39 protein-coding genes, 1 other RNA gene and 1 pseudogene (1 of these 41 running past the window's edge) are annotated in these 57,671 nt (G+C 44.6%); 19 read left to right on the forward strand and 22 right to left on the reverse strand.

Translation table 11 applies throughout. The annotated features are described in order from the left end of the window. The 3 genes and pseudogenes from ABHV44_RS09295 to ABHV44_RS09305 all read left to right on the forward strand — a co-directional run. Positions 1-2,100: pseudogene (locus ABHV44_RS09295) on the forward strand (hypothetical protein); the annotation flags it as partial. 123 nt (positions 2,101-2,223) lie between these two features. Continuing rightward, a complete protein-coding gene (locus ABHV44_RS09300; protein WP_459074408.1) occupies positions 2,224-2,934 on the forward strand; it encodes a hypothetical protein in 711 nt (236 codons plus the stop codon). Between the two features lie 293 nt (positions 2,935-3,227). Continuing rightward, complete coding sequence (locus tag ABHV44_RS09305) at positions 3,228-5,699, forward strand: choice-of-anchor tandem repeat GloVer-containing protein (RefSeq protein ID WP_459074409.1); 2,472 nt, start codon at positions 3,228-3,230, stop codon at positions 5,697-5,699. Between the two features lie 6 nt (positions 5,700-5,705). Here the strand turns inward: ABHV44_RS09305 and ABHV44_RS09310 are convergent, their stop codons facing one another. The 8 genes from ABHV44_RS09310 to ABHV44_RS09345 all read right to left on the reverse strand — a co-directional run bounded on the left by ABHV44_RS09310 (position 5,706) and on the right by ABHV44_RS09345 (position 12,713). After that, entirely contained in the window at positions 5,706-6,230 is a 525-nt protein-coding gene (locus ABHV44_RS09310; RefSeq protein ID WP_459074410.1) for a KdsC family phosphatase, read from the reverse strand. After that, a complete protein-coding gene (locus ABHV44_RS09315; protein WP_459074411.1) occupies positions 6,214-6,990 on the reverse strand; it encodes a Rossmann-like and DUF2520 domain-containing protein in 777 nt (258 codons plus the stop codon). Before ABHV44_RS09315 ends, ABHV44_RS09310 begins: the two co-directional genes overlap by 17 nt. A gap of 115 nt (positions 6,991-7,105) precedes the next feature. After that, positions 7,106-7,651 carry an outer membrane beta-barrel protein gene (locus ABHV44_RS09320; RefSeq protein WP_459074412.1) on the reverse strand — a complete coding sequence of 182 codons (546 nt, stop codon included), beginning with the start codon at positions 7,649-7,651 and terminating at the stop codon, positions 7,106-7,108. A gap of 230 nt (positions 7,652-7,881) precedes the next feature. Next, positions 7,882-10,710 (reverse strand): cytochrome c biogenesis protein CcsA, encoded by a 2,829-nt coding sequence (ccsA, locus tag ABHV44_RS09325; RefSeq protein ID WP_459074413.1) that lies wholly within the window; start codon positions 10,708-10,710, stop codon positions 7,882-7,884. Then, positions 10,710-11,120, reverse strand: a complete 411-nt coding sequence (locus ABHV44_RS09330) for a cytochrome c maturation protein CcmE domain-containing protein (protein ID WP_459074414.1) — start codon at positions 11,118-11,120, stop codon at positions 10,710-10,712. The genes ccsA (ABHV44_RS09325) and ABHV44_RS09330 overlap by 1 nt, the downstream gene beginning before the upstream one ends. Further along, positions 11,117-11,335 (reverse strand): CcmD family protein, encoded by a 219-nt coding sequence (locus ABHV44_RS09335; RefSeq protein ID WP_459074415.1) that lies wholly within the window; start codon positions 11,333-11,335, stop codon positions 11,117-11,119. The genes ABHV44_RS09330 and ABHV44_RS09335 overlap by 4 nt, the downstream gene beginning before the upstream one ends. Beyond that, positions 11,336-12,013 carry a cytochrome c biogenesis protein CcsA gene (gene ccsA, locus ABHV44_RS09340; RefSeq protein WP_459074416.1) on the reverse strand — a complete coding sequence of 226 codons (678 nt, stop codon included), beginning with the start codon at positions 12,011-12,013 and terminating at the stop codon, positions 11,336-11,338. It lies immediately after the preceding gene. Positions 12,014-12,026: 13 nt separating this feature from the next. Beyond that, positions 12,027-12,713, reverse strand: coding sequence for a heme exporter protein CcmB (locus ABHV44_RS09345; protein WP_459074417.1), 687 nt, complete (start codon positions 12,711-12,713; stop codon positions 12,027-12,029). A 285-nt stretch (positions 12,714-12,998) separates the two neighbouring features. Between ABHV44_RS09345 and ABHV44_RS09350 the strand changes: the two genes are divergently transcribed. Continuing rightward, positions 12,999-13,694: an SIR2 family NAD-dependent protein deacylase gene (locus ABHV44_RS09350; RefSeq protein ID WP_459074418.1), complete on the forward strand. Its 696-nt coding sequence runs from the start codon at positions 12,999-13,001 to the stop codon at positions 13,692-13,694. Between the two features lie 3 nt (positions 13,695-13,697). On the opposite strand, the gene ABHV44_RS09355 is transcribed toward ABHV44_RS09350, so the two are convergent. From ABHV44_RS09355 to ffs, 4 genes are all read right to left on the reverse strand, one after another. Continuing rightward, complete coding sequence (locus ABHV44_RS09355) at positions 13,698-14,321, reverse strand: DUF4294 domain-containing protein (RefSeq protein WP_459074419.1); 624 nt, start codon at positions 14,319-14,321, stop codon at positions 13,698-13,700. 56 nt (positions 14,322-14,377) lie between these two features. Further along, positions 14,378-15,871 (reverse strand): acetyl-CoA carboxylase biotin carboxylase subunit, encoded by a 1,494-nt coding sequence (gene accC, locus ABHV44_RS09360; RefSeq protein ID WP_459074420.1) that lies wholly within the window; start codon positions 15,869-15,871, stop codon positions 14,378-14,380. Positions 15,872-15,918: 47 nt separating this feature from the next. After that, on the reverse strand, positions 15,919-16,758 hold the full coding sequence (locus ABHV44_RS09365) for an SDR family oxidoreductase (RefSeq protein WP_459074421.1): 840 nt from the start codon (positions 16,756-16,758) through the stop codon (positions 15,919-15,921). A 32-nt stretch (positions 16,759-16,790) separates the two neighbouring features. After that, an RNA gene (gene ffs / locus ABHV44_RS09370) (signal recognition particle sRNA small type) lies at positions 16,791-16,890 on the reverse strand. 19 nt (positions 16,891-16,909) lie between these two features. Between ffs and ABHV44_RS09375 the strand changes: the two genes are divergently transcribed. Together ABHV44_RS09375 and ABHV44_RS09380 are read left to right on the forward strand one after the other, a co-directional pair. Next, positions 16,910-17,518 carry a DUF4199 domain-containing protein gene (locus ABHV44_RS09375; protein WP_459074422.1) on the forward strand — a complete coding sequence of 203 codons (609 nt, stop codon included), beginning with the start codon at positions 16,910-16,912 and terminating at the stop codon, positions 17,516-17,518. A 15-nt stretch (positions 17,519-17,533) separates the two neighbouring features. Next, on the forward strand, positions 17,534-18,496 hold the full coding sequence (locus ABHV44_RS09380) for a glycosyltransferase family 2 protein (protein ID WP_459074423.1): 963 nt from the start codon (positions 17,534-17,536) through the stop codon (positions 18,494-18,496). Here the strand turns inward: ABHV44_RS09380 and mnmA are convergent. After that, complete coding sequence (gene mnmA / locus ABHV44_RS09385; RefSeq protein WP_459074424.1) at positions 18,493-19,692, reverse strand: tRNA 2-thiouridine(34) synthase MnmA; 1,200 nt, start codon at positions 19,690-19,692, stop codon at positions 18,493-18,495. The genes ABHV44_RS09380 and mnmA overlap by 4 nt on opposite strands. 147 nt (positions 19,693-19,839) lie before the next feature. Here mnmA and ABHV44_RS09390 point away from each other — a divergent pair, with 147 nt between their 5' ends. The 6 genes from ABHV44_RS09390 (at position 19,840) to ABHV44_RS09415 (ending at position 33,598) form a co-directional block, all read left to right on the forward strand. Continuing rightward, a complete protein-coding gene (locus ABHV44_RS09390; protein ID WP_459074425.1) occupies positions 19,840-20,241 on the forward strand; it encodes a response regulator in 402 nt (133 codons plus the stop codon). 126 nt (positions 20,242-20,367) lie between these two features. Then, positions 20,368-20,931 carry an RNA polymerase sigma factor gene (locus ABHV44_RS09395; RefSeq protein ID WP_459074426.1) on the forward strand — a complete coding sequence of 188 codons (564 nt, stop codon included), beginning with the start codon at positions 20,368-20,370 and terminating at the stop codon, positions 20,929-20,931. Between the two features lie 4 nt (positions 20,932-20,935). Further along, positions 20,936-22,222, forward strand: coding sequence for a PKD domain-containing protein (locus ABHV44_RS09400; protein WP_459074427.1), 1,287 nt, complete (start codon positions 20,936-20,938; stop codon positions 22,220-22,222). A 102-nt stretch (positions 22,223-22,324) separates the two neighbouring features. After that, positions 22,325-25,822 (forward strand): T9SS type B sorting domain-containing protein, encoded by a 3,498-nt coding sequence (locus ABHV44_RS09405; RefSeq protein ID WP_459074428.1) that lies wholly within the window; start codon positions 22,325-22,327, stop codon positions 25,820-25,822. Between the two features lie 193 nt (positions 25,823-26,015). Then, on the forward strand, positions 26,016-29,987 hold the full coding sequence (locus ABHV44_RS09410) for a PKD domain-containing protein (RefSeq protein ID WP_459074429.1): 3,972 nt from the start codon (positions 26,016-26,018) through the stop codon (positions 29,985-29,987). Between the two features lie 254 nt (positions 29,988-30,241). Continuing rightward, a complete protein-coding gene (locus ABHV44_RS09415; protein ID WP_459074430.1) occupies positions 30,242-33,598 on the forward strand; it encodes a PKD domain-containing protein in 3,357 nt (1,118 codons plus the stop codon). 119 nt (positions 33,599-33,717) lie between these two features. On the opposite strand, the gene ABHV44_RS09420 is transcribed toward ABHV44_RS09415, so the two are convergent. From ABHV44_RS09420 to ABHV44_RS09450, 7 genes are all read right to left on the reverse strand, one after another. Continuing rightward, the gene (locus ABHV44_RS09420; protein ID WP_459074431.1) at positions 33,718-35,610 is read right to left on the reverse strand and encodes a M1 family metallopeptidase; all 1,893 of its coding nucleotides are present in this window, start codon (positions 35,608-35,610) and stop codon (positions 33,718-33,720) included. Positions 35,611-35,631: 21 nt separating this feature from the next. Continuing rightward, complete coding sequence (locus ABHV44_RS09425) at positions 35,632-36,207, reverse strand: biotin transporter BioY (RefSeq protein ID WP_459074432.1); 576 nt, start codon at positions 36,205-36,207, stop codon at positions 35,632-35,634. 5 nt (positions 36,208-36,212) lie between these two features. Next, positions 36,213-38,069, reverse strand: coding sequence for a M1 family metallopeptidase (locus ABHV44_RS09430; protein ID WP_459074433.1), 1,857 nt, complete (start codon positions 38,067-38,069; stop codon positions 36,213-36,215). Positions 38,070-38,177: 108 nt separating this feature from the next. After that, entirely contained in the window at positions 38,178-38,843 is a 666-nt protein-coding gene (locus ABHV44_RS09435) for a DUF2461 domain-containing protein (protein WP_459074434.1), read from the reverse strand. Continuing rightward, positions 38,738-40,414 (reverse strand): glycosyltransferase family 39 protein, encoded by a 1,677-nt coding sequence (locus ABHV44_RS09440; RefSeq protein WP_459074435.1) that lies wholly within the window; start codon positions 40,412-40,414, stop codon positions 38,738-38,740. Before ABHV44_RS09440 ends, ABHV44_RS09435 begins: the two co-directional genes overlap by 106 nt. Before the next feature lie 56 nt (positions 40,415-40,470). Further along, positions 40,471-40,989: a 6,7-dimethyl-8-ribityllumazine synthase gene (gene ribH / locus ABHV44_RS09445; protein WP_459074436.1), complete on the reverse strand. Its 519-nt coding sequence runs from the start codon at positions 40,987-40,989 to the stop codon at positions 40,471-40,473. Positions 40,990-40,998: 9 nt separating this feature from the next. Next, entirely contained in the window at positions 40,999-41,679 is a 681-nt protein-coding gene (locus ABHV44_RS09450; RefSeq protein ID WP_459074437.1) for a tetratricopeptide repeat protein, read from the reverse strand. Between the two features lie 216 nt (positions 41,680-41,895). On the opposite strand from ABHV44_RS09450, the gene recF reads away from it, so the two are divergent. From recF to ABHV44_RS09465, 3 genes are all read left to right on the forward strand, one after another. After that, entirely contained in the window at positions 41,896-43,017 is a 1,122-nt protein-coding gene (gene recF, locus ABHV44_RS09455) for a DNA replication/repair protein RecF (protein ID WP_459074574.1), read from the forward strand. Further along, complete coding sequence (locus ABHV44_RS09460) at positions 43,014-43,307, forward strand: DUF721 domain-containing protein (RefSeq protein WP_459074438.1); 294 nt, start codon at positions 43,014-43,016, stop codon at positions 43,305-43,307. The genes recF and ABHV44_RS09460 overlap by 4 nt, the downstream gene beginning before the upstream one ends. Before the next feature lie 96 nt (positions 43,308-43,403). Further along, positions 43,404-45,398 carry a T9SS type A sorting domain-containing protein gene (locus ABHV44_RS09465; RefSeq protein WP_459074439.1) on the forward strand — a complete coding sequence of 665 codons (1,995 nt, stop codon included), beginning with the start codon at positions 43,404-43,406 and terminating at the stop codon, positions 45,396-45,398. On the opposite strand, the gene ABHV44_RS09470 is transcribed toward ABHV44_RS09465, so the two are convergent. Continuing rightward, positions 45,395-47,479, reverse strand: coding sequence for a T9SS type A sorting domain-containing protein (locus tag ABHV44_RS09470; protein ID WP_459074440.1), 2,085 nt, complete (start codon positions 47,477-47,479; stop codon positions 45,395-45,397). The two genes, ABHV44_RS09465 and ABHV44_RS09470, sit on opposite strands and share 4 nt — an antisense overlap. Before the next feature lie 182 nt (positions 47,480-47,661). After that, complete coding sequence (locus ABHV44_RS09475; RefSeq protein WP_459074441.1) at positions 47,662-51,126, reverse strand: methylmalonyl-CoA mutase family protein; 3,465 nt, start codon at positions 51,124-51,126, stop codon at positions 47,662-47,664. Positions 51,127-51,362: 236 nt separating this feature from the next. Here ABHV44_RS09475 and ABHV44_RS09480 point away from each other — a divergent pair, with 236 nt between their 5' ends. The 4 genes from ABHV44_RS09480 to ABHV44_RS09495 all read left to right on the forward strand — a co-directional run. After that, positions 51,363-52,103 carry a hypothetical protein gene (locus tag ABHV44_RS09480; RefSeq protein ID WP_459074442.1) on the forward strand — a complete coding sequence of 247 codons (741 nt, stop codon included), beginning with the start codon at positions 51,363-51,365 and terminating at the stop codon, positions 52,101-52,103. A 68-nt stretch (positions 52,104-52,171) separates the two neighbouring features. Then, positions 52,172-53,029 (forward strand): alpha/beta hydrolase, encoded by an 858-nt coding sequence (locus tag ABHV44_RS09485; RefSeq protein WP_459074443.1) that lies wholly within the window; start codon positions 52,172-52,174, stop codon positions 53,027-53,029. Positions 53,030-53,116: 87 nt separating this feature from the next. Next, on the forward strand, positions 53,117-54,322 hold the full coding sequence (locus ABHV44_RS09490) for a T9SS type A sorting domain-containing protein (RefSeq protein WP_459074444.1): 1,206 nt from the start codon (positions 53,117-53,119) through the stop codon (positions 54,320-54,322). A 274-nt stretch (positions 54,323-54,596) separates the two neighbouring features. Further along, positions 54,597-57,671, forward strand: partial view of a T9SS type B sorting domain-containing protein gene (locus ABHV44_RS09495; RefSeq protein WP_459074445.1) — the 5' portion only. The gene runs 24 nt beyond the window's last position; 3,075 of the gene's 3,099 nt are visible here — the first part of the coding sequence; it begins with the start codon at positions 54,597-54,599; its stop codon lies off the right edge, out of view.

Raw genomic sequence — 57,671 nt, forward strand, 5'->3', positions numbered from 1 at the left:
ACGATCAATCCGCTACCGGATGCCAACTTCACCTTCAACGGAGAGCTTGCTGGCTACAATGCCCAGTTTAGCTACTGCGAAGGAACAGAAGTGAATGTTGCTGTGAGCGAGATTCTAAGTGGAACCGGACCATTCACCATCACCTGGACGGTTGATGGCGGAGCCGAGCAAACAGCAACTGTAGAAGAAGGAGATACCTTCGCAACAGAGCTGCTCGAGCCGGGTACATACGAGATCGACCTGACCACAATCACCGATGCCAATGGCTGCACCTTCGAAGACACCGAGGAGCTCTACGGAGCGACAGTAACGATCAACGAAGAGCCGGATGTAAATATCCTGTTCAACGGAGTAGTTGCCGGCTACGGAGCTGAGTTTAACTATTGCCCTGAAGAGAATGTAGAAGTGACACTCGAAGGAATCAGCGGAGACGCTCCATACACGGTTGAATGGACCGTTAACGGAGATGCTAACGCTGCGACACTTGGTGAAGGTGGTCAGCTGTTTAGCGATGTACTCGCTGACGGAACTTACGAAGTTCAACTCACCTCGCTGATAGACGCCAATGGCTGCGAACTTTCAGACACCACACCTTACGGAGCCACCGTGAATGTGGGAGATGCTGAAGCACCAAATGCAGTTTGTCAAAACATTACAGTTGAACTGAATGAGAATGGCGAAGCTTCAATTACGGCAAGCGAAATTGATGGCGGTTCTTCAGACAACTGCGCCATTGAATCTCTAAGTGCTTCGCAAACGGAATTTACATGCAGCGATCTCGGAGAGAATACGATTACGCTCACTGTTAGTGATGTAAGCGGAAATGAATCTACTTGTAATGCCACTGTGACGGTTGTTGATCCAATTGCTCCTGTATTCACTTCTGTGCCGGCTGATGTGACTATCAGTTGTGAAGACGAAGTGCCTTCAGACATGGCGAGTGCATCGGACAATTGCTCCGTGGAAGTAACTTCTCAAGATGTTATCGAAGATGATTCCTGCCCTTCAAACTATGTGCTGGAGCGAGTGTTCACTGCAGTAGATCCTAGCGGAAATACAGTTACTGCTTCTCAGTTTATTACTGTAGAAGACAACGAAGCACCAACACTTAGCGAGCAGCCTGAAGACCTTGTTCTCGACTGCTTTGATGAAGTGCCGGAGCCAGCTGCAGTAACTGCATCAGACAATTGTGATCCGAATGTGGAAGTGACATACGAAGAAACAATCGTTGGAAACGAGCCCACAGCAGGTTCTGAATCTGACTGCATACTTACTGACCCAATGAACGGAACAGTAGATTGGTCGATGATTCTCTACAACCTGGCGGGACAGGAGGAGTCAACTTACTCTACAGTTGAAGCCAACTGGATTGTTTACCCGGATCAGGGTAACGGCCAAACGGCAGAGATTGTGGGAACAGTGGTAAGTGACGATAATCCAAATGCTGGTTGGGTGATCCACGTGAACCTCGAAAACGGAGTTGACTGGGATACCTGGAGCAACCAGCCGTTCCCAACGTCATACAAAGACGACTTCGGTTATGGAGTAAATGACTTCGAGGACTGGACGTACTTCCTCGTAAACTCTACAGGTTCGTACCTCGAAGGATGGGGAGACTTTGCAGGATCTTACCTCGAAGTTTCTCACGCGCCTAACGATCAGTACTTTGCCTTCCAGGAAGGTGTGGGAGCAAACAACACCGGTCCGAATAACGGAATTGGTGGATGGTTCCACTACGAAGGAACATTCTTCGATGCTGGCAACCAGATTAACCAATCTGTGAATTCACTTGGTGACTTCTCATTCGACATGGACTGCTGTCCGGATTACACGATCGTGCGCACATGGACAGTTGTTGACTGTGCCGGAAACGAAACAACCCACACTCAGGAGATCTCTTTCGAGGACCTTCCGGATGTGGAGACTTGTCCAGCAGACTTGAACAACGATGGATATATCGGAACTGAAGACCTGCTACTCTTACTTAGTAATTACGATTGCGAGAGCAATTGCATCTATGATATCAATGGAGACGACATGACTGGCACCGAAGATCTGCTCATCATGCTCAGCGTGTTTGGAAGTTTCTGTGATGAATAGAAGGTTCTAAGTTTTGGCTTAATAAGTAACAGAGACAGTCGGGTTTAATAGCCCGGCTGTTTTTGTTTTGAGCCAGTCTCTTAATTAATATCTTAGAACTCAGATTCGATCCATAAACTTCCAATGATGAAATACCGCTTAATTCACTTGTTCTTTTTTTTCTCAATTATTGCTTTTTCCTGCAAGTCGCAGGAGGGGGAGAAGGAAGATTCGCCTGAAATACAATTGTCTCAGAATCAATCCAAAGGTGAACTAAGAAATTCTGAGTCCATGGTCTCAATGACTATTGGAAATTTTAAAATCCAACTTACAAGTGATTCAATAATTCGCTCGTTTAAGAGGATTGATACTACTGGATATTTTTCTAACTACCAATGTGATTTCTATAAAGGAGATGGAATTAAGTACCTTGAGTGGGAGACTGAAAGTTCTTCTTTGAAATTGAAAGTTAGTGAGACCGCAAAATACTTTATAGAAACGGAGGGTGCTTCGACAAGTGCAATTGCCATCTCTGGCTCTACAACTGAAAACTTTGATTTCTCGGGAACTTACAAGGTGGAATTAGACCTTGTAGATTGCCAATTGCGAAAGCTTAATTTTAAGCGGAACAAGAGAGAGGATGGTCCTCAATTCTATTACAATGAGGACGGTATTCTTACGAGCTCTGTTTTAGTTTTGAATGGAGAGCCTTTAATGCTCACTTCCTTTGAAGGAATTTATTTATGGAAAAAAGCAAGTGACCGTTATCGTAAAATGTTTCAAGATAGGGTAAAAGTTCAGTCTGTTTTTCTAAAATGGAGCGATGCCTGGGAGAGGTATTTCTTGTCATGGTGAGTTACTAGCAATTTCCTCTTAGTTGGCGCAAGCTTCCAGCTCGTATTTCATATTACCCCATTTGTTCCAATACGTTGACATTGTTTTTGTTAGACGGAAGCCGCGTTAGGGATTGCAGAGAAAATCCTTTATTTCTGTTGTTTGATTTTAGGGGGTGGCAATAAAGATTGGAACGGAAAGCCCGACCCGCAGGGAAACGTCCTCAAGTTTAAAATGAATCATCATGAGCCTCGAGTGTCTGATTTTCAGGGAATTTTGGTAAATTGATCGTTCATACCAAAACCTTAACCACTATGTTTTCCTTCAAATCTATCTTTCGCAGGATCTGGCCGAATACGCTCTTTTGGCTAGTCGCGTTTTTGTGTTCATCTCAACTCTTTCTCTTTTCAAATTCAATCATCGCCCAGGAGTCGAGTCTTTGGGGTACGATTTACAGCACAAGTGAAAGCAAGTTCGGTGTGGTGTTCAAAACAGATGGTGAAGGCAACAATTACGAGAAGGTGCATGGTTTTCATAGTGGTATTGATGCTGAGAACCCCACGACCAATGGGCTTACACAGGGATCAGATGGAAAGCTCTATGGAACGGTGTCTTCTGGAGGTGCCAATGGGGATGGGGTGCTTTTTTCTTTCAACCCGGAGAACGAAACAACCGAATTGCTATACACTTTCAACAGTGGTTCAACTGGAGAGGCGCCACAGGGAAAGTTGCTTCGCCATGGCGGAGGCACTTTCTATGGAGTTACCAAAGATGGCGGTGCGCACGGCAAGGGAACTTTTTATGCTTTTTATCTGGATCCGGCAGGTGATTTTATAAGTGTCTTTAACCACTTCGATGGTGCCAACGATGGCGCGCACCCGGTAGGTTCTCTTGTTCAAACTTCTGAAGGAGTGACCTATGGCACTACTTCTTCTGGTGGATTATATGGTTTTGGAACCATTTTCCGCTATGCCCCCTTTGATGGTGGTTTTGAAGTGGTACATCACTTTGATGGAGTGGGAGGAGCTACTCCACAGGGTGAAATGGTTTCAAAAGGTTTTGCCGGAATTTTTGGCGTCACAAAAGAAGGCGGTGAAAACGGTGATGGCGTCCTTTTCAAATACAATCCCTGGAGTAGCTCTAATTCTTTTGAAGTCCTGATCGATTTCGAAGATGTGGACATTAGCAATCCTCAGGGAGGGTTGGTAGAAGGGGACTCAAATTATGTCTTTGGAACGGCCACCAGTGGTGGAGATCATGGATCCGGTGGAGTCTTTCAATTCAACACTACATTTTCTGTACTGAATGTGCTTTTTAGCTTCGAGGAATCTGCTGATGTTGTGGGTACACTCGAAATTCAAGGTGATGACAAGCTGTATGGCCTCTCGAAAGCTGGTGGGGTCAATGGAGGTGGTTTCCTTTTCAGTTTCGACCTCAATCAAAGTACTTATTCTACAGCCTACAATTTTAATCCACTGCAAGATGGCTATTCGCCAGAAGGTTCGCTCAAACTTTTTGGTGGAACCTTGTATGGCTTCACTAAACTGGGAGGTGAAGAAAACATGGGGACTTTGTTTTCATTTAACCCCAATAACTCACAATTCGAAGAAATAGTCGAGTTCGGTGTGAATTATGGGACTTTCCCAATTGCCGGTCTCGTAGAATCATTGAACGGAAAGGTTTACGGGATGACATTAAGTGGAGGTAATCATAATGACGGCACCATTTACGAAGTAAACACAGAAACTGAAGAAGTGAAAAATGTCTTCCACTTCGACAAATTTGTCAACGGTAAGGCACCGAAAGGGGCCTTATTCTCGGCAAGCGATGGGTGGCTTTATGGCATGACTCAACAAAGTGAAGATGGAGGAGGAACACTCTTTCGGTTCGATCCAATCACTTACGAGGTCCTTGTGTTACACGAATTCGAAGAATCCTCAGGATGGATGCCAGAAGGCAGTTTGACGGAATCGACAGCCACCGGCAAACTATACGGTACAACAAGAGTTGGCGGTGCCAATGATGAAGGGGTCATTTTCGAGTATGATTTATACTCTGATACCTATACCAAAGTATTTGATTTTGGAGATGGAAACGGGTCAAATCCAAAAGGTTCCCTGCTAGAAGTGGAGAATGGTTTGCTTTGTGGCACTGCTCGCTTTGGGGGAGCTCATTCTGGGGGAACTCTTTTCTCTTTTGATCCAGTGAATTTGGTTTTCGAAAAGTTATATGACTTCGATATCTCGACAAGTGGAATTTATCCTGGTTACAACCTCTCACACGACAATACCAATGTAATCGTGGGAACTACGTTGGTTGGGGATACCAGCTATGGAACTGTTTTCGACTACAATCTAATCACTGGTGAGCTCAATATTCGGGTCTCATTGGGAATCGGGGCAGCGCGACCCAGGGGAGGTCTAACCAAAGGAAGCAATGGAAAGTATTACGGCTTTGGTCAACTCGATGGCTGGCAGGGAAGTTTTATTGAATACGATCCTCAACAGGAACAGACAACGGTTAAGGAGAACTTCAATTTTCATTGGCATACTTCGAACTATGGATTCTACCTTCACAGCCGACCTATTGAAGTTTTACCCGAAACCGGTTGTCCGCAAGATCTGGATAATAGCGGCTTTGTGGGCGTTGATGATTTACTTCATATCCTGGCTACTTTCGGCTGTCCTAACCTGAGCTGTCTGCAATATGATCAAAATGGTGATAATGAGGTCAACACAAACGACTTACTTATTGTGATTGGAATGCTTGGAACGACATGTGAGTAGAAAGCACTACCAAACAAACCCCTCATCGTCCATCCACTTTTTCTGGATTTTCATAGTTTGCTCAAGGATGTCGCGGACGCACCCTTTGCCACCGTTTTTGTCTGAGATGTAGTGCGAAAGAGATTTGATTTCCGGTGAAGCATCGTTTGGACAAACGGGGAGGCCAACCATCTTCATGACTTCGTAGTCGGGGATGTCATCGCCCATGTAGCAAAGTTCATCTTTAGTGAGGTTGTGCTTCTCCATGTATCTGGTCAGTACATCGGCCTTGTTTCCCGAACCGAGGAAAATATCTTCCACACCGAGCCCCAGAAAACGCTCCTTCACTGCCTGACTTCTTCCACCGGTGATGATGACGATTCTAAACCCCTTTTTCGCTGCGAGTTGTACCGCGTAGCCGTCTTTCACGTTAGCCGTTCTCACTTGCGATCCATCGGGCATGAGCTGGACGATGCCATCGGTGAAAACACCATCTACATCAAAAATAAATGTAGTGATGTCTTTGAGCTTTTCCTTATAACTTTTTTCCATTCTGAAGGGCTATGATCTGTTCTGAAATGAGGCCGTAAAGATGTCTAAGATTATCAGATCCTGCAAGCAGTTCGAGATGTGCGTTCATGGTTTTTTCGTCCTTGCGCTGAGCGGGTCCGGTTTGCGCTTCGCGCGGATTTAGTGATCCGATTTTCTCTGCAGTTTCCAAAATCAGCGGCTTCAGCATCTCGAAATCCATGTTGTGCTCTTGCATCAGTTCATTGGCAATGGCATACATGTGATTTGAAAAATTGCAGGCAAAAACTGCCGATAGATGCAAAAACTTTCGCTGCTCGCTGTCGACCTTGTTCACTGTTTCGGAAATTCTGTGAGCCAGTTCCAAAAGTTTCTCCTCAAAGGCGTCATCACTTCCTTCGATGCAGAGCGGGACCTTTTTCCAGTCAACAGTCTTTTCCTTGCTGAAAGTTTGCAATGGATAAAATACTCCACGTGTCTTCTGGCTGAGGGCCGCTAACGGAACCGAGCCGCTCGTGTGCACCGCGGGAATATCGCTGGAAATTGCCGCAGAAGCTGCTTCTACCGAGTTGTCGTTTACGGCAAAGATGACAAGGTCGGCTTCCGAGTCATTCACTTCAGATGGAGAATCAAGTGCCGGGACCTGCCACTGCTCTCCAAATTTCTTTCGACTTTCAGGATGAAGACTGTAGACCCCGACAACGTCAACTTGCTTCTCTTTCAGAATTCGACATAGCTGACTGGCTACATTTCCGGCACCGACTAGCGCAACGCTTTTTATCATTTTCAAGAAGTGTTTTTTTGCTGATGCTAAAGTTAGCCCGATGCCGGCAATAAAAAAACCGCCTTGCCAAACTAGTCGGCAAAGCGGTCCTTTGTGAAGAGTGGTGTGCTATTACTCAGAGCTTCATTGTGAGCCCGGCAGTAATCCAGGAAATACCATAACCTAATTCTCCAAACACACCAACTTTTTCGCTAAACATGTAGCGCGCACCTCCGAAAAGAGCGTAAGCGACACCACCAACACTCGGCTCTTGTACAAGACTTTCGAGAGATTCATCGTCACTTTCAAATTTTGCCGAGGCCACGTTGTAGCCTAAAAGTGCACCACCGTAAATGTCCAAATCGTCTTCCATGATGAAGTGGTAAGTACCTCTCACACCAATCACGAGGTAGGAGTATTTCCAGGAGTACTCAGTCCCAAAAACGTTGAACTCCTCTTTGGCTCCGGCATAGCCGAGGTAGCCTCCAACGCCAATGTTTTCTGTGACGCCATAGTCTACTGCGAGTGAAAGGGGAGGAAGAGTGGAACTACCTGACCCGAGAGTGAGGCCTAGTCCGATGCCTACATTGGCGTTGAGTGACCCTTCGTCAAAAACTTGTGCTGAGGCACTTCCTACAAACAGGGCCACGGCTGAAAATAAAAGTAAAATCTGCTTTTTCATTGCTCTGAGATTTTTGGTTGATTAAGATTACAGAGCAAAAGTAGATCGACATACCCTCCTGCGAATGAGTAGAAATACGCATTCGAGTAAGGGATTTACCTTAATTGTGAGAAATAGTGTTGTGTCTGAAAAGGGGACTACTAGAGTTCAACAGTCAATTAAAAACAGGTTCTGATTCAGCAGGATTTCACATCTGTTCAGAAAAAACTCAAGCTCTAAACTGTTAAAAACTACCGCTTACTTCCAGACTTTTTCCTCGCCAGTTTGATACGGTGACGAATCGCCAAGATGGTTCCGATGACCATGATGATACAACCAATCCAAAGGATGTTGATGTATGGAAATACGATTGCCTGCATCACGATGAACTCGCGCACGTTTTTCTTGTGCTCCCAAACGATGATGTCCATCTCGCCAGACTCGGGATGCAGTTTGTCGAGCTTAAATTTGTAGCCAAGATCGTCAACAGTGACGATGTCTGGAACCTGCAGTGTGTCGCGCAAAATGTAGAGCGGCTCGACTATGCGATCCTGACCTTTGTCTCGTGCACTTTTGCGAATCCTGAGAACAGCCTTCGCAGCCAAATCATCTTCGTAGATTCTGTGCTTCGCAAAATCTGTAACCCGTTTCAGGCTGTCTACAAAAATGTATCCTCCGGAAATTTCGATGGTATCGCCAGGGGCAACGGTGAATTTATCCGCTCCGAGATAGCCTTCTGCGTCTGTCTCGAGCTCTTCCGTTCGGCCCCACTTTATGTGAGTGTAGAGATCACGATCGAGATAGTGACGCGTATCGGGCTCTGGCGTGTTCTCAAATTTTTCACTCAACTGCACTCGTGGATGGAGCGAGTACTGATACTCACCGGGAACACCGCTTTTCCACAGTTGCACTTCCTCACTTTGGCGCTCATTCGGCATCGGCACGCGAGTCCAGTTTTCCTTCATGTCTTTGAGGAAATTGTTGCTCGCCTCGTGATCCTGTAGCGCCTGAAAGACAAAATTTCGGTGATAAACCACATCGCCTTCCTTGTAATTTTTTGGTGCTTTGTTGAAGTACTCAATCTCAAATTTGAGCACGTTATCATCGACAAATCGTCTCTTGTAGTTCACGAAATAGTTGCCCATCTGCATGGTGTCGCCCTGGAGCAAAATCATGTCCTCCTGATTTTTCAGGTCTTCACTCAAATCGCGAATATCTCCAAATCTGTTTTGGCTGATTTTTTCGCTTTGCGAAGTTGAAACCAATGCTCCGATTAGTAATAAAGCAAACCCTATGTGAGAAACGCTCGAACCAATGTGATCGAGCTTACCTTTCACGATGCGAATCATGTAATCCAGATTGGCAGTGAAAGCGAAAATTCCGCTGAACAAAAGCGCCTGGTACTGGAATGGGCTTGATCCAAAAGGAGTTCCGAAAAATAGCAGCGCGAAAATGAGAACTGCCAGGATCAGCGACCCGAGAATATCTTTTCCAAACTTCGAAATGTTGGTCTTCTTGTACTTAAAAAATTGCCCCGAAGCGATCAGCAGCATGATGATGACCGCAAAAGGAATCTGCCACTTGTTGTATTCGGGAATCGGATCTGACGGAGGTGCGAGCTTGGCTTCAGCGAGTTTTGCAAAAATACCCCAATCGGAAGATTCATAAAGCGACTGGAAAACGCCACTAAAAGGCTCAATCATTTTGTTGATCACTGGGAACGAAGTCATTCCGATAATCTGCAAACTCGCAATGAACAGCACAAGAGATCCAAGGAATACCCAAAACTCTCGCGACCAAAGGTTTTCTTCTTCCGCAGCTGGCGGGAAATATTTTCTGTAGGCGCGAATCACCCAAATGAAACTCACCAGCAAGAACGCATTCACGAAGTAGAGAATAGACACGTCTGCTGTGATGTGCAGCACCACGGCAAGTACAAAAAGCACCGTGCTGATAACTGCGTAAAGTGTTCTTTCTTTTTTCTTGCGAATCAGAATTCCAACCGAAAGGGCTACGAAGAACAGAAGGTAAACCAGCAGCTGTGGTAAAATCCCACTGTCTACAAACGAGTGGACAGAGGTGTCGCCAAGTACTCCACTTCGTGTAAGGAAGGTAGAGTAGAGGATCAAAACGAACGTGACAAAAACCAAAAGGAATGTCGTAAACAACGATGTCGGTTTTCTCTTGTTGATCACCAGCAAGTGCGCTGCACCAACCAGTGTGAGCCATGGAACAAGCGATGCATTTTCCACTGGATCCCATGCCCAGAAACCTCCAAAGCTAAGCGCTTCGTAGGCCCAGGCTCCTCCCATCAAAATTCCCGTTCCGAGAATCATCACAGAGAAAAATGCCCATGGAATGGCAGGGGCAATCCAACCCCTGAAATCGTTTCGCCAAAGTCCGGCAATCGCGTAAGCAAAAGGAACCAGCGTAGAAGCAAACCCTAAAAAGAGAGTAGGTGGGTGGATGGTCATCCAATAGTTTTGCAACAAGGGATTGAGACCTCTTCCATCCTGAAATTGCGGCATCTGAAGATAGTCTGCATTTTGTGTCCAGGGTAAACCAACGTTTGACGGTGCTTCTCTTAGCAAAAGGAATGGATTGCTTCCCAGCTGATAATCACCAAAGAAAATACCCAGCAACATAGAAATGAGGAAAACCTGAACGAGAGCAAAAACGCCCATCACACCTGATTCCCAGTTCCTGGTGGTGAAAATCAGAATGTTACCAAGAATGATGTGCCAAAAAATCCAGAGCAGGAAACTTCCTTCCTGACCTTCCCAGAAACAGCTGAGAATGTACTTCATCGGCATCTCATTGTTGAGGTGTTCCCAGGCATACTGGTACTCGTAGAGATGGTTTGTGAGAATGTAAAACAGTGATGCAATGGCTCCGAGGATCGAGAGACTCTGGATCCAGAAGCCTATACGGCCGAGTCTTTTCCAACCAAAGTCGGATTCATTTCTTACCGATTGGTAATAGCTAAATGCCGAAAATAGTGCGGCCGCAAATGCTAAAACAATAAAGAAGTTCCCAATTATACCGGGAAGTGGAGATTCTCCAGTGTAGTCTATATCCATTATTGGGCTTGATATTCTGCAGTTTCTACCTGTCCTCCTTCTTCGTATTTAGAAGGACACTTGAGCAAAATATTGTTTGCTTCAAAAGATTCGTTGTCAGCGCCAGCCTTACCAATCAACACGATGGTTTCGGAGCGTTCAAAATCCTGAGGTTTACTCTTGTAAAGCTCCACTCGCTTACTGACGTTGTTTTCATCGAGCATGTGAAAAACGGTGAGGTTGGGGTTCTTTGCCGGTTCGTACACTACAGGTTTTGAAGTGTCGAGCTTTCCCACCACATGATACTCTTCGGTGGGATTAGTAAAAGCTTTTTCGAAATTGGCGTAAGAGCTTGCATCGTACAAGCTGCCAACCACAATGGCTATGCAGACAGCAATCACCAAAATTCCTATGATGTGTGTCTTTTTCATGATTTGTTATCCAGTTTTTTTTCCAGTCTGTTCAATTTCCTTTCGATGGCCAGCAGGAATACAAATAAGCCAGCAAAAACCACCGCCAACACAATGACAACAACAAGACTTCCATCACCACTGCTCAATGAGAAGTTGTTGGCCTCGGCAGATGTTTTTGCTGAAAGCAATGTGGTCGAAAAAATTGCTGCGATTAAAAGAGCTATTCGTGCCATTTATAAGTCGTTTGTCAGTGTTTTCAATTCTATTTTTCTCATTCTCACACGGATATTAGTAATCCATAGAGCGAGAAGCATGTAGGCCATCCATGCCGGATACAACACCACCTTCAGGTTGTTGTCGGAATCGTAAATGTTGAAGCCGGGGTTTCCTCCAGCTCCTGGGTGAAGCGATTCCGTCATTCTCGGAACAACGATAATAAACAAGAGGTAGAGCACAAATGCAAAAACGTTGTAAACCGCGCTGATTTTTGCCCGCTTTGTAATTTCTTCGAGCGATCCCCGTAGGATGATGTAGGCCACATAAAAAAGCATGGCGATCATCGAAGCCAGAGATCGCGGTTCGCTGGTGAGCCAGGCGCTGAGTTCTCCCCAGCTGTAGTTGCCCCAAAAGCTTCCGGTGATGAATCCGAGAATTCCGAATAACAAACCGACTTTCACAGATTCAATTGCTACAATGTCGTGCTCTTCTTTCCCGCTCGATAGGTATCGGATGCTGTAGATAAAGCTGATCAGCAGAATGAAAATCATTCCGAACCAGAGGGGTACGTGATAAAAAAGATTTCGGATTGTTTGGTGAAGTCTGTTAAGGTCTGGAACCTCGATCGTAAGACCGTAAATAACAGCGTATAAAAAGAGAACAACACAGAGAATTTTCCACCAATTTCGCTTCATCGAAACGCTCAAATTATTCGCGCCAAAGGTATGGAAATAAAAGATAAGACAGCGCCAAAACGATCAGATTTATACCTCCCAAAGTGAGGGCGTATTTGTAGTTTAATTCCCAGGCAATTCCATCGATTGCATTCTTCGAAAAGCGCATCAAAGACATAAGTAAAGGCAAAATCACTGGGAAGCCCAAAATGGCCATCATGCCCATGTTGTTGTCGGTTTTTGCGGCAATACCCGAAACAAGGGTTAGACTGCTCGCAAACCCAAGTGCTCCGAGAAAAAGAGCGAGTGCGAATTGCCAAAAATCAGTTTCTTCAAGCGGACTGTTCCCGATGAACATCGAATAGATGACGATGCTGATCGCAGTGAGTACGGTCATCACCATCATATTGTACAGAATCTTGGCGAGAATTACTGATTGCGGCCTGGCCAAGGTGTAAAGGTAAATTTGCAATCCTCTTCCTTCACGATCGAAGCTTTTACCAATCGCATTGAAAGCCGTAAAAAGCAAGATGATCCAGAGCAATGCGTTCCAGGTGGGGATGTCTACAATTTGCCTGAAAGAGAGGTAACAGACAAAAATGGTGGAAAAGACGTAAAGTAAAATTCCGCCAAAAACGTATTTCTGACGCAGCTCCAGCAGCGCTTCATTTTTTATCAGGTATGTGATTTCTCGTACCAATTTGCCGGCAAAGGTATTCAATACCTGAGTTCAGCCTATCTTTATTGCTCAGATTGCCAGAAATTATTTTGGTTCAGTTGTGTTTTCCAAATTCAAAAAGGGATATCTGGAGTATTCCAAAAGAGAACTACATTTTGAGAATAAGAATTCCTAAAATGTCATATGCTGCGTTGCATCTGTTTGGTTTATCTCGATAGACCATCACAAATGCGCCTTGCCTATTTCATTTTAGAGAATTTCTGAGCTAATAAATTTAGCAGAACTCAGATATATTGTAGCTTTCTTTCGTTCAAAAAAGATAGTCCAATGAAAAAGAAACTAGTCGTTTTGTCGGGCGCTGGCATCAGTGCAGAAAGTGGAATTCCGGTTTTTCGAGGTGCCGGAGGTTTATGGGAAGGCTATCGCCTGGAGGAAGTAGCGACACCCGAAGCCTGGGCTCGCGACAGGGAACTGGTGCTGCGGTTTTACAACGAAAGAAGAAAAGTGGCACTTCAGGCTGAGCCCAATCGTGGACATGAGGTCTTGGCCGAGTTGGAGGATTACTTCGATGTGACGGTGATCACACAAAACATCGACAACCTCCACGAGAGAGCCGGCTCTTCCGATGTGGTCCACCTTCACGGAGAAATTGCCAAGTCTCAGAGCAGTGAAGATCCCAATCTTGTTTACGACATTGATGGTTGGGAATTGAAAATGGGGGAGTGCTGTGAGCGTGGCTCGCAACTGCGGCCTCATGTAGTCTGGTTTGGTGAGCCAGTTCCGATGATTGAAAAAGCAGCTGAAATTTCTGCTGAAGCCGACATTTACATTGTTGTGGGGACTTCACTTCAGGTGTATCCGGCAGCTGGTTTAGTCACCATGGCGCCTGCGGAAATTCCCAAGTTTCTGGTAGATCCTGGAGTGCCAGACACCACCGGTGTGAGTAACTTGACCGCGATAGCAGATAAAGGAAGTACGGGGCTTGAAAGAGTTAAGAAGTTGCTTTTGGAAAGAGAGCAGTAAGGGTTATTTGGTAACTTCTTCGAATGTCTTCACGCGAATTGTTCCAGACTCTATTTGCCGAACAATCTCCTCAATGATTTGGTCTTCGCCTTCTTCGGGATTGTATTGCTCTTTGAGGTTATTTCCAAAAAGCCTGGCCAGCGATTGCCACATGAAAGCCGAGAAACTTCCCCGCAACTCGCTGATCAATTCATAACTTGTATCGCCCGTTTCGCGGTCGATTAAACGGATCAGGATCAATCCTTCACTCACAGTCATTTTCCGAATCTCGCCTTCGAATTTTTCTTTGAGTTCTGCTTCGGCTTTCTTGATGTAGCGCTTTCTCTGGCGCTCCGAATCCATCTTCTTGAGCTCTTTTTCGTACTCGTTCATCAGGTCTCCAGCGGCTTTGGCGTAAGGATAAACCTTTACTACTTTTCTCTGTAGTCTGGCAAAAGTGCGGTAGTAACGCTTGTTGTGATATTTACTGTCAGAAATAACCACCGAAGCCAGATTGACCATTGGGATGGTGTCGCCATCTACAACATGACCTCTCAAAACAGGAGACTTAGAATCGCTCGATTCTTGTGCCTGTGCCGCAAGAAGGAAGACGAGAGAGAATGATATTGAAAGCAGAATTTGTTTCATTTCGATTTTCAAACGTGTTCTACGACTCGATCTTGCCTAAAGGTACATCTAATTGCTCATTTGCGAAATTCCTGACGCCTGAGCTTCCACTGACTTTCTTTTTTGTTATCTGCCGGTGTCTCTTTGTTTTTCTTGGCGTGCTGCTTTCTCAAAAGCACTCCGATGATTGATGCCACTTCCTCTTCGTCTTTGTCGTGCTGCTCGAGCATTTCCGGAGAAAAGTGCTCTTTTACAAAATGAGTGTCGAAATTACCACTTACGAAAGCTTCGTGCTGAATGGCAAATCGGCAGAAGGATAGAGTAGTGGTGACTCCTGAAATTTTGTAATCGTCAATGGCTCTTACCATTCGCTGAATGGCCTCGTTGCGATCGGCTCCATGAGTAATCAACTTGGCGATCATCGGATCGTAGTGGATTGGAATATCCATTCCCTCTTCAAATCCGTCATCAACCCTGATACCGAGTCCTTCAGGTTTTTTGTAGGCTTTCAATTTACCGATGTCAGGCAAAAAGTTATTAGTAGCATCTTCTGCATAGACGCGAACTTCGAGTGCGTGTCCATTTATTTCAAGGTCGTCCTGAGAGAAAGAAAGCTTTTCTCCACGAGCAATTTTAATCTGTTCTTTTACGATGTCTATTCCGGTGATCCCTTCCGTAACTGGGTGCTCAACCTGCAGTCGCGTGTTCATCTCCAGGAAGTAGTAGTTGAGGTTTTCATCGAGCAAAAACTCAACAGTTCCGGCACCTACGTAGTCGCAAGCGCGCGCCACATCTGTAGCACTTTTTCCCATGGCTTCTCTCAGTTCAGGAGTGAGCACGGAAGATGGCGCTTCTTCAATCACTTTCTGATGTCGTCTCTGAATGGAGCACTCTCGCTCAAAAAGGTGAAGGATGTTTCCGTGCGAATCGGCCAAGACCTGAATCTCGATGTGGCGAGGTGAGCCAACGTAACGCTCTATGAAGACACTTCCATCCCCAAAAGCAGATTTTGCTTCTGAGATGGCGCGATTCATCTGCTCTCCGAGTTCTCCTTCGTTTTCTACGATCCGCATTCCTTTACCACCGCCACCGGCACTGGCTTTGATCAGGATTGGGAAGCCAATTTCCTTTGCAATTTCGGTCGCTTTTTTCACATCCTCGATTGCTTCATCAATTCCGGGCACGAGCGGGATGTCGTATTTTTTTACTGCAGCTTTTGCTGCGAGTTTACTACCCATCACACGAATAGCGTCCGGTTTGGGACCGATAAAAATGAGCCCAGAATCGGTTACCAGTTTGGCAAAAGCATCATTCTCTGAAAGAAATCCGTAGCCGGGATGAATGCCATCGGCTCTTGTTTCTTTTGCTACCTCGATGATTTTTTCCATTTTGAGATAAGACTCCGAAGAGGGAGGTGGCCCGATGCAAACAGCCTCATCGGCATACTTTACAAAAGGTGCGTTTCTATCAGCTTCGGAAAAAACAGCCACTGTCTTGATCCCCATTTCTCTGGTAGATCTCATTATTCTCAGTGCAATTTCTCCTCTGTTGGCGATCAGTATTTTCTTCATCTCAAAATGGAATTTGCGGGTAAAAATAAAGGTTTTGCTGGGCTTTACTAATCGAGGTGGTAGTGCTTCATCAGCATTTTCTCGAAAAGGCGGCCCGGGAGTATTCTTTTCAGAAATACACTCAGCCGTTGAGTTGGCGTAGCTACTTTGTAGCGCAACCGCGGGTTTTTTGACTTAATAATTCGGTGAACCTGACGGGCGATGTAAATGGGGTCTCGGGCTCCCGCTACTTCCGAATTGATTTGGTTCAGGGTTTCTTCGAAAGTACCATCATAGTTTAGTGTGTCAATATCTTTCGAAACAAGCCTGTTTTGATTGATGTTCGTCTTAAAATCTCCAGGTTCGATGATGCTGACATGAATATTAAACGCACGTAGCTCCATGCTGAGAGTTTCTGTAATGCCCTCTACAGCGAACTTACTGCTGCAGTAAATACCTCGAAAGGGAAGTCCGACAATGCCACCAATAGAAGTGACATTGATGATATTACCACCTCCGTTATCTCTCAAAATCGGAATGCACGCCCGGCACACATTAAGCACTCCAAAAACATTCGTTTCAAAAACTTTCTTTGCTTCTTCATCAGAAGTGTTTTCGAGCGGACCGGCAATGCCCAGCCCGGCATTGTTTACCAGCACATCAATCGGTCCGTTGTTTTTTAGAATGTAGTCGATCGCTTCAGAAATAGACTCTTCTGAAGTGACATCCATGTTGACAAGCGTGAAATTTTCGAGCTTCTCACCATTTTTCGCTTTCCTGCTTGTGCCGAAAACGACAAAGCCTTTATCAGATAAATACTTCGCAATGGATAGTCCGATACCGGAGGAGCCACCTGTCACTAAGATGGATTTGGGAGAGGAGGTGTTGGCGGCTGTGGTTTTTTTCACCTGAAAGTCAATTGCTTGCTTGAGTAAAAAAAGAAAGGCAAGCTACTTATATCGCACCGCTACAACCGCCTACCCTTGCTACCTTCCGGTCCTGGGGGAGTTCAGCAGGAGCTGGTCGTATAAGACTTGCCTTCTGAGCGCAAAGGTATGAATGAATTTATTATCTCAAAGCATGATTGAAGACATTTTCTGCTTTTCTATATTTGTCGGCATGGAAGATCAAAATATCCTTGACCAAAACCACGAGGAGGCCCGGAACAGAGTTCTGAAGCCCACTGTTGAATATGGGGTTATCGCTGCCTTGGTGATGATTGCCTATACCTTGGTGGCTTATTTTTTCGGACTGCTGTACAATTCTGGATTGAACTCGGTAATCACACTTGTTCTGTATTCAGCACTAATCACCTGGATCCTGGTGAATTACAGAAAAACGGAAGGAAGCGGTTTTGTAAATTACGGAAGAGCACTCGGAATTGGAACGTTAACTTTTGTCTGGGCTGGAATCATTTCAGCAGTTTTCAGCTATATCTTTTTTGCTTTTATCGCTCCAGATTTTGTGGACCGAATGCTCGAAATGCAGTATGATCAAATGATTGAGAACGGAATGTCAGAAGACATGGCCGACATGGCCATCGGCCAATCAAAAATTTTCATGACTCCAGGCTGGATGAGTGTTTTTGGTTTTTTATCATCCGTTTTTTTTGCTTTCATAATCTCGCTGATAGTAGCTGCTTTCGTCCGCAAATCGCCACTCGACTAAAATCCAACCTAACTTTTGGCACAAACACAACCTCATATTTCGATAGTAATTCCGCTCTTTAATGAGGAAGAGTCACTCGAAGAACTTCACCGCTGGATAGTGGAAGTGATGGGCAAAAATGACTTCAGCTACGAAATTGTTTTTGTTGATGATGGCAGCACTGATCGCTCCTGGTTGGAAATCGAAAAATTATCAGCTGCAGATCCCAATGTGAGAGCAATTCGTTTTCTGAGGAATTATGGAAAATCTGCTGGGCTCAACACCGGCTTTGAAGCTGCTTCTGGTAAGTACATCATCACGATGGATGCCGATTTGCAAGATTCTCCCGAAGAAATTCCAGAGATGATTCGAATGATCGAAGAGGAAGGTCTAGACCTGGTTTCGGGCTGGAAGAAGGTGAGACACGATCCACCTTCGAAGACAATTCCTACCAAACTCTACAACTTCGCCACTCGGAAAATGTCCGGCATTTATTTGCACGATTTCAACTGTGGTCTAAAAGCTTACCGAAGTGATGTGGTGAAGAGTGTCGAAATCTATGGCGAGATGCACCGCTACATTCCTGTGATTGCTAAGTGGGAAGGCTTTTCGAGAATTGGTGAGAAAGTGGTGCAGCACCGAGAAAGAAAATACGGTAAGACAAAGTTTGGTTTGGAGCGATTTATAAATGGCTTTCTCGATTTGCTTACCATTACTTTCGTGTCGCGATTTGGTAAGAAACCGATGCATCTTTTCGGCACCCTGGGTACGCTCATGTTTATCATCGGATTTTTAGCTTTCGCCTGGATCGGTGGATCGAAGCTCTACTACCTCTACCACGAAATTCCCGCGAGAAATATCGCGAACGACTCCAAGTTTTTCATTGCTCTGACAGCCATGATTTTGGGAACTCAGCTTTTCCTGGCGGGATTTATCGGAGAGTTGGTTTCGAGAAATTCCCCAACCAGAAACACTTACAAGATTAAAGAGCAGATTTAGGAAATAATTCCACTGCCGACTAACTCGTCTCCATCGTACCAGGCTGCAAATTGACCCGGAGCAACGGCTTTTTGAGGCTCATCGAAGAGGATAAAAAGTCCGTCTTCCTGACGAATCAGTGTGGCATCAAAAAGTGGTTGGCGATAGCGAATGCGACAATCGTATTTTTTCGAGTCTCCAGCCTGAAGTTGCAGGTCTTCTCTAATCCAGTGCACGTCTTCAGACGGAATAAAAAGTCCGTCTCGATACAATCCCGGATGGCGATCGCTTTCTCCTACGTAGACGATGTTTTGCTCTACATCAGTTCCAATTACGAAAAGAGGTTCTTTCGTTCCTCCAACACTCAGTCCCTTGCGCTGTCCGATAGTGAAGTAGTGGGCGCCAGTGTGCTCTCCAACGACCTCTCCAAGTTCTGGCCGCAGAACAGGAGGGGCAATTGTCTCTGCCGGTGATCTGGTTTCTGTAGAAGCAGCTGCTGCAGGAGTAGATTCTACCTCACTTTTTTCAATAGCTTCTGCAGGTACCTGAATGATTTTTCCTCTCTTAGGAGCGAGTTGTTGTTGAAGAAAAACCGGCAACTTTACTTTACCTACAAAGCACAATCCCTGCGAGTCTTTTTTATCGGCAGTAACCAATCCTAGTTCGGTTGCAATTTCACGGACTTCGCTTTTTTGAAGTTCGCCCACTGGGAAAAGTGCTTTGGCGAGCTGATCCTGAGTTAGCTGACAAAGAAAATAACTCTGGTCCTTGTTGTCGTCTTTTCCGGCTAAAAGTCGATAGGTTGTTTTACCGTCAACTTCTACAGAGTCTTTTCTGCAATAGTGGCCAGTAGCCACAAAATCCGCTTTCATTCCCATTGCCGCTTTCAGAAAAATGTCAAACTTAATTTCTCTGTTGCACAGTACGTCTGGGTTTGGAGTTCGACCGTTTTCATACTCAGAAAACATGTAGTCCACAACACGGTCCTTGTACTCTGCACTCAGATCCAATACCTGAAATGGAATTCCGAGTGCTTCAGCTACAGCCATGGCATCATTACTGTCATCAATCCACGGACACTCATTGTCTATAGTGACCGACTCATCGTGCCAGTTTCTCATGAACACACCTATCACATCAAATCCTTGTTTTTGAAGTAAATAGGCGGCCACACTGGAGTCAACCCCTCCCGATAATCCTACGACTACTCTTTTCATAGTGCAAAGGTAATTGAATTAGAAAAAAATGGGCAGATTTGGCTTAGTGACAGTAATGCATTAAACTTACAATCGAATGTGCGGAACGAATCTATCTCAGATAGTGGTTTAATACTCTAAACTTGAGGTGAGTAACTATACGGTGCGATGCAATTTGTTAAGAATGTATTTCTGATCGATGACAATCCTAGTTGTAACTTCATAATGACCGAGTTCATTAAACTCGCGGATGAGTCGATTAATGTTTTTACAGCAGAATCTGTCTCAGAAGCTATTTCTGCTCTCGAAGCTATGGGCGAAGAAACTTTTCCAGACGTGTTGTACGTTGATTTAAATATGCCGGTACAGAGCGGCTTCGAGTTTATTGAAGAATACGAAGAAAAATTTTATTCCAAACATCCAAATAGTCGTCTCTTTATGCTGACCTCTTCTCTCAGAGAGGAAGATAAGCTGGCTGCAATGGATTACAACAGTGTTGAGGGTTTCGTATCTAAGAACGATATAGACGAATTTCTGCAAAACACACTTTTAAAAAAAGACCTTAGCTAGAGTAAAAAGCTTTTTTGCACTAATTTGAGAGACAATCTTGTGCAGCGAAAAAACCTAAGTTGAAAAAATTAGAACCTAACTAGTGGCAACCATCGAAGTGATCACACGTCTAAACACATATTGCTGATGAGCAGTGCCGATCTTGAAATGGAGGAGCTCATAGATGGATGTAAGTCTGGAGACCGAAAGTCTCAGCAACAGATTTACAAGCTTTTCTACGGTAAAATGTATGGTGTCTGTCTTCGCTACACCAAAAACGAAGACCAGGCGAAAGACATTTTACAAGACGGTTTTATAAAGGTATTTAACAGTATTGAGAAGTATAACTTTCAAGGTTCGTTTGAAGGTTGGGTAAGAAGAATCGTTGTGAATACAGCGATCGACTTTTTTAGAAAAAGCAAGACGGATTTTGTCTTACTCGGAGACGAACAAGCAATGGAAGACTTCTCAGAAGTGGTGGATGACGAAGAAGATGAAGAAGGAGAATATGATTTTAAAGCGTCTCAAGTAATTGAAGCTATGAATGAATTGTCTCCAGCTTACAGGACGATTTTCAACCTGTATCTCTTTGAAAATCTCACCCACAAAGAAATAGCTGAAAAACTGGATATCAGCGTTGGCACTTCGAAATCGAATTTTGCCAAGGCCAAGAAAAATATAAAGAAGATCTTAATTAAAGCGTACAAATAAGATAATGGGGAAGAAACTGACTAACTTTGAAGAAAGTGTTCGTTCGTCTTTTGACAATTTCGAACCACCTTACGATCCGCAGTCGTGGGAGGAAATCGAAAGTCAACTTGACGAACAGCAGCCTAATGAGAAGAAATCCTCTTCTCTTGTTGCGGGATCCTTGCTCGTTGTAGCATCGATACTCTTGCTTTTCTCATCTTACTATTTCATTAGCAAGTCCAACGAAACCACTTTGGTAGCTTGCAATGATAATGGTGAATTGGTTTCTAAAGCCATTGTAAATAGAACCACGGCAACCCCTTCAGATTCTCAAAATGATGTCGAATCAACTAATGATTTGACAACTTCTAGCGATCCGGCTCCTACTTCTAAAGATCTTAATTCCAGAGACGGAATTGCGGAAGCGAATTCTGGTACGTTGGATGTCAACAATAAAAATGGTACTGGCGACCTAGCGGATTCGGATGAAGGAAACAATTCGAGTGACGGTGGAAACGAATTGGTTCAGGCTCCTAAAAGTTCAGCGATTGCTTTCAAGAGTTCATTGACAGAAGCCTGTGCTGGAGTTGAAGTAGAATTCGAACTCTTAAATGAAGAGATAGATGGTACGTATTTATGGAACTTCGGTGATGGTAACTTCTCGAACCAGCCGAATCCAAAGCACGTTTTCCAGAAACCAGGTGTTTATGATATTTCACTTTCTGTTAGGTCCCTGGAAGATGGTGTTATCCGATCGAACAGTGTGTCTAAAATGGTAGTGATAAACCCAAGACCGAAGGCCAATTTCGACTGGGAGTTCACCAATGAGCAGGAGGAGATTACCAAGGTGAACTTCTTAAACAAAAGCGAACGAGCTGGAGAGTCAGAATGGCATTTCCATGATGGATCTGTTTCTACAGAAATAAACCCTGAAAATGATTACAAGAACAAAGGCGAGCACCTCGTGAAATTGATTGTGAGCAATAAATTTGGCTGTGTGGATTCTACCTTCAAATATGTTGATGTTAAGAAGGACTACAATCTAAATGCTCCGAGAACAATCTCACTCCAGAAAGGTGAAGGGTTTATGCCAGAGGCTTTGAAAAACTCAAGCGTTTCCTTTAGTCTCACGATTTATGACAATAAGCAACCGATTTTCGAAACGATGAGCCGCGACAACCCCTGGCAAGGTACAGACTTAGATGGAGAAGAAGTTCTTCCTGGAATGAGCTACCCATGGGTAGTGATCATTTACGATGAATCAAATAACGAAAAAGAGATTTTCAGTGGAACTGTTACAGTTCACCCATAATATTTCCTTTCCTTAACCAAAACTTACATAAAGTTCAGAAAAGCCCGGTGGTTCTTAATCCCCGGGCTTTTTTGTATCTTTGTGTACCTTAATCAGTTCAAGTTGAATACTAATCTCCTTACCATATCGAAAAGCTTCTGGTGCGCCATGTTGATGGCACTCTGCACACCGATTGCTTGCCTTGCCGGTGAGGTCGTTCCTCTGGACTGTTCAGATTGCTTTGCATGCGATGGCGGAGCTACGGTGACAACGGAAGAGCCCGGTGAATTGACTTACCGCTGGATCAATAACCAGGGAGATGAGATTTTTCAGGAGGTGAACGACCTTGGTACTTCGTCAGTAGAGAATTTGTGTCAGGGAATCTACTACGTTGCGATTTCAGAAAACAACACAACTCTCGAGACTTATTCCTTTAACGTTGCGGTAGTAGGCACTGACCCCGGAGACAATACCGAAATCTTCATTTGCACCAGCAGTAGCACTTTTGATCTTTTAACCACAATCGAAGGCACTCCGATGCCAGGTGGTAGTTGGTCGGATAATTCTGGATCGCCTGCTACGGATATTTTTACACCTGATGCGGCCGGCTCACAAACTTTAATATACACTTTGGATGCAGGTGCATGTGACGTTATGTCAGAACTAGTAGTCAATACCAATGAACCAGCCTACCCTGGGAACTCCACGACTTACGACATTTGTGATCACTACGATCCTTTTGAGCTTTTTGATGTTTTGAATGAAAACCCTGAGCCGAATGGCGAATGGCTAAATACGGAAGGTGAAGTTTTCGATGGTGTGTTCGTACCAGGAGTTGATCCATCGGGGCAGTACATTTACAGAATCGACACGGTCCCTGGTTGTCCACCAGTTTATTCTAATGTCAATATGGATGTTCACGAATATCCGAATGCAGGATTAGACACGAATTTGATTGTTTGCTCTGAGGCAGATGAAATTGATCTTGCCAACTTTCTCACTGACGATGCCGATGAGGGCGGTGTTTGGAAAGATCCTGCAAACCAAACGATAGCCAGTACAATTAATCCTGACACCGCTCCTGCTGGTAATTACAAATACATCGTAACAGGAACTACGCCCTGCCCAACGGTTTCCTCTACTTTTGAAGTTGAAATAGACACCTTGGTGACAGCCGGAAATGACACAGATGCATCGCTCTGTGAGGGATCTAATACAGTGGATTTGACAAGTTTACTGGATGGTATGCCGGATGATTATGGCGTTTGGACCGACTCATCTGGAGAAGAGGTTTCGCCATTTTACGATCCATTAACCGATAGCCCACAAACATTTCAATACGCGGTGGAGGCGATCGGGTGCACTGCAGAAATTGCTATGTTGGATCTTACATTGGATGAAATGCCCGAAGCTGGTGAAGATTCAACCTTTGTCATTTGCGAAAGCTCAGAAAGTATTGACTTAAACCAGTACCTGAGTAACGATGCATGGAGTGGAGGAGGCTGGTTTCAAAACGGAGATGAACTGGTGAACGGTCAAAGCCTTGAGGTTGTGCCCGGAAACTTGGCTGTTTCATACATTGCTCTAAACGGCTCCTGTCCTCCAGATTCAGCTTACTTCAATATCCAAGTGGATGAGCTTCCCGGATCAATCAGCGATCAGCAACTTGAAATGTGCAACTCCGATGACGAAATCGTGCTTGCTGATGAACTGCAGATCGGATCACTTAATCTCGAGTTTTTTAATTCACAAACCGGGGATGAAGTCACATCATTCGATCCGTCTGTTAATAATGGAAGCGATTATTTCTATGTCTCATATTCATCGAACACCTGCCCAAATGATACAGCCAATCTGGCTATATCGGTGTTAGAGAAGGTCTTTGCCGATACAGTTATCTCCGCATCTGTTTGTGAAAGTGTTGAGGTCGTGAATCTTCAAGATTTTCTTCAGGATGGAATGCCCACTAACGGAGTTTGGACGGATGTCTCGGAGCCGGTGAATCAGGATCAACTGATCGACTCACCAGGGGATTTCGAGTTCACATATTCTGTAGAAAATGGAAGTGTGTGCGATAATTCGGTGTTAACACTTCAACTCCATGTCAGTGATCAGTTGGAAGCAGGAGGCGATTCTTCTATTGCTCTTTGCGAAACTGATGCTCCGGTTTATCTGGAAACATTTCTTTCCGATGAAGCTTCAATGGACGGTAGTTGGTGGGTTGATGAAACTGAGATGAAGTCATCTCAATGGGACCCTTTATCGATGGGCTCTGGGGCTGTGAGTTACGTTGTGCACTCCGAAGAACCGTGTCCGGTTTCTATTGCAGATATTCAAATTGTTGTGGATGATGAAGTGGATGTGACTATGCCCGATGGTTTTGAAGCTTGTGCAAATGCAGATGCAGAGCAAATTGAAGTACAGTCTTCAGGTGATTATGATTTTGAATGGGAAGAAACACCATTGCTTTCGTCCCTTTCAGTCGCCAACCCATGGATTAATTATAACCAGCTTCCCAATGAGAGCTACTCAGAGTATTTAAGTGTGCAGATCCAGAATGGAGCCTGCCAAAAGTTAGATTCAATTTTGGTAGAAGTCAGCCCGTATCCTATAGTTCAATTGACAGGGGACCCCACTATTTGCGAAGGCGAGATAATTCAATTTGAGGCAACTGGTGCAAACAACTACAGCTGGGCTGGTATTCCCTCTGGATTTGAGGTCGACTCAACATCTATCGCTGGAGTAGCTGTAGAGGACTTTGAGATCGAGCTAACTGGAACAAATGACTTTGGCTGCGTAGGAATGGATCAACAGTTGGTAACGGTTTTGGATACTCCCGAAGTGGATCTCAACCTGAGTGCTGAAGATGGTTGCGCACCTGTTACTCTGGAATTACTATTTGAGTCTCAACAAGAAATTGTGTCTTATTACTGGCAGTTGAATGGTGATTTTCTCTACGAAGAAAATGGTGATTTTTTAGAGTTGAATGATCCCGGACAACATTTCCTTGAGTTAAATGCAACCGCCTCAAATGGTTGTTCAGCACACGTTGAAGCTGAAGATCCTTTTGAAGTTTATGAGAATCCTACGGCTGACTTTCTTTTTGAAGAAGAAAGTGTAGACCCCATCAAGTCACAGGTGAGTATTTTAAATACGAGCTCAGCGGCAGATTCGTACTTCTGGAATTTTGGTGAATTAGGAACTTCGGTTGATGAAAACCCAACATTGTACTTTGCCGAGCAAGATCCAGGGTTTTATGAAGCTTGTCTGACGGCAGAAACAGACTTCGGCTGCGTTGATACCGTGTGCAAAACAATTGAACTTGAAGGTGCCTTTTCGATCTACATTCCAAATGCTTTCACTCCAAATGGCGATGGACACAACGAAGTGTTTAAACCAGTGATGCAGGGAGTAGATCCTGCTGACTATCTTTTGGTGATTTACAATCGCTGGGGAGAAAAAATCTTTGAATCAAACGATCCTAATCAGGCCTGGATTGGAAATGTGAATGGCGGAAACCACTACGCACCGCCAGCAGTCTACAACTGGCAACTCAAGGTCAAAAATCGGTATACGGACGAGATTGAGAAACTGAGCGGTCATATTTCTGTATTGCGCTAAGCACTGATGGTACAGACGTGCTTGATCTGGTGCAATTAACTGGTCGGAAAGGATTTACTCAATAAATCTGGAGAGCTGTTATCTTTTTACAAACTCATGTGAATAATTATTGATTAATGTTCAAGCAACGATTGTTTAAGCTTTGCCGTCTCTAAGCGGAATGCATTATGTTTGCGAAGCAAAGAAAAACGACATGAAATCAAGTTTAAGGTTTATCCTCCAATCCGGACTCTTTATCGCTTTCTTCCTATCGATGACACTATCAGCGCTAAGTCAGGAAGAATACCCTATGGAAAATGGAGAGATTCAAGTGTGTGAAGGTTTTTTTTACGATGATGGCAGTACCGGAGGTAACTACTCGGATGATGATTATGTATTCACAATTTGTCCGGATAATCCTGGGGACGTGATCTCAGTTGAGTTTGTGTTTTTCGACATCTACAATGGTGGATCGGGAAATGCCGATTTTTTAGAAATTTTTGACGGTGATGATGTAACTGCAAATAGCCTTGGAGCCTACACCGGAACTCAACTGAGTGGTTTAAATGTGACCGGCACTACTTCTAATACTTCTGGTTGCCTGACTTTTAGGTTCAACCCTCTCAATATTTCTTCGAATGATGACTTTCCCGGATGGGAAGGGATCATCGATTGTACTACTCCTTGCGATGCTCCAACCGCAGCATCAGAAATTACCGACCCACTACCGGACGATCCTTCGTTGCAATCAGTGAGCGTTTGCCTTGGGCAGGAAATCACTTTTGAAGACAATGGTTCCGTAGCTGCTCCAGGATTTACATTGGACCAATACATCTGGAATTTCCAGGATGGCACAGTAGATTCTACAAGCGGCCCGGTAGTTACACATGCGTTTGATACCCCTGGTGAGTACGTGGTCACTCTTGTGGTAGAAGATAATAACGGATGTCAAAGCACGAATTTAGAGCCACTTCAGGTTTTGGTAAGTACGATTCCAGAATTCAACACAGATTTTGAAGATACTATTTGTTTAGGGCAGCAAACTGACTTAAATGGTAATCCATTTCAGAGTGTTACCTGGACCAGTCTGCCACCGCAAGTTGTTTCTGGTGAAACTTATTTGGCTGACGATGCTGGTCAGGCTTACGAGTCAAGTTTGTCTTTCGACTTTTTTGAAGCTGGCGCTACACTGGAGGATTGTAGCGACTTAGAGAGTATTTTTGTGAACATGGAGCACTCTTACATGGGTGACTTGAACATTGCAATTACTTGCCCTGACGGCACCTCTGTGACACTTGTAGAATATCCCAATGGTGGAGGAGGGTCGTTTTTAGGTGTGCCAATCGGTGATGATGCTCCAACACCAGGTGAAGGGTGGGACTACTTTTGGTCTCCAGATGCTACTAATGGCACCTGGTCAGATAACGCACCGGGATTTAATGAAAGTCTTCCTTCTGCTACTTACGAGAGTGACTATGACCTCTGTGGTCTTGTTGGATGCCCTTTAAATGGCGATTGGACTTTCTCCATAACTGATAATCTTGGGCTTGACAACGGGTATGTTTTCGAGTGGGGAATCAATTTCAATCCCGACCTGTTCCCTGGGATTACCACATTCACTCCGATTATTGGAGAAGGGCCTGACTCAACTTATTGGACAGGTGATCACATTATCAACACCTCTGGAAACGGTAACCTGATTACAATAGAACCACCTAATGTTGGATCTTACGATTACACTTTCACTGCTACGAATAATTTCGGTTGTGCCTTTGACACGACAGTGACTGTGACAGTTCTTGATGCTCCAGAAATTGATCCAATTATGGATACCAGTATTTGTGCTCTCCCGCTTGTTATCCAACCGACTTTTGATACCACAGGGGTGGAAACTGCTGGTTGTGAATGGACCATAGACATGCAAGATAGTTTTGGAGATGGATGGAACGGAAACGAGTTGATTGTAACTGTTAATGGAGGTACCCCAGAGGTATTTACTTTCACTGCTGGAAACGGTGAGCAAGACTACTTTTACGCAAGTGAGGGTGATTTCATAGAGATTGAATACGTAGAAGGTGCGTTTGTCAATGAAGTTGGATTTACAATTTACGATCCTAATGGGGAGATCGTGTCTGATGTAAATTTTGGAAATGCAAATGGAGGAGTGGTCTATGCTGAGACTGCCGGTCCTTGTACTGAAACTTACGATGTTCCCTGGACATTCTTCTGGGAGCCTCAAAACATCTTCAATAATCCAAACTCTCAGAATGCTCTTTTAGATAGTCCTTTCCAGGGAGATAACAACATCACCTTAAACCTTGGTTTGGAAGGAGTAGATGGATGCAATATTACTGAAGAGTTTGTGGTCAACTACGAGCCGGTAGCGGATCCGGGTAATAGTGTGTCAGAAGAATTTTGCTACGACTATGGACAGTATGATCTTTTTGATTTGCTCGGTGGAAATCCTGATACAGGAGGCGAATGGACCGATGAAAATGGTGATCCGTTGGCCAATACAGTTTTCCAGTCTGAGGATGAGGCCAATGGGGTTTATACCTATTCGCACGAAACTCCAGGAGGCTGCACAGACGAGGCAACTGTAGAAATTAGCATTCTCCCACAAGGAACGCCTTCATGCTGCGAATTTGACTACACTTTTGACTTCACTCCGGCCTCTTGTGCCGATAGTCCCGATGGTGAAATCACAATCGATATCAACAGCACCAGTTTCAATGAGCCCTTCGCTCTTGAGCTTTACGATGAAGACGGAAATCTTGTAGATAACACAGTTACCTCAGATTTTACATACACGTTCACCGGTGTTTTAGCAGGTGACTATTCTGTAACTCTCATAGATGAAGGAACTTGTACAGATAACTTTGATGTCACTGTGACTGCACCAGAGCTGGCAGCTATTGGAGTTGTTAGTGATACAACAATTTGTATCGGTGGAACAGCCACCCTCTTTGGCTTTGAAACAACGAGTTCAGGAACTGACATCAATTATGTATGGAACGGTGGAGAGTTTACCGGTGACACAATCAACGTTCAAACAAATAGTAATGCAGAAGTATTCACTGTTGTTGGTCAATACGGAGCAGGTTGCGAGACCAACGAGGAGTCTGTGGTAGTTAACCGTTACAACGCTCTACAAATGGACCTGATGGACGATACAACAATTTGTATTAATGAAAATATTGCACTTGAGGCTGAATTGGTCACAGGTGGACTTACACCTTATGAATACACCTGGACCTCAGAAACAGGTCAGGTTTTTCAGGGTAACGGAGCGATAGCAAACATTACGGACACAACTGAGTTTTGCCTTGAGATAGCTGACGCATGCGAAACACCGACTATCGAAGAATGTATGACGGTTTCTGTTTTTCCTCAGGTGGACTCAACATTTACGGCTGACACCCTGGCTGGTTGTGAACCACTGTTAGTAACCTTTACCCCCAATGGCGACACAACAGCGATGGACGTGGCCTCATGGAGCTTTGGAGATGGTCAATCACAGACAAACGCTGGAATTACCAGTCATCTTTATCAAAACTTTGGAGAATATGATGTGACCTTCGAAATCGTGTCAAACGATGGATGTGTGTACACTTACACCGAGGAAGAATACATTGACGTTTATCAGGTACCTGTGGCGCAATTCAGCCCGAGTCCAGAAACTGCTATTTTACCAAACACTACATTTGAATTTACCAACCTGTCTTTCGACAATGACTTCAACGAATGGACTTTCGATGAGTTCGGAATTTCTGACGAAGAAAATCCGGTAATTGAAATTCCGACCAGCGGAACGGAGATCATTGATGTGCAACTCGTTGTGAGCAATGAGGAAGGTTGCGTTGATACTACTTCCAGAACAGTCTACATTCAGGAAGAATTTCAGATGTATATCCCGAATGCATTCACTCCAAACGGAGATGGGATAAACGACTATTTCGACCTAACGGCAATTGATCTTGATCCATACGATTTCAAACTTTACATCTACGATCGCTGGGGCAATCTGGTACACTTCACAAACGACTACACCGAAGGGTGGGATGGCTCATATCAGAGAGGTGATCACTACGTGCCAAATGATGTATACGTTTATCGAATTATTACCAGATCACTAACAACCAACGAAAAGAAGGAAGTTGTTGGGCATGTGACCATTATTCGATAGCATCTGATTGAAACTAATTATCTTCTTAATTTTGGTGGAAGTTGGGATTTCAAGGAAGCAACTATTGGTACTTGGAGTTTGTTATGATAGTACAACACAATCTTACTTTTTGGATAACGAGAATAAAAGAGAGCATTCAAAGTATGAATACGCAATTGGAAAATTTTAAAAGTCTCTGTTTAAGAGCCTCAATACTGAGTGTAGTATGTCTGTTTTGGGGTTTATCATTGAATGCACAGGATCAAAACATAGCCATGGAAGATGGCACTGTTTCGACTTGTGATGGTGCTTTTGTCGATGATGGTCTTGGAAGCCCTTATACTGATCAGGGGTATACATTTACTATCTGCCCTGACAACCCGGGCGATGTGATTCAAATTGAATTCGTTGCATTCAACGTACATTCAGTAGGAAATAATAATGATTGGCTTCAAATTTATGATGGAGACTCTCCAGGAGCTAATTCTTTGGGTAGCTATACCGGAACTGATCTTCAGGGGCTAGAAGTTACTGGGACAGTGAACAACACAACTGGATGTCTGACATTTGTGTGGAATCCAAATTCGGGAAACCCAAATGATTTGCCAGGTTGGGAAGGTATTATTTCTTGCACCACCCCATGTGCTCAGCCAACAGCTGCTTACGAAATTGTTTCACCTGAGCCAGATGGAGATCAACAAACAATTTCAGTTTGTCTGGATGAAGAGATCACCTTTGGAGATGCCGGATCACAAGCAGGTCCAGGATTTTCTATAGAAAACTGGATTTGGAACTTCGATGACGGAACGGTCGAAACGCTGGATAATGGAGGAGACATTACACATAGTTTTTCAGAGCCCGGAGAGTATATTGTGAATCTAACAGTTGAGGATGATAACGGTTGTCAGAGTTTGAACCTTGAACCACTTCAGGTCTTGGTGTCCACTTTACCAGAAATTGAAATCGATTCTCCAAGTCCGGCTTGTATGGGAAATGATCTGGAAATTAGCGTGGATGCTGAATCCACAACATGGACCGCATTGCCACCACAGGTAGTTGCAGGAGAAACATATCTGGCTGATGGTGCTGGGTTCAGCTATACCTCCTCACTCAATTTTGACTTCTTTGAAGCTGGTGCAACTTTGGAGTCTTGTGATGACTTAATTGAGATCACAACCAATATGGAGCATTCTTACATGGGGGATTTACAAATTGAAATCGCCTGTCCAGATGGAACTTCTGTTATTCTCGTGCCTTACCCTAACGGTGGAGGTGGCACATACATTGGTGAACCAATTGATGGTGATGCTACTCCAACTCCAGGTGTGGGTTATGACTACTCCTGGGCACCTGACGCCACAACTGGAACCTGGAGTGATAATGCCGGAGATATTGGATTCGGAGGATCGCTTCCAGCTGGTGAATATGAAGCTGAAGGCGATTTATGTGAATTGGTTGGTTGTCCTTTAAACGGAGAATGGACTTTTACGATTGTAGACAACCTTGCAATAGACAATGGATATATTTTTGAGTGGGGTATATCTTTCAACCCTGAACTCTATCCTGGAGTGACTACTTTTACTCCGCACATTGGTCCCGGAGCAGATTCAAGTTACGTTGAAGGACCAGGAGTCATTGAAACTTCAGACGATGGGAATACTTTCACAGTTTCCTATGATACAGCCGGAGTTTACGAGTATACGTTCTTCACAATTAACGATTTCGGGTGTACGTTCGATACAACATTCCAGGTTGAAGCAGTGCCTTCTCCACCCATTACAACTATTGAAGATGGTGTAGCTTGTGATCCTCAATATGAAATTGGTTATCCGTATGACACTACCGGATTTGAGAGTCTTGGTTGCCCGTGGGTGATTGAGATGTTCGATTCTTTTGGAGACGGATGGAATGGTAATGAGCTCGAAGTTTATGTAAACGGAACGCTTCAGGATACATACACAATTACTAATATTCAAAGTGACTTTAATCAGGAAGAGTTCTACACCAACTTTGGAGATGATGTCGAAATTGTATTTTCAACAGGTGCTTTTGTAAGTGAGGTAAGTTATAATATCTATGACCCAGATGGTAACCTTGTAGTTGAGGTAGGTCAGGGTGAAGCTGCAGCAGGAACTGTTTACGATGATGTGTCGAATTTCACTTGCGACAATCCAACATTTGATATTCCTTTCACTGTTGAGTGGTCTCCGGCTAACTTATTCAACAATCCCAATGCTCAGTACGGAGTAGCTAACCTTGAGGAAGGTATTAACAATATTACAGTTACCCTGACTTATCAGGAGGAGCCTTTCTGTTCAATTACTGAAGAGTTTGCACTGACTTATGGATTGGAAATAGGTACTTCACCAGATACTACAATTTGTATTGGTGGAACAGCTGAACTCACCGCATCGCCAACCAATGCACAGTTTGACGATGTGGACTATATCTGGAACGATGGAGAATACACCGGTCAAACCATCGAGGTGAGCGGATTCACAGAGCCGACAACTTTTGAGGTTTATGCTGAGTATGCAGATGGATGCCAGACAGAAACACAAACTGTAACAGTTGATTTTTATGAGCCATTGGAAATGGCTCCATTCGACACGATCCTCTCCTGTCCTGGTTTGAACATTGAAGTTGGAGCTAACACTGTTACAGGTGGTCTCGGAGATTACGATTACGTATGGAACTACGATGGAAATGAGTATCCAGGCGACTCCATTCTTGTGGAAACAGGACAAAGCACCGCTATTTGCCTAACTGTCACTGACGAATGCGAAACGCCACCGGTTGAAGAGTGCCAGCAGCTGATCTTTGAGGAGCCTCTTGATGTTCAGTTCGAAGCTGACACCACACAAGGATGTATACCGCTAGAAATAAATTTCACAGCAATTCCTTCGGAAGACTTGTGGACTGACGCCACGTGGGAAATTGAACCGAGCAGTGTTTACACTCAGGAGTCACCTACTCACGTTTTTGAAGAGCCAGGAGTTTATGATGTTGGTTTGACTCTCGTTTCGAACCTTGGGTGCGAGTATTCCAACTCTTACTCCAATTACATCACTGCTTTTGCAAATCCAACTGCTGCGTTCAACGCAACGCCACAACCAACTGAAATTCCCGATTCAGAAATCAGCTTCACCGATCTTTCAATCGGAAATATTGTTGAGTATGAGTGGGTTTTCGATACTTTGGACGTGCTTGGAGTCTCTTCTGAGCAGAATCCAATATTTGAATTTCCATATGATGTGGGGGACACTTACCCAGTGACTCTCACAGTGACTGATGAAAACAATTGCACGGATCAAATCACTCGAGATATTGTAGTCAACGACATTTTCAATGTCTATGTACCAACTGCCTTCACACCAAATGGTGATGGTGTGAATGATGTTTGGAGAATTGAAGGAACTGATATCGACCCTAATGATTTCCGTTTGGAGATCTACAATCGCTGGGGCGAGCAGGTTTTTGTCACTGAAGATAAGTCCGAGTATTGGGAAGGAGAACACCAACATGGAAACTACTATGTTCCAGATGGTGTGTATACATGGAGGTTAGTGGCGCACTCCCTGGCTACCTCAGATAAAAAAGAGCTTTCTGGAACGGTCACAATCATTAGGTAGTTGTTCTAAGGTTGGATTCAAATAATACTCATTGGAATTAAAAAAGGCCGGTGATCGCTAGCGATCACCGGCCTTTTCGTTTTTAGGTTGAGAAGACGACTAGGTAAAAAGTCTAATAATTATTTTTCCTCTTCCCAGTTTAGAAGTTCATCCATTGTTCCAGTGGCAACAGAGTGATAATTGGGACGCGCTTTCTCGTAAATCGATAGTGCCATGTCCATCTTTCCCGTTTCTTTCATCGCTGAATAAAGAGGTGTGAGAAATTTACGTCTGCCTACGTTTATCAAAAACTCCTCCACACGAGGATAAGCCTTTTCGTAATTCTTAAGAATTGACTGTTCCAGCCATGCAAAAAGAACTTCATTGTTACCAGTTTGCGTAACTGAGTATGTCTCGTCCAATTCAGCTAGCTTCTCAGCCGTAACTGACTCTGGTAGGTTAGTCAAAAAACGATACTTCTGTTGATAAGCCCAGTCGTTCCAAGGGAGTTCTTTCGTAGCTGTTTTGCCAGCACTCCACGTGTTGATGAGTGAATCGACAGTTGCAATTTTATCGGAGCCCACCTCAGGAAGGTTTTCAGGTAATCCAGGGCCGTAAATCCAGGCTTCCAAATTAACTTCTTCTTGCTCTTCTTTTGTAAGCAGCTCTTCTTTTAGGTAGTCGACAAATCGCTCCGTATCCATAACTTTAAAAGCATGGCTCGAAAAATATTCGTTCAGAAAAGCATCAAATCGTTCTCGGCCAACTGTTTCTTCTAACAATCTCAAAAAGAAATAACCCTTATCGTAAGCGATGGCTGTCATCCCGGCATCGGGGTCTCTTCCTTCGAGTTCTAGCTTCAGGTGCGTGTCGGCAGGGTGTTCCTCAGAAATTTCTTTCACTTCTGTTTTCAATCCCTGAAGACTCAATTCTGCAAGCATTTCAGAATATTCGCGACCATAAACCTCTTCCATGATTCGCTGCTCGAAGTACACAGTGAAACCTTCATTGAGCCAAAAGTCGTCCCAGGTGCTGTTGGTTACCAAGTTGCCCGACCAACTGTGAGCCAACTCATGCGCTACAAGTGCTGTGAGCGAGCGGTCACCGGCAATGATCGTAGGAGTTGCAAAAGTGAGACGTGGGTTTTCCATTCCTCCAAAAGGAAATGCAGCTGGAAGAATCAATAAGTCGTAGCGCCCCCAGGCGTATTTGCCGTACAAGTCTTCTGCAGCCTTGAGCATGTCATCCATTTCCTGGAATTCGTACTCTGCTTCATCAATCAATTCTGGAACAGCGTAAACCCCGGTACGATCACCAATGGCGCGAAACTCTACGTTGCCTGCTGCAAGAGCGAGCAAATATGCTGGAATAGGCTGCTCCATCCTGAAATTGTACGTGCCCGTTTCGTTTTTTTCCTGAGGGTTTTCAGCACTCATGAGTGCCATTAGGTTTTTGGGAACTGCTACCTCAGCATCGTAAGTGAAGCGAACTCCCGGACTGTCCTGCGTAGGGATCCACGTACGAGCCAAAATTGCCTGCGACTGCGAGAAAAGAAATGGGTCTTCACCTTCTACCCAGAGCAGCGCCCCGGCATTGGGAGAAGTGGTGTAAGCGATATTCACCTGTTCGGTGTTTTCTCCAATCTGAATTGTCAGTGGGCTACCGAGGTGCTCCTCCTGTTCGCCAACTTCATACTCCAGCTCGTTGCCTTCAGCATCAGTCACTTTCGTAATGTCGAGCTCGTGGGTGTCAAAAATCACTTTGTCAGCGCCAGTGTAGTTTTCAAGATCCCAACTCGCTACCGCATCAATTTTTTTAGTCTCGAAGTTAACTTCGGCATTCCACGAAAGGTGCTTCACTCTCACATCGTTTGGCTTCGAAAAGCTGTGTGGATCTTCTGCAAGTTTTGTCATCCCGCTATCCATTTCGTCTTGCCCTTCCTCGGTTTTTTGTTTGTCAGCTCCCTGGTTGTTGCAGGCAGTCAGTCCTATAAGCCCTGCAAAAAGAGCAATGAGTAAAAAGTTGTTCTTCATGTGAATTATTTGATTTAGTAATCATTTCGATTTCTTGTAGTATTCTTCCTTTGGCACTGCTGCTCTAAGCAAAAGCTGAAAGAGCAATACACCAGCAGCACACTTTATGGCCAGGCCAGGTAGCAGTTGCCCCACTACTGTTTGCCAGTCTTCGGGCATTGGTCTAACTGTCCAAAGCCAGCCAAAACCCATCAGCAAGATGATGAGATGCCCGACCACGATGAGAAGTAGAAAATTAAGTGCTTCTCGCTTTTTCACCTGTTCGGCCAGGTAGCCACAAATAAGTGCGGCTGCCAAAAAGCCAAATAAAAAGCCTCCTGTCGGACCAGTAAATTTATCGAATCCACTGCTGTATTCCGCCAGCACCGGCAAACCTGCACCACCTAGAATGAGATAAACTAAAACAGACGTGAATCCGATTTTCCAGCCGAATATCAGCGGGAAAAATAAGACGAATAGACTTTGTAGTGTAATAGGTACGTCTCCAGTTGGAATGCTCAATGGGCCGATCACAGCCAGACACACTGTGCTAATCAAAAACTTGATTAGTGCATCGAGTCCATTCGACTCAAAGATCCTTAAGGTGGCGTTGATCATGCTTTTTATTCTTGAGTTTCGAGTTTGAAAATCACTCCATCTTCCAGATCCACTGAGTTGTTCTCCAGATCGATATCTGCCATCCTTCGGGATGGATCAATTTCAATAGAAGTGATGTCTTCGCCTTTTCTGTCTATTTCGAAAAGATAATACTGCTCTACCCATGGCCAGTCCTCGAGCAAAGTTCTCTCCTGTCCCTGTGCCGGTTTTTCGCCACGCATGATTCGGAGCGGGATGTAGAACATCTCTGTACTGCCATCGGAGTAAGTTACCTGCACATCGATTGGCATTGGTGTGAGACCGATTTTTTCGAGCGTCACGTAGGTGCTGTTTCCGTCTTTGCGCACTTCTTTCACAGCGTAGTCGATCGTGCGAGTAGATTCCACAAAATACTGGAAGTACCAGTCCAGCTCGAGTCCGGATTCTTTTTCGACAACTCTCTTGAAGTCGTTGGGATTAGGATGCTTGAATTTCCAAACGTCAAAGTAGGTGAGTAGTGCATTTTTCAGAACTTCTTCACCTACAACGTATTTGAGCTGTTCCACGAAAACCTGTCCTTTGCTGTAGGCGGCAATTCCGTAAGCCAGGTTTGTTTCGTAGTGATCGGCATGTGTAATCATCGGATTTTCCTTCCCCTGATCCACGATGTAGTAGTAGCCGCCATAAGCGTTTCTGTGCTTTTCTTCTTCTGGTTTGTCAAAAAGGTGAGCCATCACTTCCTCAGAGGCGTAAGACGTGAATCCTTCGTCCATCCACTCGTAGAGGCTTTCGTTGGTTGCCAAAACTCCCTGGTACCAGCTGTGCGCCAACTCGTGCACAAAGACACCAAATAAACTCATCTTGTTTCTCTTCCCAGTGATGAGGGTGGCCATTGGATACTCCATTCCGCCATCTCCTCCCTGAATCACACTGTAGGTGGAGTAGGGGTATTCACCGAAATGCTCGTTCATGTACTCAAAAACCTGAGGTGCAAAATCCTGAAGCTCTTCCCAGTTGTCGACAATCGAAGTGTCGTTTTGGTAGAAGAAGTGGATGTCAGGCCCATTTTTCATAGAAACCTTGTCGTGGATGTAGTCTTCATCTGCAGCCCAAACAAAATCGTGCACGTCTTCCGCCATGAAATTCCAGGTGAGTTTGTCACCGTCCGGGCGTTTTACCTTTGATTCGTCATCCGCATAACCGTGGCCAATTTCATTTGGATTTTGCAAAACGCCAGTGCCACCGATGATGAATTCTTTATCCATGGTGATATTGACTTCGAAATCACCCCAGACACCGTGGAATTCGCGACCAACGTAAGGATTGGCGTGCCAGCCTTCGTAGTCGTACTCACACATTTTAGGATACCACTGCGACATGGAATAAGCGATTCCCTCTTTGTTGTTTCTGCCGGATCTTCGGATCTGAAGCGGAACCTGGCCTTCAAATTCCATTTCGAATTTCACTTTCGAACCAGGCTTAATTCCTTTCGGTAACTTCACTTCGAGAATTGTCCCAACTTCTTCGAAGTCAACTTTCTTACCATCCATCTTCAACGACTTCACGTGGAGGTAGCCTTGTTTGTCGGGAGTTAGGTTTCCGATGCGATCGCCAACACGCGAGTCGGGATCTTCAATCGATTGCGACCTCACATCCATCATGCTGCCAGGTTGGAAAGCATTGAAAAAGAGGTGGTAAAAAACCTCGTTGAGCTCATCGGGTGAATTGTTGTAGTAAGTGAGCTCTTGCGTTCCCGTCAGTTTGTGATTTTCATCGTTGAGCTCCACATCCATTTTGTATTCTGCGCGCTGCTGCCAGCGATCTACCTGAGCGGATAGTGAAAGCGTTAAAAAAGTTAGACCAGTAAGAATTATGTACTTCATTCCTTGATAATGTTTTTATGGAAAGGGTAAATTTATTCAAATTGAACAGGAATGCCAGAAACGGTTGTTTGAGCGGCAAATTTCCAATGTGAGCAGAAGAGAATTCGATTATTTCAGGGCTTTAGCTAAAAACTGATGCACCGGAAGTGCCTTGCGATAGTGGTCGACTACAAACTCGAGGAGATCGTCTCGCTCTAACGTTTTTGTCGGATACTCGGCCATGTAATAAAACTGCTTGTTGGCAATCAGCGGCACTTCTTCTGCTACTTCTTTAAATTCCTTAGGAATGCGCTTGTGGGCTTCTCCCTGAATTTCTCCGTAGGTCTCAACGAAATCTTTGTCGTTGATCGCCTTCAGAAACTCTTTTGGTTTGGCTGCTATCTCTCTGCGAACGTCCTCGAGTTTTTCTTTGGATAAGCTGTAAGCTCCACCACCGATCCACACCTTCTCCGGTCCGAAGTGAATATAAAGTCCGGGGTAGTCGTGCACCTTTTTTCCTTTTCGGGAAATTGCCGCAGCTAGGTGCATTTTGTAAGGCGTTTTATCTTTTGCAAATCGAATGTCGCGGTTGATTCTAAAAATGGAATCTTTGGGCTCTACATTAAGTGCCGGATCGTATTCTTTTAGTCGCTCAATCAAATCACCAACAAATTTTTTGAATGGCTCTTTTACTTCCTTTTCGTATGTCTTGCGGTTTTCATCAAACCACTCTTTGTGGTTGTTCGGAGCGAGATCAATGAAAAACTGATTGAATTTTTTTGAGAAGTAAGCCATATATGTTTGTTTGTCTTTTGATCACGCTCCGGCAAAACCCTGGGAGCGCCTTTTCCTTCCAGCTCATTAAAGTAGTAAATATGAGCCCGGTAATTTCTGTTGTGTGGGTTTAATTTGTGAAGTAACTGATCAAAAAAACCGGGGTCGATGGTTTTCTTGTGCTCCAGCGAAGGATAAATTTCTCTGAATTGATTCACACGCTCTTCGATATTTTCGTCTTCGTAAAAGATAACGTAATTCGGTGCTGGTTTTTTCGCGTTCACCAAAGTGCTGTCGGAGATTTTGCTCAGGTCATCGCTCTTGGTGAAGTAATACTGATCGGCCCATTGGCCACTGTAGTAGAGTGGAGGCCTCAAGGTTCTGTTGGTGTGAGACCCCTCCACGATGAAATTCTGCACGTTGCCTTGCTCGTAGAGATAGCTCATGGCTTCAACGCGAGATTTCTTATTGTAAGATGTGCTAAGCACGATCAGTGCGAGCCCATTCAAAACCCAAAAGAAAATCCAACAACCGCGCAGCAACTTTTTTCGATTTTTCCAAAACCGCGACTGGGCTACAAATCGCTGCCAGCCTACCAGGCCGAGGATTACCACAAATGGCATTACCGGCACAATGAACCGCTCTTGTTTGTTGGCGATGGCAGAATGGATAATCAAAAAAATGAGTGTGGGAAGGAAAATCAGAAGATGGCGTTTCCACTCTCTGAAAAAACCGAATAGCATGAACAGACTTACCGGAGGAATCAGGAAACCAACCAAAACGAGGATGTAGTTGTACCAGGGTTGCACCAGATACTCGCTGCCGTGCTCCATGTTGTACGTTATGTATTCCCACAGCTCGGCAAACGGTCGGCCCCAGATGTAGAGGTCGCCTAGTTGAGTAAGAAAGAACACTGCGAAACTCACCAGGCCAAAGGTGATGGCCCCTTGCCACTTTTTCTGGATCAACAACACCAATCCTAACCCACCGACAAACAGTACGCTTTGGTATCGAATGCCCACGGCTAATCCTCCTAAAACTGCAGCCCAGACAAAAAGCCCAAATCGTTTTTCAGATTGCTCTTTCAGCAAAAGCCAGGTGCTCCACAGCAGAGGTGGAATGGTGACCATTTCCACCAGGTTTCTCACAGCATAGTTGGGGAAAAAGGCCAGCAAGGCAAGAACGAGCGCCACGAGTCTGGCAGTTTTCCAGTCGGAAATTCGCTCGGCAATTTTATAGCTGAAATAAATGGTGAGCAAAGAGTAAAATGCATGACCAATTCGAATGATCAGCATTTTCGTTTGTGGGTTGTTGAGCCCGATCAGATTGGTAAATTCGAAGAAAAAGTAGTGGAGTCCGATGTAGAACATGCTGTGGCCCTGAGGTTTTGCGGCCACATTTGGTTCCCAGGGAAGCCACGCCATGTTATCGAGTCCATCGGCCCAACTGGCGCTCGATTCGATGATTAGGAAATGATCATCGTGCATCAAAAATCCGCGGGAAAAGTAAGCTGCAACGAGTCGAACTATCAGCCCCACGAGCAAAACGAACGGCAGTGGATGATAGTTCCACATTTTTTTGATTGCATTCATCGCTCGCAAAAATATCAAAAAGGAAGTTGGAAAAGTCTGGCAGTGACGCCAGAGCTTTAGAAGTTAAACCCCGGGCCCCAGGTGTCGCGAAGCTGTTTCTGTAAGTGAGCCATTTTGATAGCGGCCACAGCGCATTCAATTCCCTTGTTGCCGTGCTTTCCTCCAGATCGAGCTTTCGCCTGATCCATGTTGTCGTCAGTGAGCACTCCAAAAATTACTGGGCGTCTGTATTTCAGGGCTACATCCTTCACACCTTGAGAAACTGCCTGGCAAACAAAATCGAAATGGGAGGTTTCTCCGCGGATCACGCTTCCCAGGGTGATAACCGCATTGAGGTCGGTGTTTTCGAGAAGAAATTGAGCTGCAGAAGTGAGTTCGAAGCTACCGGGTACCCAAATAATTTTGAGGTGGCGTTCTTCCACTCCGTGCTTTCGGAGCGTCTCCAGAGCTCCATCAAGAAGGCTTGAAGTTATTTCACGGTTCCACTCAGAAACAGCAATGCCGAACTTAAGTCCGGCAGCGCTGGGAGTTTCATCCAATTTATATTCAGAAAGATTCTTGTTTTCTGTAGCCATCTAGGTGGTTTAATTTTCTGGCATCGCTGCCAACAATTTTTTGGCGTTTGTGGTTTGACGAGATTTTGGATAGTCGTCAACAATCTTTTGATATTTAGCCTGTGCTTTGGCTTGCTGGCCAAGCTCCTGGTAAGCCATTCCGGCTTTCATGAGGTAAACCGGAGTGAGAGCAGAATTGTTTACCGCTCCGGCAGCTTTCTCGAAGTATGGGATCGCTTCTTCAATTTGACCGAGCTCCACATACATATCGCCAATGTTTCCAGTGTTAATCACACTAATCACATCGTCCTTGAGATCTGCTTTCTTAAAGTACTCAAGAGCTGACTGGTAATCTTCTTTTTCGCGAAGAATGATTCCCATGTAGTAGTTTGCCAAATCTCCCTGAACCGTTCCGCTGTATTGCTCAGAAATATCCTGGAACCCAGGGTAAGTGTCATCACCGTACATGGCCAGGTCGAGGGAATCCATCATGAAGTATTGCTCCGCTTTCCACATTTCTTCAGAGGCCTGCTTTTCGCGTGGTTCAATGTAAAGTTTGTCGTAAGCAAAATATCCAATAATTAGGATAACAACAACGAGAATCACAGAGGTGAGAGGCTTGCGATACTTGTCCACAAACATTTCCGTCTTCGTGTACACTTCCTGTACATCAACAATCGTCTCTTCTTTTTGGTCTTTCTTTTTGGCCATGTCGAAATATATTTAGAGCTGCAAAAATAAATTTTTTATCGAACAGTACTAAAAGCGTGTGGTTTTAGTTACCGAACTCTCCGTCTTTGTCTGTTCGGAAAGTGAAAGAAGTCACACTAATTCGAAAGTTGTGGATATTCTTTGTCGAATTAGTGATGAAGCCACACTTCACAATCGTTATTTTTGATCCCCCAAAATTAAAGGAGACAACCAGTGCTGCATCTGAAAACGCTTTCACTATTAAATTTCAAAAATTACGCTGATGCCGAGATCGGGCTTTCGGCCGATGTGAACTGCTTTTCGGGCTTCAATGGTGCTGGAAAAACCAATCTGCTCGATGCAATTTATTACCTGTCTTTTTGCAAGAGCTACTTTAATCCAATCGACAGCCAAAACATTCGTCATGGCGAGGCCTTTTTTGTGATTCAGGGCGTTTTTGAAAAAGAGGAAAAAGACGAGCGAGTTTATTGCGGACTAAAGAAAGGTCAGAAAAAACAGTTTAAAAGAAATAAGAAGGAGTACGAGCGTCTGGCCGATCACATCGGTTTGTTTCCGGCAGTGATCATTTCTCCATCTGATGTGGATTTGATCAAAGAGGGAAGTGAATTTCGGAGAAAGTTCATGGACGGAATTATTTCGCAGTACGACCGGAAGTATCTCGGCTGGCTAATCGACTACAACAAGGCTCTTTCACAGCGCAACCATTTGCTCAAGTCATTTGCGGAACACCGCTATTTTGACGCTGAGTCGCTGGAAATTTGGGATGCACAGTTGATCGAGCTATCAAAAAAAATACACTCTGAACGAAAGAGGTTCATGGAGGAGTTTATGCCTGAGTTTAATGCGCTCTACAAAGCCATCAGCGGAGGCAGCGAAGAGGTTATGATTTCGTACAAGTCGCAGCTCAACGAAGGTGATTTTGAGGAAACCTTTAAAAAGCACCTGGATCGCGATCGCAGTTTTCAGCGCACCACAGCCGGCATTCACAAGGATGATTTACTATTCGAAATCGGTGGTCACCCGATGAAAAAGTTCGGCTCACAAGGTCAACAGAAGTCGTTTTTGATTTCTCTAAAGTTGGGGCAGTTCCGTTTTATTCGTCAGATCAGTGGGCTCACGCCAATCCTGCTCCTCGATGATATTTTCGACAAAATTGATGACCAGCGGGTAAACTATTTGATGCAATTAGTCACCAACCACGAATTTGGCCAAATCTTCATTACCGATACAGATCCAGACCGGGTGCCGTCCATTTTTAGAAATACGGATGTAGACCTCAAAGTATTTGAAGTGAAAGAGGGATCTGTTTCACCGTTGAAAGAGGAGGTAGAGAAATGAAGCGAGACAGCAATCAAAGTCAACTTGGCGATGTAATCAAAGATCTTTTGAAGATCTATAAAATGGAAGATAAATACAATGAGGTGGAAGTGGCCAATGCCTGGAGCGACCTCATGGGGAATGCAATCATGCGAAAAACCAGAGAGTTGCGATTCCGGAACGGTCAGCTGATGGTACGCCTCGATTCTGGAGTTATCAAAGAAGAGTTTTCTATGGCCAAGGAAAAAATCATCGATCTGATGAATGAAAAGCTTGGCAAGAACATCATTACTGAGCTATACATTAAGTAAGCATCTGGCGCTTAAAAATTCAATTACCTCCAATTTTTGGCTTCAGCTTTCCAATCGGAATGCATTATATTGCGGGTGATTCGAATAACCTAATTCATGACTGATAACAAACTCAAGTTTTTCTGGCGTCTGGCTCCGATAGTCGTTCTCCTGGGAGGTGTTTACTTTAGTTTGACCTCCTCGGCAACTCCTGAAAAAAATCATCCACTTAGAGGGAAATCATTTCATAGTAACGAGGAGTTGGGAATGTACAGAGCAATGTCTGCGGATTTGCCAAATGGCTACAATTCTCTTTTTGCAGGATCTGGAGTTTGTGCAGGATGTCACGGCTTTGACCCAAATGGAATTGCTGGTGTAGATGAAGAAGGTAACGATGTGAACCTGGTGGACGACTGGCGAGCTTCCATGATGGCGAATTCTGCGAAAGATCCTTTCTGGAAAGCCAAAGTGAGCCACGAAGTGACTGTGAATCCGGAACACCAGACAATTTTGGAAGACAAGTGCACTTCATGCCATGCACCGATGGGCCATTTTGCTGCGCACTTTGACGGTTTGAGTGCTTATTCCATGGAAATGCTTTCTACCGATTCGCTCGGAATGGATGGGGTTAGTTGTAACGCTTGCCATCAACAAGACCCAGATGGAATTGGAACTGTATTTTCCGGAGAGCTTAGCTTCGTTGAAGATACGGTGTTTGGACCCTATGGTGGAGATCCGGATGAAGCTCCAATCTTCAGTCAACCTATGCAAAGCTTTGTTGGGTTTCAGCCTGAGTACGGAGCACACATTGGACAATCTGAACTTTGTGCGGGTTGCCACACTCTTCAAACCAATACGGTCGACCTCGAAGGTGAGCCCACAGGAAATGTTTTTGTGGAGCAGGCGACTTACCACGAATGGCTCAATTCAATTTACGCTACAGAAATTAACCCGATAGAGTGTCAGGGTTGCCACCTTCCTCAAATACCGGATGAAGTGGTGATCTCATCAAATTATGCGTTTTTGCCAGGACGTTCGCCATTTGGACTACACAGCATGGCCGGAGGAAACTCTTTCATGCTCGAGCTGATGCGTGATTACAGCGGTGAACTGGGTGTGTCTGCTACCGATGAGCAATTCAATTCCATGATCACACGGACGCTCGACAACTTGCAGAATCAATCGGTAGAAATGGAACTAGAGGAGGTGTCCGTCTCAACCGACAGTGCTGTTTACCAGGTGAAGTTGACAAATGTAACGGGTCACAAATTTCCATCGGGATATCCAGCGAGAAGAGCTTATATCGAATTTGTGATTACCGGAGCTGATCAGGATACGCTTTTCCAAAGCGGTGTGATTCAAAGCGATTATGAAGTGAATGGTCAAAACCCAACTTACGAACCTCACTACAACGTGATCAACAGCGAGGATCAGGTGCAGATTTACGAGTTGGTGATGGGCGATGTAAATGGTGACGTAACAACTGTCTTGGAACGGGCCAACGAGGCTATCAAAGACAACCGACTGACGCCAATTGGCTTTTCTACTTCCCACGAAGTTTACGACACAACCAAAATTGCCGGGCTGGCGCTCGATGACCCTAACTTCAACTACGAAGATGGAGAGGAAGGCTCTGGAAGTGATCGCATACTTTACAGCATTCCTTTGAATGGTTACGAAGGGCAGATCAACGTTTCTGCGCGCTTGTTTTACCAATCAGCTCCGCCAAAATGGATGGATGAAATGTTCGCCACCAACACAACGGAAATTCTCACTTTTAAAGAAATGTATGAGGCAACAGGTGCGGATCCAGTGCTGATGGCAGAAGAAACGATGGGAGCGGTCATTACCTACGTGGAGCAGCAAGCACTGAGTAATTTAATGGCTTATCCGAACCCAACTAGCACCGGACGCTTCTCCATCGACACAGATGGTGTTTTGAAAGTCGAGAGAGTGTCGGCCTACGACCTAACCGGTAGGCGGGTGTTAGAGCAAAGTTTTGATGGGGTCTCAAAAACAAAACTCCAGCTTCCATCGGAAACCGGAGTTTATGTAATCAAAGTAGAAACCAACGTGGGTGAAAAAATTCTGCGAGTAATCGTTGGTAATTAATTCACCACAAAGCGCTCTGTCACAATCCTCTTATCAGTTTTAAGAGTGAAAATGTAAATCCCACTTTTCAGCGAGTCGGTTTGTATTGTTTGAATGCTCGAATTGACTGTTCCAAACTGAACGAGTTGTCCCTGCAAATTCCAGATTTGGTAATCGCCTTTCGAGTCTGTCTGAATCTGAATGAACTCCTTAGCAGGGTTAGGGTAGAGGTTGATCCTAGATGATTCAACTTCGTTGTCATCGATTCCAAAAGCCACATCCTGGGTTGACCAAACACCATAGTGTCTAAGTCCGGCAAAAATTCCAGAAGAGGTTTTTGTCATGCAGATTACCTCCATCGGGGGAATACCCAATTCGGGAACTTCGTACCAGTTGCCGTTTGCATTCAAAGCGAAGATTTTCCCTGAGTCTTCGTCAAAAGGTTCCGCCCCGTTGGTACAGTAGACCCTGTTTTCTAACATCATCAGTTGCATTGGTGTTATTTCTTCATTTTGCGAGGCAAATCCGGAAGATGCATCCGTCCAGGTTTCACCGTTGTCGGAACTTTTCATGATTGTTTTATCGCCATCGAGCTCAGCTGATACGATTGCAATCAGTTTATCGTCCCAACCTGAAATGGATTTGAAGACCGAGCCGGAGTGTTCATGGAAATTCCAGTGCTCACCGTTGTTGGTCGACACTGCAACACCACCTGTAAAACCAGCGATCAGCACATCACCGACCTTTTCGAGGCATTCAAAAGTGTTAAAGCTGTTGTCTATTTGGGCCGGAAATTTTGTTGCAGACTCCCAGTTTTGTCCCAGGTCGTCTGAGTACCAAAAAGTGTAATCAATAAAGCTGAAGGAATAAATGCGGTCGCCATTCATGATGTAAGCTGCAGTTCCATGAGGTGTGGATGGAACTTCCTCAAAGGTTTCACCTGCATCTTCGCTCAGCGCAGCAAATTCATTTTGGCCGTTTGAGCTGATCAAGAGTTTGTTGCCATAAGATTCAATTCTGTTGAGTCCTTGACCGGAGTTTGGAACGCTTTGCATCGCGTTCTGCCACGATTCACCATCATTATCGGACCTGTAAAGAAGATGGTTCGAGAGGTTGAACAGCGTTTGATCAATACTCGTGATGTCGTGGGTATTTCCTACAGAAATATCCGATTGAAAAATTTCCGAATTATTAAGGTTCAGGCGGACTGGGCCTGAGATGGTTCCTGCCCAGCACTGTAAGCCTACGATATCAAAGTCGAGCGGAATCTGTGAGAATTCCTGTATTTGCGACCAGTTGTGCCCATCGTCAATGCTCTTGTAAATTCCGTTTGGTGAGCGTAAGTAGATGCTCTCACCCAGCACTTTTATATCCAAGACCTGACTAAATCCACCAAGGGTATCCCATGAAACTCCATGGTCCTCAGTGTATTTAAGTGAAGAAAGTTCATCGAATGAAAGCCCGGCAAAAATTCTTTCACCCTTTTGGGCGAAGCACAGCACTTCTGCAGAAGGGTGAGTGTGCGGATCAGAAATCAAAGTCGACCAGTTTTCACCGTTATCTTCCGAGTATTTCACCGAAACTTGCTGTCCTACCCAAATCTCCCCATCGAGGTTGGCCAAAGCGGTACAGCTGTTAGAGAGCTCGGTGTCTTCCCAGCTTTCTCCCTGGTCCGTAGAGTGCTTGAGCATGTATTGGTGGCCGATGAAAATGTGACCTTCATTCGAGGTTATGTTGCGCATCTGCTGCACGGCAAGCTGACTTTCAATGCCATCATTAGCAGGTTCCCAGCTAGCTCCGTAGTCAGTGGATCGGTACAGTTTGTCTTGTTCGCTGCACGATAAGAATAGCACACCATCAGCTTCTTCAATGGTTCCTGAGCCGATCACACCGGGACCAAGTCCATCGGTTACCTGGGTCCAGTTTTGGCCGTTGTCGGTGGACCTAAAAAGCCTTCCTGAAACTGAAGCCAGAGTTACTATTTGGTCAGCATAAATGTGTGGAGTGTAAGCCGAGCCCGGTATAAAACCTGTGGGCTCGAGTTGAGAAAATCCAAAAGAGGTGAATAGCAAGATTGCCAATAGAGTAGAAAATGGTTTCATAAGACAAGTATTTTTAGTGTTGATGCTAAAACTACTTGTTAGCCATTTGATTTAGAAATCGTTTCTACAAAACTGAATCGACTTTTATACAGGTCTGAGAATACAAAAAAGCCGGATGTCATACTGATACTGAATCAAGTTCAGCATGACATCCGGCAATTGATTTTTATCATCTATGAGTGCTACATATTTCTGCGGTACTGACCACCAACTTCGAAAAGCGCTGAAGTGATTTCTCCGAGCGAGCAGTACTTGGTAGCCTCCATCAAGGTGTCAAACATATTTTTGTTTTCAACTGCTGTTTTCTGGAGGTTTCTAACCCATTCAGTTCTTTCGTCTTCGCGAGCTTCGTGCAATCTGCCGAGCATATCAATTTGATACTCTTTTTCGTCTTTGGTGGCACGAATCACTTCCTTCGGCAAAATTGTTGGCGATCCTTTACTACTCAAAAAGGTATTTACACCTACAATCGGATATTCTCCAGAATGCTTCAGCGTTTCGTAGTAAAGACTTTCTTCCTGGATTTTGCTGCGCTGATACATGGTTTCCATCGCGCCCAAAACTCCACCGCGCTCGGTGATTCGGTCGAACTCGCTCAAAACCGCTTCTTCCACAAGGTCGGTCAACTCCTCAATGATGAATGATCCCTGGATTGGGTTTTCGTTTTTGGCCAGCCCGAGCTCCTTATTAATGATCAACTGAATAGCCATTGCTCTTCTCACACTTTCCTCTGTTGGCGTAGTGATCGCCTCGTCATAGGCATTCGTGTGCAGGGAGTTGCAGTTGTCGTAAATGGCATAAAGAGCTTGCAGCGTTGTACGGATGTCGTTAAACTGAATTTCCTGCGCGTGCAAACTTCGACCACTTGTTTGGATGTGGTACTTCAGCATTTGTGCTCTGGCGTTGGCTCCGTACTTGTCACGAAGAGCTTTTGACCAGATTCTTCTGGCCACACGGCCGATTACCGCGTACTCCGGATCAACTCCATTAGAGAAGAAGAAGCTTAGGTTCGGACCAAACTTGTTGATGTCCATTCCACGACTCAGGTAGTATTCCACATAGGTGAAACCGTTTGCAAGTGTAAATGCCAGTTGTGTGATCGGATTGGCACCGGCTTCGGCAATGTGGTATCCCGAAATCGAAACAGAGTAGAAGTTGCGGACATTCTTCTCGATAAAATATTGCTGAACGTCACCCATGAGGCGAAGTGCAAACTCAGTAGAGAAAATACAGGTGTTTTGAGCCTGGTCTTCTTTTAGAATGTCAGCCTGAACTGTACCGCGAACTACAGAAAGTGTGTTGGCTTTTATTTCGTTGTAAACACTTTCCTCTAAAATCTGATCTCCGGTGATTCCAAGCAACATGAGGCCGAGTCCGTCATTTCCTTCGGGTAGTGTTCCGGCCACACTGAGTTGTTTTGGAAGCTCCGACTTCTTTTGACCGTCTTCAGCTTTTTCAGAAATTCCCTGATAGCGTGGGCGCTCAATGCCTTTGTCGTCATAAATTTCTTTGAGCTTCGCTTCGACCTTGTCTTCCATTCCTTTTTCTCGGATGTACTTTTCACATTGCTGATCGATGGCAGCATTCATGAAAAAGCCGAGGAGCATTGGAGCGGGGCCGTTGATCGTCATCGACACAGAAGTCTTTGGATCGGCCAGGTCGAAACCGGAGTAAAGCTTTTTGGCATCGTCCAGACAGCAAATCGATACTCCGGAGTTACCGATTTTCCCGTAAATGTCAGGTCTGTGGTCGGGATCGTTTCCGTAAAGTGTTACCGAGTCGAAAGCCGTTGAAAGTCGCTTTGCCGGCATGTCGAGAGAAACGTAGTGAAATCTGCGGTTGGTCCGTTCTGGGCCACCTTCCCCGGCAAACATTCTGGTTGGATCTTCACCTTCTCTTTTAAATGGATAAATCCCGGCCGTGTAAGGAAATTCACCTGGAACATTTTCTTGGAGTGACCATCTCAAAACATCGCCCCAGGAGCGATACTTTGGCAAAGCCACTTTTGGGATTTGCGTGTGAGACAGCGATTCGCTGTGCGTTTGAATCTTAATTTCTTTATCGCGCACCTTGAAAACGTAGAGGTCGTCTTCGTAGCGCTTTTTCTTGTTCTCCCAGTTTTGTAGAAGCTCCCAGTAGTGTGGGTTGAGGTCTTTTTTAAACTCTTCAAACTTCGAAATCAACTCGCCCACGAGACCATCTTTGTTTTCTGTTTCGGAGTCATGGAGCAAATCCGGTCCTCCAAGAGAAATCACTGTCTGACGAAGACTGTAGAGTTGATCGGCTACATCGGCTTCTTTGTCAACTCGCTCGTCAAAAGAGCGGTTGTTTTCAGAAATCTCAGAGAGGTAGCGTGTTCTGTTTGGCGGAATCACAAACACTTTCTCACTCATCTCATCCGAAATCTCGAATGTAGAGTTAAGGTCGGCTTTTGTCTTCTCAACGATTTTATCCATCAGGCTTTTGTAAAGGCTGTTGGTACCTGGGTCGTTAAACTGCGAAGCAATCGTTCCAAAAACAGGAAGCTCATCATCTTTAGCATCCCAAAGTTGGTGGTTGCGTTTGTATTGCTTTTTCACATCGCGCAAGGCGTCTTGTGCTCCGCGTTTGTCGAATTTGTTAATCGCTACCATGTCGGCAAAATCGAGCATGTCGATCTTTTCGAGTTGGGTGGCGGCACCAAACTCCGGTGTCATCACATAAAGCGAAACATCCGAGTGATCCATGATTTCCGTATCCGACTGACCGATACCAGAAGTCTCGAGAATGATCAGGTCGTGCTTCGAAGCTTTGAGAATTTCTACGGCTTCTTTCACATATTTAGAAAGCGCGAGATTCGACTGTCGAGTGGCAAGGGAGCGCATATAAACTCGCTTGTTGCGAATAGAATTCATGCGGATTCGGTCTCCCAAAAGGGCGCCACCGGTTTTTCTTTTCGAAGGATCAACTGAAACAATTCCCAGTGTTTTTTCGGGAAAGTCGATGAGAAATCTTCTGACCAATTCATCGACCAGGGAAGATTTCCCGGAACCACCTGTTCCGGTGATACCCAAAACGGGAACGTCAATTTTGCTCGCCAACTTGTGGATTTCATCAAGGTCAGCCTGATGCTCTTCTGGATAGTTTTCCGCAGCAGAAATTAATCTGGCGATAGATTTTACATCTCTTTGTGGCAAGTGCTTGATTTCACCGTTGAGGTCTTTTCCAGTGGGGAAGTCGCTTTGCTTCACAAGGTCATTAATCATTCCTTGCAGACCCATCTCACGACCATCGTCTGGGTGATAAATCCTAGTGATTCCGTATTCCTGAAGCTCTTTAATTTCCTCGGGAAGGATGGTACCACCGCCACCGGCAAAAATCTTGATGTGGCCGGCTCCTTTTTCCTGAAGCAGGTCGTACATATATTTAAAGTATTCCACGTGTCCACCCTGATAGCTGGTCATGGCAATTGCCTGAGCATCTTCCTGAATGGCGGTATCCACCACTTCCTCGACAGAGCGGTCGTGACCAAGGTGAATCACCTCGCACCCGGTGCTTTGGATGATCCTACGCATCACATTGATAGCAGCATCGTGACCGTCAAATAGTGAGGCGGCAGTTACAATTCTGACTTTGTTCTTTGGCTTGTAAGGAGATGTTTTTTCCATTGCAGATTTGATTTCTAGCGAGAGCAAATTTACCTAAATTCCTAGGTTGGGCAAAAGGTAGCAGCATTCTATTGATTGGAGTTTAAACTCTTTGAGGTAATAATCTGTTCATCTGTTAGCCGAATAAAATTCAATTGGTTTTCGTTAATTTTGAGAGAGATGCAAAAAGTGAAGCCGAAACTTTTTATTCGTCTAGTTTTCTGTCAGATTTTTCAACTTTTTAATTGTAGCCGATTATGCTTTTGAATTTCAACTTAAAAGATCACCTCGACCGCCAGAGAAACACTTATCAGCCAACAGAAGAAAATGCAATTGTTTCTGATGCAATTGATATTCTACTGGATGACATTTGCCGTGAAAAGGCTTTGAAGCAAACGCTCGAAAATGGATCGGCTGAAGGAATTCAACTCCCCGAGGCATCTCATTTTGCAGAAAAGGATATTTATGAAGTGGAAGACATCAGAAGTCTCGCGATAAAATATCGTTTGCGTTTTCTCGACAGTGAAAAGTTTAGCAGTGGGATACCTTATGAAGCTCTCACGCGAATCAAACAGATTGAGAGAAGTACAGGACAGGAATTGGTGAAGTTTAAAATTTTGGCGCCTTCAGAAATGTTTACACTGGAGGATTGTGACAAGGATCCTTTGCTCTTTGCTGAGCTTGCTGATGGTCGATTCCTCTTTATACATCAGTGGGGAGGAGATTTGTCAGTTTGGCGAAAGGTAGCAACCTGGCCTCTCCGAAATTTCAGAACCCTGGCAGCAACGATTTTTTCAATTTCATTTTTGATTGCTTTGTTGTTACCAACAGATCTGGTGCTGAGTGGTGAGGTAAACAGTATTTCAGCAGTGAAATTTGCATTTTTTGCCTGGACATTTGTTTGTATTTCTGCAATCGTGACCTACGTGGGGTTTGCATTTTTCAAAAGTCTGAGCTCCTCTCAATGGGATAGCCCATTTTTCAAGCACAGTTTTTAAATCGGCATTACATTATAACCCGAAGCTGCGAGTTGTTCGAGTTCAAAAATTAGTTAATATCGCTTACTGTGCTAAAAGTGATTTTGTACATACTCGTTTACTCAGCTATCATCTACATGTTGGTTTGCCTGGTTTTTTTTCTGATTCAGGAAAAGCTCATTTTTATTCCTACCAAGCAGGGCACAGATTTCGAATTCAAACTGGCTACACCCTACGAGGAGCATTTCATAGAAACTCCAAATGGCGGCAAAATAAACGGCTTGCTCTTAACTGTTGAAAATAGCAAGGGCGTAATTTACTACCTGCACGGTAACACTGGAAGTATAAAACGTTGGCGGTTTATGGCCGAAGAGTTGACGAGCTACGGCTACGATGTTTTTGTTATAGACTACCGAGGCTATGGTAAGAGTAAAGGTCACCGAACAGAGGAGCTGATGCACAGCGATGTGGAAGTGTGCTATTCTTTTCTAAAGTCCAGATACCCAGATCAGCCAATCATTGTTTATGGTCGGTCGTTGGGGAGTGGATTTGGAATCAGGCTTTGCTCCAAAGTAGCAGTCAACCGACTCATTCTCGAAACTCCTTTTTACAGCTTGCTACACGTGGCGAGGTTCTACTTTCCGTTTTTGCCAACATATTATCTCATGCGTTTCAGATTTAGGAGTGACCTCTTCATAGATAAGGTAAAATGTCCAATCGCGATTTTTCACGGAACCAAAGATCGGATTGTGCCATATCATTCAGCACTGGCACTTTTTAAATTGGTTGAAGACAATCCGAAGGTAGAGATGACCACCCTTGTAGGGGCCAGACACAACAATCTGAATGCTTATCCACTTTTCAGGGAAAGAATGACTGCTTTTCTGGAATCAGCGACAAGTGACGGAAAAGTTTCTACTAAATCGGGTAACTCTTCGATAAATTGAAAAAAATTGTGCTTTCGAATTTTGCGTTGTTGACTTAAATCATTTATCTTTAGCCTTCTAAATTTTACACCAAAATACTTTATGACCATGAAGAAACTATACACACTAATTGTAGGAATGCTTACAATGACCTTTGCGGTTAACGCGCAATTGGCCGATCAGCCTTATAGCGTTGAAACTGTGATGCAACACGAGGGGATGGTAGGCAATACCGACCTCACAGGATATACAACCTACCGCGTATACATTCACCTGCAAAATCAATCCGATTTTGTTTCTGCAATTTATGGTGATGAGAGAGCTGACAACACGATTCCTTTCAATCTTGACTTTACCTGCGATCTATACCAGCATCCTGATGGAGCGTTTCTAGGTAACAATGTGCAAGAGGCCTTTTTCGACTATGTTCCAGAGATGGAGTACGATTCTTGGTTCAGCATCGGTGCAGACAATAATTCTGAAGGTGGTGCGCTCACGGCATTTGCTGAGCCAGCTGCGTCTTCTATTCTTCAAAAGTTTAACAACAATGAAACTGTAACTATTGAAGATGGAGCAATCTTTACTTTGAACGATGAGCAACATCCGAATGGTGAGGCTAAATTGAGCCAGCTAGGTGAGAAAAGAGTTCTCATTGGTCAATTCACTACATGTGGGGATTTCAACTGGTGCCTTAACGTACAAATTTTCCCAAGCCGTGAAGGTGGGGAGCAAATACGTGAAAGCCTATGCATTTCTAGCGAATGTGTGACGAATGCAGCTCAGGTAACATGGCAGGCAACTCCCGCAACTGATGAGAATGCTTCTAACGCTTCAATCGACTACAACATCGAAGAAGAAGTTGCTTCAGTGAAGCTTTTCAAAAACAATGAGCTTTCTACTGAGTTGATCGCAACGACTTCTGAAACAGAAGGAACTTTCGATAACCTAGAAGCTGGAGTTTACTTCCTTGAGCTTGACAAAGGTCAATACTGCAAAAAGAACTCAGAAATGATTGATCTAAGGTCAGGTTCAGTGAACGTTGACGAAAATGAAAATGAAAACCTTAATGTATCTGTTTATCCGAACCCAGGTACCGGAATTTACCAACTTGAAGTGAGCGAGAAAGCAAATGCTCGTTACTCAGTTCAAGATTTGCAAGGCCGGGTAATTGTTACGGGTAACGTTAACAATGCACAGGGACAAGGTCCAGTGAATAAAGAACTGGATATTTCTAGCAGTGCTAATGGAACTTACATCGTGAAAGTTTATGTAAACGATGAAGTGAAAAACATTCGACTGGTTAAAGCAGATTAATCATCTTAACAATTGATTTAAAAAGGGTTGGCTCTTCAGCTAGCCCTTTTTTTATTCCCTGATGCAACAAAACCAACCTTTTCTTTTGTCTTTATTTATTAAGTAAACTTGCTGCAAACGAACGTGTAGCAGTGGACATGGGTTACTTTATACCTTTGGAAGCTTCACACATTCTAAGAAATGTTTATTTTCGGATTTGATTTGCTAAATGACCTGAGATTAGCAATTAATTAACCTAGGTATGACAAACCAAGCTATGCTAAATGTGAGACGCATGTGTAGATCCTTCTTTATTGTAATTGCTTTCGTACTTATTTCCTCTTTCGCGAAGGCCCAACTGGCCACCCCAGAAGTAATTGTTGAACCAGTCGAAACTCATACCGGAATGGTAGGTGGCGTGGATTTGAGTGGTTTTACTACATACCGAATTTATTTGAATTTGGAAAGTGATGAATACATTTTGACTGGACTTTTTGCGAACCCTGTTACTGCTACACAGCCTGAGCCTATTGATATTATCTTCAATTCTGAATGTGAGATTTATCAAGATCCTAACGGTGAGTATCTAGGATCTGAAATTGGCTGCGGATTTATTCCGGGTTTTCCGGCTTTGGAATTCGATTCATGGCTAACAATAGGGATGGAGTGTAATACTGATCCAGGAAGCGTCAGTGCTGTCTATTTCGATATGGGTGCAGAGGCCCAATTGGAGACTGACTTTAATGAAGATAATGGAATCGGATTCGGAACTATTGAAGTGAATAATGGCGCCATATTCGCGCTCAATGATCAGCCTAACACAATACCGATTCAAGATGCAGATGGCAATTGGAAAGTTCTTATTGCGCAAATTACTACCTGTGGTAACTTTGAGCTGTGCTTTGGAGCACAAATTCAAGAGGTTGTGGAGGACCAACCTAATATTACTCATACCTACGAGCTCTGCGCTACAAGCCCCTGCGATGACAACCCAATTGATGTCAGTTCATCTTCCACAAACCTATCTTGTTTTGAAGATGGAACTGGAACTATTTCTACCGAAGTAACTCTCGATGGAAATGGCGATCTGTCTTTCGATTTGTTTGGTACGGAAAACGATGAAGACACGCTGTTAGTCGAAGATGCCGCTGCCGGTGACTTCACAGATCTCGCAGCTGGAGATTATATCGTAGTTACGACAGACAACGTAGGGTGTATGAATTACTCAGATACTCTTACAATTACGCAGCCAGATGAACTTATTTTAGATATCACTCAGGATAGCGGTGTGCTTTGCGCTGGTGATGAAACGGGAGAGCTCAGCGTTTCTGCCACTGGTGGTACAGGCGCCTACGAATACGACTTCGATAATGGAAATGGATTTGTTTCTACCACCAGTATTGCTGATTTGGCCTGCGGGGAGTACAACATAACTGTCCGAGATGAAAACCTTTGTGAAACCACAGAGACAGAGGTGATTGATTGTCCAGAGCCTATAGTTATCGACATGAATGCAAATGACGTTAACTGCTTTGGTGCTTGCGATGGCTCCATTGAAGGAACTGTGACTGGAGGAACTGGAGTACTCACTTACGAATGGACAGGCTGTGACGGGTTCACGTCTGCCGACCTCGAACTTGCGGATTTGTGCCCTTGCGATTCTTACCAATTGGTGGTAACAGATGAAAATGCCTGTCAGGATTCAGTGACTTTCGAAATCACAGAGCCGCTTGAATTGACAACAACCACTTCAGTAGAGGATGTAGACTGCTTTGGTGACGCTTCGGGTCAATTGGTTGTGATAGCCGAAGGAGGAACTGGAGCATCAGAAATTACTTGTGAAGACAGTAACGGATTTGAAGTTGATAATCCTGCAGCTGTGACTGCCGGGACATATATCTGCACAACAGTGGATCAGAATGGCTGTACTGTCGTAGATACTCTGGAGGTAACTCAACCAGACGAATTAGTTTTCACTCTGGATACGACAAGCATTTCGTGCTTTGGATATGCAGATGGAGTTATTGCTGTTGACCCAATGGGCGGAACACCTTCGAGTAACGGATATCAGATTTCACTTGCGCCTGATCCAAATGGTCCATCTTCGGGTCCCGTATTCGATAGCTTACCAGCTGGACTTTACACGGTCTCTGTAGCTGACTCCCTGGGTTGCCTCGTATCGGAAGAAATTGAAATTTTCGAGCCGGATGGAATTCAATTAAGCTTCGAGACAACTAGTGTTTCCTGTAATGGTGGCAGCGATGGAGACCTGCTAATTGAAGCAGAAGGAGGAACGGATCCCATTACTTATGAAATTGAATCTGCCGATGATGCTTTCTCAAACATCACTGGTTTTTTTGAAAACCTACCTGCCACAGGTTATGATGTTACCGTGACAGACGACAACGGATGTGCTGTTACAGACTCAGTTGTTGTCAACGAGCCTGACACTCTCATGGCTTCTGTGCTTGCGAATGTTGATGTGAGCTGCGGTGGAGAATGTGACGGTGCTGTTTTGCTTGATATTACAGGGGGAACACCAGAATACGAAGTGATTTGGAATGGTGATCCGCAACAGATGAATGACGAATTGTGTGCAGGACCAAACCAGGTGAACATCACGGATGCTCAGGGTTGTACTTTTGCAGCAGAAGTTATCGTGAACGAGCCGGCTCCGATCCAATTTCTCATCAACACCCAAAATGCAACTTGTACTGGAATGACCGATGGATCTGCAAACGTTGAAGCCATTGGCGGAACAGGTGAAATTTCAATTGATGTTGGAGGAATTGATCTCGACAATCTCGCAGAGGGAGAATACATTGTGACTGCCGTGGACAGCGTTGGCTGTTTCGCTCAGGATACGATCTTCATGGAATCTAACATCGAATCGGATCTCACTCTGGAGCTTTTCAGTTCGCCTGTTACATGCTGGAATCAGGGAGATGGAACTGCAACTGCAGCAGTGTCTGGAGGTGAAGGTCCAATTTCTTATGTGTGGAACGATGAAGATGAACAAACTACCGCTACCGCGGTGGGCTTGCCAGAAGAACTCTACTCTGTAACTGTAACTGACGCCCAGGGCTGCGAGCTTTCGGGATCGGTTGAGGTTGAGCCAACAGTGGGATGCTTCTTCATAGCAACTGCAATTACTCCAAACAGTGACGGTATCAATGACGAATGGGTTATAGGTGGACTCGAATTCTTTCCTAATGTTCTTGTACAGGTGTACAACCGATGGGGGCAGCTCGTTTTTGAATCTCGGGGTTATCCCACAAGATGGGACGGAAGGTTTAACGGAAACAGATTGCCAATAGCCGACTACTACTACGTAATTACCTTCGAGGAAAGTGGCTTGGATACCATGACC

It is taken from the genome of Halocola ammonii (genome assembly GCF_049334165.1).
Lineage (GTDB): Bacteria > Bacteroidota > Bacteroidia > Flavobacteriales_D > Sanyastnellaceae > JBEGHD01.

Coding starts and splice junctions, on each gene's coding strand:
- ABHV44_RS09300 (WP_459074408.1), top strand. CDS start 2,224: ATGATGAAATACCGCTTAATTCACTTGTTCTTTTTTTTCTCAATTATT.
- ABHV44_RS09305 (WP_459074409.1), top strand. CDS start 3,228: ATGTTTTCCTTCAAATCTATCTTTCGCAGGATCTGGCCGAATACGCTC.
- ABHV44_RS09310 (WP_459074410.1), bottom strand. CDS start 6,230: ATGGAAAAAAGTTATAAGGAAAAGCTCAAAGACATCACTACATTTATT.
- ABHV44_RS09315 (WP_459074411.1), bottom strand. CDS start 6,990: ATGATAAAAAGCGTTGCGCTAGTCGGTGCCGGAAATGTAGCCAGTCAG.
- ABHV44_RS09320 (WP_459074412.1), bottom strand. CDS start 7,651: ATGAAAAAGCAGATTTTACTTTTATTTTCAGCCGTGGCCCTGTTTGTA.
- ccsA (WP_459074413.1), bottom strand. CDS start 10,710: ATGGATATAGACTACACTGGAGAATCTCCACTTCCCGGTATAATTGGG.
- ABHV44_RS09330 (WP_459074414.1), bottom strand. CDS start 11,120: ATGAAAAAGACACACATCATAGGAATTTTGGTGATTGCTGTCTGCATA.
- ABHV44_RS09335 (WP_459074415.1), bottom strand. CDS start 11,335: ATGGCACGAATAGCTCTTTTAATCGCAGCAATTTTTTCGACCACATTG.
- ccsA (WP_459074416.1), bottom strand. CDS start 12,013: ATGAAGCGAAATTGGTGGAAAATTCTCTGTGTTGTTCTCTTTTTATAC.
- ABHV44_RS09350 (WP_459074418.1), top strand. CDS start 12,999: ATGAAAAAGAAACTAGTCGTTTTGTCGGGCGCTGGCATCAGTGCAGAA.
- ABHV44_RS09355 (WP_459074419.1), bottom strand. CDS start 14,321: ATGAAACAAATTCTGCTTTCAATATCATTCTCTCTCGTCTTCCTTCTT.
- accC (WP_459074420.1), bottom strand. CDS start 15,871: ATGAAGAAAATACTGATCGCCAACAGAGGAGAAATTGCACTGAGAATA.
- ABHV44_RS09375 (WP_459074422.1), top strand. CDS start 16,910: ATGAATTTATTATCTCAAAGCATGATTGAAGACATTTTCTGCTTTTCT.
- mnmA (WP_459074424.1), bottom strand. CDS start 19,692: ATGAAAAGAGTAGTCGTAGGATTATCGGGAGGGGTTGACTCCAGTGTG.
- ABHV44_RS09390 (WP_459074425.1), top strand. CDS start 19,840: ATGCAATTTGTTAAGAATGTATTTCTGATCGATGACAATCCTAGTTGT.
- ABHV44_RS09395 (WP_459074426.1), top strand. CDS start 20,368: ATGAGCAGTGCCGATCTTGAAATGGAGGAGCTCATAGATGGATGTAAG.
- ABHV44_RS09400 (WP_459074427.1), top strand. CDS start 20,936: ATGGGGAAGAAACTGACTAACTTTGAAGAAAGTGTTCGTTCGTCTTTT.
- ABHV44_RS09410 (WP_459074429.1), top strand. CDS start 26,016: ATGAAATCAAGTTTAAGGTTTATCCTCCAATCCGGACTCTTTATCGCT.
- ABHV44_RS09415 (WP_459074430.1), top strand. CDS start 30,242: ATGGAAGATGGCACTGTTTCGACTTGTGATGGTGCTTTTGTCGATGAT.
- ABHV44_RS09420 (WP_459074431.1), bottom strand. CDS start 35,610: ATGAAGAACAACTTTTTACTCATTGCTCTTTTTGCAGGGCTTATAGGA.
- ABHV44_RS09425 (WP_459074432.1), bottom strand. CDS start 36,207: ATGATCAACGCCACCTTAAGGATCTTTGAGTCGAATGGACTCGATGCA.
- ABHV44_RS09430 (WP_459074433.1), bottom strand. CDS start 38,069: ATGAAGTACATAATTCTTACTGGTCTAACTTTTTTAACGCTTTCACTA.
- ABHV44_RS09435 (WP_459074434.1), bottom strand. CDS start 38,843: ATGGCTTACTTCTCAAAAAAATTCAATCAGTTTTTCATTGATCTCGCT.
- ABHV44_RS09440 (WP_459074435.1), bottom strand. CDS start 40,414: ATGAATGCAATCAAAAAAATGTGGAACTATCATCCACTGCCGTTCGTT.
- ribH (WP_459074436.1), bottom strand. CDS start 40,989: ATGGCTACAGAAAACAAGAATCTTTCTGAATATAAATTGGATGAAACT.
- ABHV44_RS09450 (WP_459074437.1), bottom strand. CDS start 41,679: ATGGCCAAAAAGAAAGACCAAAAAGAAGAGACGATTGTTGATGTACAG.
- ABHV44_RS09460 (WP_459074438.1), top strand. CDS start 43,014: ATGAAGCGAGACAGCAATCAAAGTCAACTTGGCGATGTAATCAAAGAT.
- ABHV44_RS09465 (WP_459074439.1), top strand. CDS start 43,404: ATGACTGATAACAAACTCAAGTTTTTCTGGCGTCTGGCTCCGATAGTC.
- ABHV44_RS09470 (WP_459074440.1), bottom strand. CDS start 47,479: ATGAAACCATTTTCTACTCTATTGGCAATCTTGCTATTCACCTCTTTT.
- ABHV44_RS09475 (WP_459074441.1), bottom strand. CDS start 51,126: ATGGAAAAAACATCTCCTTACAAGCCAAAGAACAAAGTCAGAATTGTA.
- ABHV44_RS09480 (WP_459074442.1), top strand. CDS start 51,363: ATGCTTTTGAATTTCAACTTAAAAGATCACCTCGACCGCCAGAGAAAC.
- ABHV44_RS09490 (WP_459074444.1), top strand. CDS start 53,117: ATGAAGAAACTATACACACTAATTGTAGGAATGCTTACAATGACCTTT.